A 57,671-nucleotide genomic window follows, 5' to 3' on the forward strand; every position below is an offset into this window, starting at 1 on the left:
AACCAACCAGCGCAGTACCGATGCCTATCCCCATTTCAGGGGTATAAAAAGGCCCCGGCAAAACGCCCCAATCAATGGGTTTGCTGTCATCAAAGCTGTTTTCACCCCCGAGGTTGTTTAACCAGCCATCAATTTGTTGGCGGTCGGGGAGAATATCTGCTTTAGCAGGAAAAAGAATAAAAAGGCTGACCAATGCCAGCCTTTGGATAATAGCCGAATACCACATTAAAAACGGAATTCTCCAGAGACAAAGAAAGTATTACGGTTATTAAAACCAAACTCAGTGAGTACATTAAAATTGCGAGTAAACTCGACGCGAGCACCGACAGTATTATTCCATTTATGGGCAAGGTGCTGTTTGACGTCGAATTTCATACCAGGTTCATCCATTGAGTTAATTATATCTTGGAATTTCCCAGGTAAATTGAGCTTATTGATATCACCTTTAAAACGTTGGGTAATATCTTGGTACATTGCACCAGTCCAAACTTGAACTTTGGTATTCCCTTGCCCATCAATCAATGGGTCAAAAGTAAATGTATAGCCAATTCGAGGTGAAATTATTAAAGCTTTAATATCACCATCAAGAATATCAAGGTCAGTTTTTGTATAATTTAAATCTAATGTTGTGAAAAAATCGTTATATCCCCCGGCTAAAGTAAACCCAGCACCATAGGTTTTACCTTTAAAATCTAAATCAAAAGGTTGGCCTTTCAATAAAGGATCTAGTGGTATAACGAATCCCGGAGCTAACTCGAAACTTCCACCTTTTAGTGTGGTATGGGACTTACCCTTAGTGTGACCATATAACCCATAAATATTTAAGAATGGAAATACCCATGAATCTAATTTAAGTGTATGGGTTTCACTTTTTTGCCGTGTATGTCCCGCTTCAATGTGTATCGCATTTGAAAACTCAGGGCTTTCAGGAGAAATAAACCCAATTCTGTCGACTACAATATCTTGGCGCATATTCATATAACCATAGCTTGCACCAAATGGCTCCGGCAAATCATAACCGCGGGCGCGTGCTTCATCACCCCAAATCGGCAGTACTCGTGACTCTGTAGCAGAAGAACGAGTAATACCGCCTTCGTTATTGTTTTGTGGCACCCCTGACTCACTAACTGATACTGAAAATAATGGACGGTCGCTATCGGCAAAGCTTACGGGAATACATAAAAAAGAAGAAAGGATTAGCACATGACTGAATTGGATGCGTTTCATAACATTGGCTCAATTTTAGGAAGTAAAGGGGGTGTAAAAGCAGATTATTATTCGTCTTACAGCGATAATCGGAATTTTATCATTAATCTTTTTTTTAGGGATAGCGCTTAATGCTTTTTTATTAACTCTTTGGGTAAAATGAGTGTAGGTTGATAGTTTGTTTAAGATTGTGCTTTCCAAAACCGAAAAATAGGTGCCGATAGACAAAAGGTTACCGGCACGAAGAGCGTAAAAGATTATTTTTTATTCTGTTGGTGAAACTTAACACGTTCATGAAAATAGGCTTTTAAGTGATCTTCCATTTGATGGATTTTTTGTTCTAAAGCATGTACGAATACTTCGTCGCTATTCATATTGTAAACACGCTGCATTGCGAGTTCGTCAATGTATTCTTTTTGTGCTTCTGTCAGGTCAATCATATTCTCACACCTATATAGATAGAAATTAGTTCTTTTGCCTCATCAATACGAAGCAAGTCAGAGAAAGGAGGTCATTGTGCCTCAGCCAATAGCGTATGAAAAGTAGAATAAATTATTATCGAATAATGATTATTGGTTTACTTAGTTACAATATAAAGGATCAAATCACAATCTGAATTTGTTAAGAATATTCACAATATTCTTAATGAATATAAGCTGATATCCTCGCTAAAGTCACTTATTAATAGGCCTTAAAATGAACAATAAACAATATTACCTTGATACTGCAGCAGGTGAAGGCGAAAAAGAAGCATCTATGATGGTCGCTATTCCAGGTTCTGAATTGACATCTTCGTTACTTGAGCAGCGTTTAGAAGAACAAACCTATTTTACGGATGGAGAAGTAGACTATATTCCAGATGAAGACGGTTTCTTTTTTAGCTGTAAAAAAGGTGAAGAGGAATTGCGTTTCTATATTTCATTGGTAGATAGCGACCCTGAATATACGATCAACCCATATTTTGCGACAGACCCTATTAGTCCAGAATTATACGCGGAGGCGAGTTCGGCTCCTCAAGCGGTGATTGTGGAATGTTTATTCAAAGAGCAGCCGTTAGTCAGTTACCTTCAACAACTGAAAATCATTCAAATCTTAGTGCCTGATTTACTCTTAGGGCTGGATATTTCGGCAGCAGGGAAAGTGTTTACTCGTGAGTGGCTTAATTTTCAATTAATAGATGATTTAATGCCAAGCATTGATTCTTTATATGTTGTGCACGCTATTTATGACCAAGAAGATAATGAAAATAAACCGGAAGAAGAGCGCGCACCAACCATGTATTGGTTCCATACCCATGGTTTAGCCCGTTGTGGGTTGTCTGAAGCTGAAATTATTATTCCACACCCAATCGCATCTTATTATGGTATCCCAGAATTATTCTGGAGCTTTGTGAACAACAGTATTACACACGGTAAAATCGTCTTTAACGAGCCAATTTTTATTGGGCAAACACAATCAGGTTACGAATACCTGGTGGCATTGCCATTTGAGGAAGGGTTGCTTCATGTCGGTAAATCAACGCCTATTGATAACTTAAAGCCATTAGAAGAAATGAATTTTGAGTTTGGTGATGCAACTTCTGAGCGTTTTATGGGGGATTGGCACGACAGGGATGAGTCTCATCAGCACCCGTCAGTCATGTTGTTCCGTGTTACACAAGAAAACCCAGTATTAGAGAGTTTCTTTGAAGGGTTTGAAGATCAAAATGCGATGATGTTTATGCGCACAGACGAAGAAACGGCGGATATGTCCCGTAAAGCGAAGCTGCGCTGGGAGTATTTCACCCACATGTTAGATAATTATGGTCCAAAACCTGTCACTCAAAAGAAAGGTTTTTTTGCGAAGTTTTTAGGCAAAAACGATGATGAAGCTGATACTGAATGGCGTTTCTTAGTGAAATGTGGCATTGGTTATCATGATGCGGAAGAGGATTATGATGGGCACGAACATATGTGGTTTGAGCCAATTTCTTGGAATGGTGACCAGTTTGAAGGCCGATTAATTAACCATCCTTTTTATGTGAAAGATATGCAAGAAGGGGAAACTTATCCATTAACCCGTGATGATATTACGGATTGGACAATTTATTTCCAAGATGGAAGTTACACGCCGGATACGATATACAAGCTACTGAGTGGCGCGCAAGTTCACTAATTCGTTAGACTGCAAGTCACATGGGCGAAGCTTGTTGCCTATATATGCCTTGGATTATTTAGAGTACAAAGGTTTGTGTTAGACTGGGCGCGTAAAGTGCCCAATTTAATGATGATAGTTTGACACTATGAATGAATCTGACCTGTACCAATATGCCCTGTTTATGCTTTCTCGCCGTGACTACGGTAAAGCTGAGTTATTTAGCCGTATGAAACGACGGATGTATGAGAAAAATGAAGGTATTATTGATGAATCGTTGATTGAAAAAGCCCTTGAACGACTCAGTGAGCAACACTTTCTTGATGATGATCGGGTGGTGGCACTATTAATGCAGGGCTATATTCGCAAAGGTTATGGTCCGTTGCGAATTAAGCAAGAAATGCGTCAAAAAGGCTTTTCTGAAGCTTTAGTTGAAAAACATTTTGCTGATGTTGATGTGGATTGGTTTGAGAAAGCGGCATTGGTACGCAGCAAAAAATTTGGTGATGACCTACCCCAAGATTTTAAAGAAAAGAGTAAACAGATCCGTTATTTACAATATCGAGGTTTTTTTGGCGATATGATTTACGAACTGTTTAGTTGATTGTTTCCTGATTTTAATATCAATGCAGGTTTTCTGTATTTGATTAGCTATCTTGATGACGAACCCATTGGTATCCGCATATACTTCAATTTCTTTTTTTTAACCTAATCTAGTCTGTTCTACCTATCTGAAGAGGGTAATTGGTAAAATCCGCTAGAAAATCTCTTCTATAAAAGATTTATTATTTCTTTATCTTGTGTTTTTATTCATATCTATATTAAAAAATATCGTCTGGCATGATCATTGTCAGTGAATTTTGCTTAACTATTAGGCAGAGTGATTTTTTATAATTACAAAATGAGACAGGCAGGAGAAACAAATGATTGAGCTCTTAATCGGCGTTATTGTCGCCATTGGAGTTGGGCGCTATATCATAAAAGGGTATTCGGCAACGGGCGTGCTAATGACAGGGGGGATTTTACTTCTGATCATTACCGCTATTATGGGAAAAAGTATTTTACCAAGTTCTGTTCCTACGACGGGGTGGCGTACAACAGACATTTTGGAATACATAAAATTCCTATTAATGAGCCGAGGTGGTGACCTTGGTATGATGATTATGGTGCTATGTGGGTTTGCATCTTACATGACCCATATTGGTGCCAATGATGTGGTTGTTAAAATTGCATCAAAACCGCTAAAAATGATCAACTCGCCATATTTATTAATGGTAGCGGCTTATATTGTTGCTTGCTTGATGTCGCTGGCGGTTTCCTCTGCGACTGGTCTTGGGGTGTTATTGATGGCAACCTTGTTCCCCGTGATGGTGAATGTCGGGATTAGCCGTGGTGCAGCGGCGGCAATTTGTGCTTCACCAGCGGCAATTATTCTGGCACCGACTTCAGGTGACGTTATTTTAGCGGCGCAAGCTGCTGAAATGCCATTAGTTGATTTTGCATTTAAAGTGACTTTGCCTATTTCTATTGCTGCAATTGTTGCTATGTCTATCGCACATTTCTTCTGGCAGCGTTATCTAGATAGAAAAGAAAACGTCAAAATGGAAATGCTTGACGTCAATGAAATCAAAACTCATGCGCCTTCTTTTTATGCCATTTTACCATTCACTCCGATTATTGGTGTATTAGTATTTGATGGTAAGTGGGCGCCTGAACTGCACATAGTTACAATCATTGTTGGTTGTATTATTTTAGCTGCTGTTATTGAATTCATTCGTAGTTTCAGTGCAAAACACGTCTATGGTGGCTTAGAGGTTTGTTATAAAGGGATGGCTGAAGCCTTTGCTACAGTGGTTATGTTATTAGTTGCGGCGGGTGTATTTGCACAAGGTTTAAGTACTATTGGTTTTATCAAAGGGCTTATTGACCTAGCACAATCATTTGGTTCGGGCGCGATTGTCATGATGATTGCATTGGTAATTATTACAATGCTAGCTGCAATGACGACAGGGTCTGGTAATGCACCGTTTTATGCCTTTGTCGAATTAATTCCACATCTAGCAAAACAGATGGGCGTCAACCCAGCTTATTTGGTGATCCCAATGTTACAAGCTTCTAACTTGGGGCGCACATTATCACCTGTTTCAGGTGTCGTCGTTGCGGTGTCTGGGATGGCTAAAATTTCACCGTTTGAAGTGGTAAAAAGAACGTCAATTCCAGTGCTAGTTGGCTTAATTGTTGTGGTCATTGCAACTGAAATTTTAGTTCCTGTCTATCTATAAACCCAACCTATTTTTTATGTAAATGGCTGAGCTAGTAGTTCAGCCATTTTTTTATCACATTTAAAATTAAATTCTTTAGATGCAAAATTTATTATTTTAATCACAAGCTAAAAAGGATTTTTACAGAGGAATTACATTGAGTTTTTTTATTTGACGTTATTAACGAGATCTACGCCAAAAAGTTGAACAAAATAGGTAAATTAAATTAGGCGGTCTTACTAACTTCATGCAAAATCGGCGCATCTGATTTTAATAACGTTAATGATGAAGAATACAAGATGAGCACAATAGAAAAAACAGTGGTTACAACGGATAAGCCAGTAAGTAAATGGACGTATAAGGATTTTACATGGGTACTTTCTTTATTTGGAACAGCCGTAGGGGCAGGGGTTTTATTCTTACCTATTAAAGCAGGTGCTGGGGGTTTTTGGCCATTAGTTGTGTTGGCATTAATTGCTACCCCAATGATTTGGCTAGCACATAAAGGGTTAGCGCGTTTTGTTTTGTCTGCAAAAAATCCGAATGCGGATATTACTGATACTGTAGAAGAGCACTTTGGTAAAGTTGGGGCAAATATCATTACCTTTGCTTATTTCTTTGCTATTTACCCAATTGTATTAATTTATGGCGTGGGTATCACCAATACCGTTGATTCTTTTATTGTCAATCAGCTTGGCATGGCGCAACCTCCGCGTTGGTTACTGTCAGGTGTGTTGATTTCGGCAATGACAGCAGGGGTGGTGTTTGGTCGTGACCTCATGTTAAAACTCACTTCTTTGATGGTTTACCCATTAGTTTTCATCTTATTAGCATTGTCTTTATATTTAATCCCTGAGTGGAATATGTCGATGCTAGAAGTGTCGCCTGATTGGAGTGCAATGCCAGTTATAGTTTGGATGGCTATCCCACTGATCGTATTTTCATTTAACCATAGCCCGATTATCAGCCAATTTACCAAAGACCAACGTCAACAATTTGGTGACAAGGCAATCGTCAAAACTGATATGATCACAGGTGGTGCAGCCTTAATGTTAACAGGCTTTGTGATGTTCTTTGTTTTTTCTGTGGTGTTATCTTTAAGCCCAGCAGAACTGGAAATTGCCAAGCAAGAGAACATTAGCGTGTTATCGCATATTGCTAATATCAATCCATCACCAATTTTGTCTTACTTAGGGCCGATTGTTGCTTTTGCGGCGATTGTTTCTAGCTATTTTGGTCACTTCTTAGGTGCCCACGAAGGTTTAGTTGGGTTAATTAAATCCCGCTCTTCTTTCTCAGTTAGGAAAATTGAGACAGCATCTATGTTATTTATTGTGATAACAACATGGATCGTCACTATTCGTAACCCAAGCATTTTAGGTATGATTGAAACGATGGGGGCGCCAATGATCGCGGCTATCCTGTTCATTCTACCGGTGGTATCGATGAATATTGTTCCTGCAATGAAAAAATTTAGTACGTCAAAGCCAGCACAAATATTCACTTTTGTCTGCGGATTAGCGTCCATTACTTCTGTTATTTATGGTGCATTTCAATAATCGCGGGTAATTCGATTCGTTTTAAAAAGCCACAATCTCAATGGGTTGTGGCTTTTTTTTATATGAATAAGAAATAGATTATAAGAATAATACCTTATGTGATTAATTATCGGCGTTGAGCGGTGCAAAGCGTTCTAAGGCATGGAGTGTAGACTAATCTATATGAAATAATTTCAAGTTCAAATAGTTGCCTAGTATATAGTCTTAGGTAATATCTATTGATATCACAGCATAGAACCCACTTATAATTATCTCTTCTGGCCGTGTTTTCCAGTGCGTCATAACAAGGATAACAAATGAAATTAGAAACATTATCGATTCACGCGGGCTACTCTCCAGACCCAACAACCAAGTCTGTTGCGGTTCCAATTTACCAAACTACATCGTATGCATTTGATGACACTCAGCACGGCGCTGACCTTTTCGACTTAAAAGTCGGGGGGAATATTTATACACGCATCATGAACCCAACAAATGATGTTTTAGAACAGCGTGTCGCAGCATTAGAAGGCGGTGTAGCTGGGCTGGCTGTTGCTTCCGGTATGGCAGCTATTACTTATGCCATCCAAACTATTGCGCAGGCAGGTGATAACATTGTTTCCGTCGCAAAATTGTACGGTGGCACATATAACTTATTGGCCCACGCGTTACCACGTTTAGGGATTGAAACTCGTTTTGCGGAGCATGATGATTTAGCCGCACTTGAAGCGCTGATTGATGATAAAACCCGCGCAGTTTTTTGTGAGTCAATTTCCAATCCGGCAGGGTTTATTGTTGATATCGCCGCATTAGCCGAAGTTGCTCACCGCCATGGTGTTCCACTGATTGTCGATAACACAGTGGCAACCCCATACTTATGCCGTCCCTTTGAACATGGTGCGGATATTGTGGTTCATTCATTGACTAAATATATTGGTGGTCATGGGACATCACTTGGCGGGATGGTTATCGATTCAGGGAAATTCCCTTGGGCAGAGCATCCAAATCGCTTTTCTTTATTGATAGAACCTGATGTGGCTTATCATGGTGTAAGCTATACAGAGCACTTTGGTGCTGCCGCCTTTATTGCTCGCTGCCGTGTTGCGCCTTTACGTGGAACTGGGGCGGCGTTGTCGCCATTTAATTCATTTTTAATCTTACAAGGTTTAGAAACACTAGCATTAAGAATGGATAGGCATACAGAAAATGCATTAAAAGTGGCTAATTTCCTTGAAAAGCACCCTCAAGTTGAATGGGTGAAATATGCAGGTTTACCAAGCAATCCAGAGCACGGTTTAGCGCAGAAATATATGAACGGAAAGCCGGCAAGTATAATGTCTTTCGGTATTAAAGGTGGTCAAGAAGCAGGAGCACGTTTTATTGATGCACTGCAACTGATTGTACGATTAGTGAACATTGGTGATGCTAAATCATTAGCTTGCCATCCGGCGTCCACAACGCATCGCCAATTAAATGATGCTGAACTCGCACAGGCAGGCGTATCGCGGGATATGATCCGTTTATCTATCGGTATAGAACATATTGATGATATTTTAGCTGACCTTGAACAGGCATTAGTTGCGGCAAGATAATTGGTGTAAAACTTGATAAAAACTGGTTATGGTAAAGTAAAATCATAACCAGTTTTTTCTTTTTTATTATCCAAAAAAGATGATACTCGTTTTGTTTGTTGTATTAGTTCTTATTTTTATATTAATAATTAGTTTTATATAGTATTTTGAAAAACTGAACGGCCCTGTAAGGTTTTAACCTTAATGTTCAATTCTTATCTATTTATTATTGATGAAATATAATTTCTATTTATGGATTGTTTACCAAGAATCAGCCTGATACAAATTAACTTTTGATTTGTTTAAACGGGGTTTAATTGCCATAACGATAATAACTAAATAGTCAGTAAAAAGTGTTTATTTAAAGCGAATAAGCTAAAAGATATTAAATATCAATAACAAGAATGGTTGAGAAAAAATGATTATGGCAAACAATAAAGTTGCCTACCTTAAGTGGTGCTTACTATTTGGGTTTATCTTAGCGACCTATTTTTTACCGTTAAACGGTAGGTTGCTATGGCAGCCTGACGAGTTACGTTATGCCGAAATTAGCCGGGAACTGATTATTAGCTATAACTGGAGTGTGCCTGAACTTCTTGATATTCGTTACTTCGAAAAACCGATTTTTGGCTATTGGGTTGGGGCACTGTTTCAAATGTTATTTGGTGAAAATAATGTGTCCGTGCGCCTTGGCGCTGTCTTTAGCACTTTGGTCAGTGGGTTATTTGTTTATCTCAGCGCTAAAATGTCATGGAAAAATGCACGTATCGCATTTAACGCTGCCTTTATTTACCTTTCGATGCTTATGGTGTTTACGATAGGCACCTACAATATTCTAGACCCAATAGTCACCGCTTTTATTACGATGGTGATTTTCTTTTTCCAATGGGGTCTAACCACACAACGTTTTTCTCATCGATTATGCGCTTTTATTATGATGGGGGTGGCTTGTGGACTAGGGGTTCTGACGAAAGGCTTTTTAGTGCTTGTATTACCTGTTTTAGTTTGTTCTCTTGCCGCGGTGTACTTTAAGCAATTCAAAGAAGTCTTTGTTTTTTCTTTTGTGTCAATCTTTACGGCATTTGTTATCTGTTTACCTTGGGCATTTGTGATTGCTAGCCGTGAGCCTGACTACTGGAATTACTTCTTCTGGGTTGAGCATATTCAACGCTTTATGGCGGACAACGCACAGAACAAATCACCATTTTGGTTTTATATTCCTATATTACTTGCTGCTGTTTTACCATGGTTGGGTTATCTTTTTGGGGCTATACATTATGCTTGGCGGCAAAAAGGGATTTACCTTTACTTTTTATTGTGGTTTATCGCCCCATTTGTATTTTTTAGCATCACAAAAGGCAAGCTACTAACCTATATTTTACCTTGTATTGCACCGGTTGCCATTTTAATGGCGGCTTACATTGAAAAAGTACGGGCTGAGAAAAAAACAACCGCTATCCGCTTAAATGCCGTTATTAACCTATTGGTCGGTGGGGCTGCCGCGGCATTAATTATTGCTTCTCCTTATATACCTAAAATTAACATTTATCAGGCAGATGAAAGTAACAAATTATGGTTGGCCGCCGCCGCTTTTATCTGCTGGTTATTAGTGGCATTGGTTTCTTTTAAACAACGGTTTTGGTACTTCGCTGCGGCTTGCACCGTGGCAATCAGTTTGAGTGTCGGCCATGTGATCCCTTATCGCGTTGAAAGTAATAACACGCCTCAAAATGTAATTGAAAAATACCATAAACAGTTAGAAAACAAATCGATATTACTGACAAATAATGTTGGGTTAGGGACAGCTTTAGCATGGGTACTAAAGCGTAGTGATATTACGATGCTTCACCAAACTGGTGAATTAAGCTATGGGTTAAAATACCCTGATGCTATTAATCGGTTTTATAGCTTAGGTCAGTTACCTGGTTTATTAAAAAATAATCACTATAAGAATGTCGCGGTAGTGGTAGATGGTTCACAAAAAGAGATCATTGATGCTCTTCCTGGTAACCCAATTATAATTCGTGAGGGGAACTTAGTTTTCGCTTTCTACGAGGGTTAATAGAAAAATGGTATTACATGGAATGTAATACCATTTATATTTAATCGCCTGATTAGCGAGTTGGCTTATTGCCGTGAGGGTTGTTGCCTGTCGGGTGGTTTTTCCCTATTACAGGGGGTAGCCCATGGTAAATTAATAACATTGTCATACTATTACTCATTGTATTTGCATCGACTTCCACTGTATCCGCAGTTCGACTATTTCTTTGGTAACGACCAGATAACGTATTGCTCATTGAGAAGCCTCCTCTGTTTCTTTTATCAGGCGGTTAGCTTCAGCAAGCTCATAACGCCTTGGTGTCAGTGCAGTCGCACTATGATTACGGGCAAGTAATGAATATATGGTGGGCAGAACAAATAAAGTAAATAACGTGCCAACTAGCATCCCTGTTACGATCACCAAACCTAATCCAAAGCGGCTATTGGCGCCTGCCCCTGTCGCGAATAACAAAGGTACTAAACCAATGACCATCGCTGCTGTTGTCATTAGGATTGGGCGTAAGCGAATTTGTGCTGCTTTGAGGATAGCATGGCGTTTGTCCAAACCTTCATTGGCCTGTAACTCATTCGCAAATTCCACCATTAATATGCCGTGTTTACTGATTAAACCGATTAATGTCACTAAGCCAATTTGGGTATAAATATTCAACGTTGCATAACCCAGCGCGAGTGGGATCAAGGCTCCACAAATAGATAAAGGAACAGTGATCAAAATAATCAGTGGGTCGACTAAACTTTCATATTGGGCAGCTAAAACTAAATAAATGATGATGAGCGCCGCCATAAAGGCAAAGGCGAGGGTGTTACCTTCTTGTTTATATTGGCGCGAATCGGATTGCCAGTCATGGCTGAAGCCGGCAGGTAGTTCACTTGCAATGCCATCTAAATAAGCAACTGCTTGGCCGAGTGTGACTCCCGGAGCCGGAATTGCTTGGAAAATAGCCGCATTTTGTTGATTAAATTGCGTGAGCTTATTGGGTTCAACTTGCGTATTGATATCTACGACAGTTGACAGTGGGATCATCGTTCCCGCTTCCGATTTTACATAGTGCCGTGACAGTGCGTCAGGGGTTAGTCGTTGGCTGCGAATACTCTGTGGGATCACATCATAGGAGCGCCCATCCATTCCAAAGCGGTTGATATAGTTTTCACCCACTAATAAAGTCAGGGATTCACCAATATCTTGCATCCTGATCCCCAAACTATTTGCTTTTGAACGATTAATGCGGACTTCAACCACTGGGTTGTTATAGTCAAGGTCGCTATCCACCACCATAAATAACCCACTTTCACGCGCTTGCTGTTTGATTTCTTCCATGGTTTTGTAAAGCACGGAATAATCTTGTGAGCTTCGTAGTACCATTTGCACCGGTAGTCCCCCTGTTGAGCCCGGCAATGCAGGTAACTGGAAGACAAAGATACTATTTCCTTCAACATCTCCAACACGTCCTTGTAAGTCAGCTTGGATAGCCGACGCAGGGCGCTCGCGTTGTTCCCATGAGGAGAGGTTTGTTCCCCCAAAACTAGCGGAAGGGCCATCAGTGCCGTTAATAATCCATGTGCTTTCTGTTTCCGGTAACTCCATGAAAACATCATGTAATTTACGTGAGAAACGTTCAACATACTCTAGGTTAGCGTGTTGTGGCGATTTAATAGCGGTTAATACGCTAGATTGGTCTTCAACAGGGGCTAATTCACGCGGGGCAGATTGGTAAAGTAGGGGCAAACTGATAAAGACCGCAACTGCAATAACACCTGTTAACCAACGGTTTTTCAAAGAAAAATTCAATACAATAGTATAGTAATGAGCTAACGTACTGAAGAACGTTTCAGCCATTCGCGCCATGCGCCCTTCGTTTTGTTTTGAATTGAGCATGAAAGAGCTCATCACAGGGGAAAGGGTTAACGCCACAATACCTGAGACAATCACTGCGCCTGCTAGCGTTAGAGCAAACTCTTTAAATAACGCGCCAGTTAAACCTGACATCAAGCCGATTGGGGCGTATACCGCGGCTAAGGTAATGGTCATCGCGATCACAGGGCCTGCAACTTCACGAGCCCCAATTAATGCAGCTAAAACAGGGGATTTCCCTTCCTCAATGTGGCGATGAACGTTTTCGACAACAACGATAGCGTCATCCACAACGAGCCCAATGGCGAGTACCATTGCTAGCAAGGTGAGCAAGTTAACACTAAAGCCGAAAGCCATCATCAGTGCGGCTGCGCCTAACATTGATAACGGAATGGCTAAGATTGGAATGATGACACTGCGAATTGAGCCTAAACACAGGTAAATAACCACAATGACAATGAGCAAGGCTTCAATTAAGGTGCTGATCACTTGGTCAATAGAGGCTTTAATAAAGCGTGAAGTTTCAAATGCCATTTCCACCTTAACACCCGGGGGTAAGGTTTTAGTGATATCAGGCATTAATTGATTCATGCCATCAACAATCACTAACGGGTTCCCCGTTGGTGTCGCAAACAAACCAAGGTAAATAGCCGGCTCCCCATTCATCAAACCACTTGTTTCAGTGGATGAAGCACCCAGTTCAATGGTTCCTACATCTTTCAGGCGGACTAATCCATTACCGTCATTTCGGATCACCAGATCACGGAATTCATCAACATTAGTGAGGTCGCTATTGACATAAACGTTAGAAATAACGAATTCACCTTTAATTTTTCCGGGAGCTGCTTGGTAGTTATTTTGGCGCACAGCTTGCGCAACGTCGGCGGCTGTTAGCCCTCGCCCTGCAAGCTTATCGGCATCAAGCCATAAACGCATAGCAAGTTGTTGCCCACCAAAAACTTGGACTTTGGCGACGCCGTCAATAGAGGAATACATCGGCTCAATAACGCGGGAGATATAATCCGTTAGCGCTGGTATCGATAAATTAGTACTGGAAAAGCCAATATAGGCAACTGCGGTGGATTCCCCAGAAGAAAGCTCAATAACAGGGTCATAAGCTTCTTTCGGTAACTTATAACGAACTTGGTTTACTTTAGCCATTACTTGAGCAAGAGCTTGGGTAGAGTCTCGATTAAGTTCCATTCGTACAGTGACAAGGCTGCTACCTTGTACTGAGGATGAGGATAGATAATCGACCCCCTCGACTGAGGAAACCGCTTGGGCAATAGGTTGCGTCACAAAACCTTGCATCAGCTTTGCTGATGCCCCGGGGTATTGTGTCGTAATGGTAATAGTTGCACTTTCAAGTTGTGGATATTGGCGAATAGGTAGCTTGCTTAGTGCAAATAAGCCAATTAACACGATAAGTGCGCTGACGACCAGAGCTAAGACAGGCCGGCGAACAAAAATATCAGTAAATTTCATTGCGCCTTCCTTAAGAACCTTGAACGGTCGGAGTCATTGGTTCAGACAAGGTGTCTTGTGCGACAGGTGTCACCGCAGAACCATCGTTTAAGCGCAATTGCCCTGAAGTCACGACTTTATCGTCGGCAGTTAACCCTTGCTCTATTTCTATTTTTCCATCCCAACGTTGCCCCGTTTTCACCGAAACGCGTTTAACTGTCATGGCGCTACCTTCGCCTTGCGTAATGAATACGGTATCGCCATAGGCAGTATAAGTAACCGCAGTTTCTGGGATGGTGAGGACTTGATTGCTGACTTGGCGCACCACATTGACATTGGCGTACATGCCAGCTTTCAGTGTCCCATCGCTATTGTCTAATGTTGCTTGTAAGGCAATAGTGCGAGATTTGCCGATTAATGGGTCAATGGCAGTGATCCGAGCTGGGAATGTTTTATTTGGGTAGGCATCGACAGTAATATCGACAATCTGCCCCAGATGGAGTTCGGGGGATGCCTGCTCATCTAATGAAAAATTGAGCTTTAATGTTTTCGTATTGACAAGGCTAGCGACAGTTTCTCCGGGGCTCAAATATTGCCCTTCGTGTACTTGGCGAATACCTATTGTGCCATCGAAAGGTGCGACGATGGTTTTTTGCGCAATCAGAGCTTGGGTTTGACGGATCAAACCTTGAGCGATATCGCGTTCCGCCCGTGTACTATCAACTTGAGCTTCTGCGACTAAATGCTGTGTTGCGAGGGAACGGGTTCTTTCGTATAAACGAGCAGCATTACGCAACTGTGCTTGATAACGCGATAAATCGGCTTGCTCAACCGCATCATTGAGTTGCACTAATAGCTGGCCTTTTTTGACTTGCTGACCAGATCCAAAAGCAATTTTAGTTATGCGGCCACTGGTTTCAGCTGCCACTAGCACTTGGCTTCCTGCTTCAAGTTCACCTACTCCGTAGAAAGTTCGTGGAGCCGTGTTTAAACTGACTGGGGCTAACGCGACTTTAACGGGAGGGTACTGGTAAGCAGCTTGTTTATTATCTTCATTTTGTGCATAGGTAGAATAGATAGCACTACCGCCCCCTGCAGCAATTAAAATTGAACACAGTATGATTATTGTTTTTTTATTCATTAGATTTTCCTTCTATTTCTGCGTTTTTAACGCGAAATAAAGACCTCGAAAATGCCCTGCAATAGCGACAGCGATTAAGCCACCGATGACTGAAATATGCTCAATCGCCCAAAACATAGCGATTTTGGCTTCTTCCCCTGTATAGCTCCAAAAGGTATGAACAATCACAATAGTGAGAAACAAAAATACGGCTAGAGCACCAGTTCCAAGCCATAAAAGGCGGTTGAAAAGCACCAGAACGGAAGCGGCTAACATGACAAAAGCAGATGCGATATTGAAAAACCAATCCGGGTGCAGACCGGCAGCACGCATTTCGGCAAGGCTATTCTCATAATCAAAAACTTTGGCTAAACCAGATGAAATAAATAAAACCAAGATCAGCAAACGAGCAATAATCCATAAGCTGTTGCTTTCTAACAATTTGGTGATCACCGATGGCATAAACCTATCCCCTTTAAAAAAATAATGTCAATTGACAAACTTGCAGGGTGGTACTATAAAACCTTAAGTTAAGTTGAGGTCAAGCTAAGGGACGCAAAAATGGCAGAGAAAGACACGAAAGCGATAAAACCACGCAAAGAAAGTGGAAAAAAAATAGATTTTACAAGGGCATTAACCGTTGGTGAGGTAGCTAAACGTGCTGGTGTGGCGGTGTCGACAGTTCATTTTTACGAGTCAAAAGGGTTGATCCAAAGTACACGCACGCAAGGAAATCAACGACGTTTTCACTCTGTGGTTCTGCGTTATATTGCCATCATTAAAGTTGCGCAAAGTACGGGGATACCACTACATGAAATTCAAGAAGCTTTGGGGCGTTTTCCTGCGAATAGTTCACTCACATCGGAACAATGGAAAGAAATGTCCACCCAGTGGCGCTCTTCTTTAGATAAGCGGATCAGGCAGTTAACTCGTTTGCGCAATGAATTAGATAATTGTATTGGCTGTGGTTGTTTATCACTGAGTGATTGCCCGCTTCGCAACCCTGATGTTGTATTGTGAAAAAGAGGCCCCGGCGCACGAATTTTGGAACGCCCATAAGTCATTTCCCCTTACTTGCATCCCATCACATTTCTCACCATTTGGATAGCCACTGCAAAAAGTGGCTATTTGTTTAGGTATATCAACACATTATTATTTAAATTGCCGCACTGAATGGATAATTTTTGCGTCCATCGGCTACAGCTTTTGGCTATTTTTGCGTAATTATTCGTCATGTTAATTTTTTGTGAAATCATTGTAATTAAATGAGAGTAAAAAAGAGGATGCCGAAGATGAGAGGTTTAAATAGTAAAATTGCCATCGTTACCGGAGGTGCGACCAAAATTGGTGCAACCGTGGCGAAAATATTGAGCGATTACGGCGTGACGGTCACTATTTTTGATATTGATGCAGTGAATGGTGAAAAAGTTGTTCAAAATGAGCCGAATATTGATTTTCTTCCAGTAGATATTACCGATGATCAGCAGCTTAAGCAGGGAATTGACCGTGTTGCGCAAAAATATGGTCAACTCGATTTTTTAGTTAATCTGGCCGCCACTTATCTTGATGAAGGCCAGTCATCCACAAGGCAAGATTGGCTAACTGCCTTAAATATTAATGTTGTCAGTGCCGTCATGGCGGCTCAGTTTGCCAAACCTCATTTAGTGAAGTCGGGTAAAGGGGCGATAGTTAATTTCACCAGTATCTCTTCTAGCGTTGCGCAAACTGGTCGTTGGTTATATCCCGCATCTAAAGCCACTATGTTAGAGGTCACTCGTAGCCAAGCGATGGATTATGCGCAGGACGGGGTCCGTGTGAACTCTGTGTCACCGGGTTGGACTTGGTCTCGTGTCATGGATGAAATAACGGGGGGCAACCGGCAAAAAACAGACCGCGTAGCTGCGGATTACCACTTATTAAAACGCGTTGGCGACCCTGAAGAAGTTGCTCAAGTTGTCGCGTTCCTTCTTTCTGACCTAGCGAGCTTTGTCACTGGCGCAGATTACGCCGTTGATGGCGGTTACTCGGCTATGGGACCCGAACAGGCTAAACCCGCAATTCCCCGTCTTGCTGAATAAGACACCATATTAAAGACTTTGCAGAGGAAAATACTATGCGTCGTATTGCTATCGTAGGTGGTGGTCAAGCGGGTATGCCATTAGCTTTAGGCTTGCTCGATAAAGGCTATGAAGTCACAGTTGCAACAAACCGTACTCCAGATGATGTGAAAAAAGGCCGTGTGATGTCGAGCCAGTGCATGTTCGATATTTCACTACAATTTGAGCGTGATTTAGGGCTAAATTTTTGGGAAGAAGATTGCCCACCCGTTGAAGGTATTGGTTTTACGGTTCCACATCCAGAAAAAGCGGGTGAAAAAGCCATCACATGGCGGTCTCGCTTAGATAACTATGCGCAAGCCGTTGATCAGCGTATCAAAATGCCATATTGGATGGAGCTATTTGCGGCTCGTGGCGGTAATTTACGTATTGAAGATGTGGGTATTGCAGAGCTCGAACGTCTAGCGGAAACCCATGATTTAGTAATATTAGCAGGGGGCAAAGGTGAAATAGTCAAGCTCCTTGAGCGTGATGAAACCCGTTCGCCGTATGATAAACCTCAGCGAGCTTTGGCATTGACCTATGTCCACGGTATGTTACCAACCCCTGAATATTCACAAGTTTCATTTAACTTGATCCCTGGAGTTGGTGAATATTTCGTATTCCCTTCTCTGACGAACAGCGGTGATTGCCACATTATGGTCTTTGAAGGGGTCCCCGGTGGGCCAATGGACCAATGGAACGAGGCGCGTACTCCCCAAGAACATTTGGCTTACAGTAAAAAGATCCTTAACACCTATTTACCATGGGAAGGGGAGCGCTGCCATAACATTGAGCTAACGGATGATAACGGTATTTTAGCGGGACGATTTGCGCCGACAGTGCGTAAGCCCGTGTTAACGCTGCCATCAGGTAAAATTGTGTTCGGCTTAGGTGATGCGCTAGTCACCAATGACCCGTTGACAGGGCAAGGTTCAAACAATGCGACGAAAGCCAGCAAAGTTTACTATGACGCTATCTTAGCGCATGGAGATAAACCTTATACCGCCCAGTGGATGAACGACACTTTCGAACAATTCTGGAAATATGGTCGCTATGTTGTTGAGTGGACAAACTCTTTATTGGCTCCTCCTGAACCGCATATTTTACATCTCTTGGATGCCGCTCAACAGTTGCCATCTCTCTCACATACTATCGCTAATGCATTCAACTACCCACCAGTCTTATTTCCTTGGTGGAAAGATGGGGCAGCTTGCGAGGCTTACATCCAATCACAAATGATGGAAGAAGCTCGAGCCTAAAAGGGGAGTCCAATATGTCTATGATTGCAGAGGATACATTCATGTGTGATAGGGAATGGGGCCATACCGAATTTGAACCTAAAGCCTTGCGCAATTTACTCGGTTGTTATCCAACAGGGGTCGCGGTTGTGATCACACGTGCAGAGGATGGCCGTGACGTTGGGTTAACAATTAACTCATTTGCATCGTTATCACTCGACCCACCATTGGTGTTATGGAGCCTAGTTAACCATTCACCAAATTTATCTGTGTTTCGTGATTGCCGTCATTTCACTATCAATATTTTAGGTAAAGAGCACCAAGAACTGGCCATGCGTTTTGCTAACCCACGCATCGAAAATAAATTTGCAGATGTGGCGACCCATGTAACGCCAGAAGGTGTCCCCGCGCTACATGGCGCGATAGCCACCTTAGTTTGCGAAAATCATAAACAAGACCATATCGGTGATCACCTATTAATGGTGGGACATGTTCGGCGGATTAGCAGTGAGACAGGTAAGCCGCTGGTTTTCCATGGTGGCACGTTTACCGCTTTACATGAAGCCCTTTAGGTGTAGGAGAGATTATGAACCAGCCAGCATTGATGACATTCGTAAAAGAATTGCAACAGGGCAATATTCGCGTTGTTGACTTGACGCAGACATTATCCCCATCGTTTCCTGCCTTGCAGTTACCCGAACAATTTGGGCAAGTATGGTCATTTAGTATGGAACAAATTTCCCGCTACGATGATAACGGCCCTGGGTGGTATTGGAATAATTTTAGTTGTGGGGAACATACAGGAACCCATTTTGATGCACCTATTCATTGGATAAGCGGCAAAGACCAAGCCAATAATACCGTAGATACGATCCCAGTCGAAAATTTTGTGGCACCAGCGGTTGTGGTCGATGCCAGCCAAGAAGTGGCTAACAATGCAGATTGGGTACTGACGGTAGAGTTTCTACAACAATGGGAACACAAACACGGCAAAATCCCAAAAGGGGCATGGGTATTATTTCGGACGGATTGGTCAAAAAAGGCCGATAACCCTGTGGAATATGTAAATATGCACGAAGATGGTGCACACACACCCGGACCATCGCAAGAAGCGGTTGAGTGGCTTATTCATGAGCGTGATGTGAAAGGGTTTGGTGTTGAGACTATTAATACTGATGCAGGGCAATCTTATCGCTGGCCAATTGCATATCCCTGTCACACATTGATGCATGGCAGCAATAAATATGGCCTGCAATGTTTAAAAAACCTCGATAAATTACCTGCAACTGGCGTCGTCATTGTTGCCGCTCCTTTAAAAATTGAAGGGGGCTCAGGTAGCCCATTACGTGTACTAGCGCTGGTGGGGTGATTTATGACAACACACTCTCACCCTCAAGTCATTGTTGTTGGCAGCGGGATGAACTCATTAATGTGTGCCGCCTTATTGGCGGTACGCGGTAAATCAGTACTGGTTCTAGAGCGTAATGACCGCTTAGGGGGCTGCATTCGTACTGAAAATTTATTTGAGGGATATACCCACGACTTACTGTCTTGCTGGTATTCGTTATTCGTAGGCAGTCCCGGTTATCAGGAACTCGAACCTTATTTAAAAAAATATGGTTTAGAGTTTTGCCAATGTGATTATTCGACAGGGTTAGTTCAGCCAGATGGTCAGTCTGTTGCATTAAAGCGCGATATTGCTGAAGCAGCAAAGCAACTTGATAGTTTAGCACCGGGAGACGGTACGGCATTTCGTAAAATGGCAGAGACGCTATTTAACCAAGACGCAGCACTGACATTTGGTTTATTAGGGCAAAACCCATACAGTGCGGGCATGTTGAAATTATTATTTTCGCAATGGCGCAAACGAGGTGTAGATGGGTTATTGGATTTTGCTAAGTCTGGAATAGAAAGCTTTCGCCGTTGGTCTGAGCGTGAGCTACAACATGATTTTAGCCGAGCTTTAATGGCGCCTTGGGTATTACATACAGGGTTCGGGCCTGATGAAGCGAGTTCTGCGCTAATTGGGAAACTCACATTTGCAGCGGTAGTTGCTGGTGGTATGCCTGTTGTAAAAGGTGGGAGCGAGCGCATTGTTGAGGCGTTTTCGAAGGTTATCGAAGCCCATGGTGGGCAGCTCAAAACAGGGATGCACGTTGAAAAAATTATTACTCAAGGCCTTGGGAAGAATAGCCGAGCAACAGGGGTTAGGGCTAATGGGCAGGACATTAGCGCTTCAGAGAGCGTGATATGCAACGTTACCCCGACTCAGTTATATGGCGTATTGCTTGATAATGTTTCCCCACAAATAAAGCAAAGGTCAAACGGTTATCGTTATGGGCGTGCGGGGATGCAAATCCATTTTGCACTGAGTGCTCCTCCTCCTTGGTGTAACCCTGAGCTTCTTCATGTTCCTTTGGTTCATTTTACGGAAAGTATGGAACAGGTTTGTTTGTCTGTGGCCCAAGCGAATAACGGTTACTTACCTGATAAACCGACGTTTGGTATTGGTCAGCCGACAGCGCTTGACCCAAGCAGGGCCCCCGATGGAGGGTGGATTTTATGGGTTCAAATGCAGGAGCTTCCTCGCACCTTAAAAGGTGATAGTGCTGGTGAAATTTCAATTCCAGAAGATGGAAAGTGGAATGAGCAAGTGCGTGAAGCAGTAGCTGATCGGATACAGCAGCGTTTAGAACAAGTTATGCCGGGGTTCTCTTCACTGATTGTCGGCCGTAAAGCGATTTCTCCAGCTGATCTTGAACGCTATAACTGCAATCTCGTCGGCGGTGATCCTTACTCAGGGACTTGCTCACCAGACCAATTCTTTTGGTTACGCCCTTTTGCGGCGACGGGGCAAACAAAAGCACATCAAACAGCAGTAAAAAATCTCTTTCATATTGGCGCATCAACACATCCCGGCCCCGGGCTTGGTGGTGGCTCTGGTTACCTTGTTGCACAAAAATTGGCAGTCAAACGTAGGACATAAATAAATCAGCAATGGATTTGTACTATCGCAGGCAAAGCACACACAGTAAGACAACCCACTATGGCAGGAAATATGATGAAAACAAAAATAATCAGTAGGCTTGTTGCAGGTTCGTGTCTCAGTATTCTTTCATTTGGTGCGGTCGCTACCGAAGGTGGTGGATTAGGTGTTTATCCCGATGGTCTCGAAAACTTTATGTCAGGGGCGCTACCACCACAAGGTGTCCATGTACTGATATATGGTGGAAATGCGCATTATGACAGTATTCGCGATAACAAAGGGGATAAAATCCCTGTGCCGGGTTTTAGTGTAAATGTGAATGTATTAGCGCCAAGGCTGATTTGGGTGACAGACCAAAAAGTGTTTGGTGGTGACTTAGCTTTCCATACGATTGTGCCATTATTGGATGTTACCGCAAAGGCAGCAGGTCAGAAAGACAACAGCCGTGGCCTTGGCGATGTGACATTTGGACCAGCCTTAGGTTTTCATCCATCGGCAGATTTACACTATGTGGTGGGGTTAGATGCCTACGCCCCAACAGGGAAATACAGTAAAACTGACCCATCAAGTCTGGGGAAAAATTACTGGGCATTACAGCCTGTCTGGGCAATAAGTTATATTCCCCCAGTTGGTGTGAATGCCGATTTAAAAATGATGTATGATTTTAACTTCCGTAATAACGATACAAAAACACGTTCAGGCCAAGCATTTCATGCTGATTATGGCTTAGGCTGGGGCTTTGGAAATGGTTGGGTTGCAGGGATTGGCGGGTATGCTTTTATGCAAACAACAAATGATAGTGGGCCAAATTCAGCACAAGGAAAAGCCCGAGCCTATTCGATAGGGCCATCCATTCGTTATGCCAACCCTCAAGGCTGGTTATTTACGGCTAAATGGGAAAAAGATTTTGAAGTGAGAAACCGCCCAGAAGGATCGCAAATTTATTTAAAAGCGGCCATTCCATTCTAACGAGTATAATAAATTAAAGCCCTACACCGTGTTAAAATAGCGATGTAGGGCTTTGTGTAAGACATCATTTAGGCTTTTTTCAGACTTTGGCTCGGCGTTTCACCATATCGTTGTTTATATTCCGCACTAAAACGTCCCATATGAGCAAATCCCCAACGTAATGCGACTCCCGTGACACTGGTCGCTTCCCCAGAAAGCAGTTCGGCTCTTACCCGTTCCATTCGTAAATCGCGTAGATATTGCATTGGGCTAATATCTAAAAACTCTTTAAAGCCAGCATATAAGCTACGTAAACTGACTCCCGCAATGTGGGCTAGTTGCTCAACTGTAATAGGTTCATGGGCATGAGCTTCTAAGTATTCCTGCACACGCCTGACATGGCGAGGACGGATTGTGGCTCTGCGCATTCCAGAATCTTCAGTATAGTTATGGCCTTGGGTGGAGAGAAGAGTGACAGAAACCAATTGCTCAACTTGTGTGGTGATCAACTTATGTTGTAGTAGATCCGGTGTACGTGTAGCACATTCAATTAAGTAATTCATTAAGGTGCGCCATGCAATACAGGATTGCCATGCAAAACCCAACTGAAAAACTAATGGTTTATCTAAAGTGTGTCCTAGCTGGCCAACTAAAGACCGTTCTAGTAAGGAGCGAGAAATACGCAACATAAACTGATCGTTATCGCTATTCCAACGCATGGTTGTTGATTCTTCTGGGCTAAGTAACGATGCCATTTGTGGTGTGGACTCTATACATTTTCCGCCACTTTCAATGGTCGCACTGCCAGACAACGGCATTTGTACTAGGAAAAAGTCCTGCAGTTGCCCTGGAGCAATAGTAACATCAGCGCCATATCGTAGACGGCTCAGCGAAATATCCCCCATGGGAATATAATGCATACGGGCATCAAGGCGTTGATGTGGGTTGAGTAAATGAAACTGATGGGGCTTCATCACCCGACCAACCATGGACTTGATCTCTTCGGGATCTGCGGATGTAAACAATAAGCGCTCGGAAGAACAGAGCTGATTTTCAATCTGAGGTGCAGGTGAATGGGGCCACGAGTTGCTCAACATCGGAGGTACCTCCAAAATTATTTTTCAGCTTTATTTCATATTTGGTCAATCTTTAGCTGCATTGTTATCATTTTTTATATTTTTTATAAATTAATTCAAATGGTTATTGTATACGATTAATGATGTGACACTTCTTTTTAAGAGAAGAGTGATCCACTATTCAGGGTAAAAGCAGTTAGATTCCGTTTTTAATTAACATCTCATTAATTATTTTTTAACCAAATGTGAATTGAACATAGCATAAACAGTTTTCCTTACCTAGCTAAAAACGTGCAGAAACTATCCAAAAAATGCAAAAAAATAGAAACTATGTGGTTATTGTGATGGTGCTAACAATATAAAATATAACGTTATTTTAATAATTTAATTAGCTAATTATTCATGATTTATCATATTGTTGTTTCTATTTATCTATCGGTTAGTGAATTTATCAAATTAATTATCTATTTAGTTTTGTTATGTTGAATTAAATAGCTAATACCTTTATTTTTATAGGGGTTATTTACTGCAATTATATTATTTTTTGCATCATCAATTTATTTTTTGAGGTTAATTCTTTTCAGTTATTTTGCTGAAAAAGAGTATTTTCTAGTTGTTTTCATTGGCGATTTGTCCCCTATCTGCAAGCCTTATCCACTCTCTGCATAAATCTAATATCCATGATTAATCATGGATTGACCTTTCATTAACAAAAAGGATACAAGAAAGAAACACAAAAAAGATAAAAACGTTCTGACGTTTACGGGTGAGGTAAAAATGGCTGAGCGATCGTTTATACAAGAAGTTGAAAAATTACGACAAGGGCAAGGGGAAACGTTTAGTGGTGAAGGCATTCTTGCTGTCACAAAAGCACTATTGGAATCAGGTGTTTCTTATGTTGCTGGCTACCAAGGTGCGCCTATTTCACACTTAATGGATGTACTTGCTGACGCACAAGATATTTTATCTGAGTATGGAATACGTTTTGAAAACAGTGCCAGTGAAGCAACGGCGGCCGCAACCCTAGCGGCTTCCGTGAACTATCCTCTTCGCGGAGCAGTGACTTTTAAAGCAACTGTGGGTACTAACGTCGCTTCTGATGCTCTAGCAAACCTAGCCTCTGGCGGGGTACTGGGTGGGGCACTGATCATTGTTGGGGAAGATTACGGCGAAGGTTCGTCTATTATGCAAGAGCGTAGCCATGCTTTCGCGATGAAGTCTCAAATGTGGCTACTTGACCCTCGTCCTAATTTGCCATCTATTGTTCAAGCGGTAAAAGATGGGTTTGATCTTTCTGAAGCGAGTAATACGCCTGTCATGTTACAGATGCGTATTCGCTCTTGCCATGTTCATGGGCAATTCATTTGCTCTGATAATCAACACCCTAAATTTACCGTAAAAGATGCCCTCGAAAACCCGACAAGAGACGTTAGCCGTATTGTTTTGCCGCCAGCAAGTTTCTTGCACGAAAAAGAAAAAATTGAAGCACGTTGGCCTGCTGCAATTAAATTTATCCAACAGCGTGAGCTGAATGAATTTTTTGCTGAAGACGCAGAAGATGTGGGCATTGCATTACAAGGGGGGTGCTATAACACGTTGATCCGCGCTTTAAACCAAATTGGATTAGCGGATGTTTTTGGTAACAGCCAAATACCGTTATACGTGATGAATGTGGCCTATCCTCTAATTGATGATGAATTTGAGCGTTTTTGCCGCAATAAAAAGGCCATTCTTATTCTAGAGGAAGGGCAACCGAACTTTGTAGAGCAAAACGTAGCAAATATCCTACGCCAACGAAATATTGATATTGAATTACATGGCAAGGATATGTTGCCGATGGCAGGTGAATACAATACAGCGACTGTGCTTGCTGGCTTGCGTTCTTTCCTTGAACATTACGGAAAAATTGAGCCTCAAGTTAAAGCCGCTGCAAAGCAAATCCGTATTCCAACCATTAACATTGCCACTCAACAGCTTGATGACCCTCTACCTGAATATGTGAATGCAGCAGAGCCAACATTAGATAGCTCGGTACATGCACGCCCACCCGGTTTTTGTACTGGCTGCCCAGAAAGGCCTATTTTTACTGCGATGAAACTGGTTGAACGTGAATTGGGTGAACACCATGTCAGTGCAGATATTGGTTGCCATTTATTTTCCATACTGCCTCCTTTTAATTTAGGTAATACCACCATGGGATATGGGCTGGGAGGTGCGGGTGCTGCGGCCTTGAATGCAAAAGCAGGGAAGCGCGCTATTTCAGTTATGGGTGATGGCGGCTTTTGGCATAACGGCTTAACCAGTGGTATTGCGAATAGCGTGTTTAATCGTAGTGATAATTTAACCATTGTTGTTGATAACAGCTATACATCAGCAACGGGTGGACAAGATATTCTTTCATCAACCGCTTTAAACCCAACGCGTAGCACGGGCCATGAAATCGAAAAGGCCGTGAAAGGGGTCGGTGTGAATTGGGTTAAAACCATTAAACACACTTATGACCTGAAAACCATGACTAACACATTACGTGAAGCTTTAACTACTGATGAGAAAGGGCCAAAAGTTCTCATTGCACAAAGCGAATGTATGTTGAATAAACAGCGACGTGAAAAGAAAAAGGTTCGTACTGATGTTGCTGCGGGTAAACGAGTCGTGCGTGAACGTTTCGGTATCGACCCTGATACATGTACGGGAGATCACTCCTGTATTCGTTTATCAGGGTGCCCATCTTTATCCATCAAGCCCAACCAAGACCCATTGAGAACTGACCCAGTTGCAACAGTAATGGATAGCTGTGTGGGCTGCGGCTTATGCGGTGAGGTTTCTCATGCCGCTGTTTTATGCCCTTCATTTTTTAAAGCCCAGATTATCACTAATCCAACTGGCTGGGACAAGCTATGCCACCGTATTCGTGGTTGGTTTATTGGTTATTTACAACGTCGTGATTCGCGTCGTCGTGAACAATTCAGTTTTTAAGGGGGAATAAATGCTTTCATCCTCAATAGCATTGCAGCCCATCAAAATAGCGATTTTAGCGATGGGTGGTGAAGGTGGCGGAGTTCTTGCGGATTGGATAGTCAATCTAGGCGAAGAAAATGGTTATTTTGCGCAAACAACTTCAGTACCTGGTGTTGCCCAGCGTACGGGAGCGACGATTTATTATGTCGAGTTATTTCCTGGCGCAGATAACTTACAAACGCCACGCCCAGTTTTAGCCCTGATGCCTATGCCGGGTGATGTTGATGTAGTACTGGCTTCTGAGTTAATGGAAGCGGGCAGAGCAGTTCAACGGGGTTTTGTTACACCAGAACGGACGACCTTAATCAGCTCGACACACCGTGTTTACTCAATTGCTGAAAAGTCAGCGATGGGAGATGGGCGCGTTGATAGCCAAGCACTTATTCGTCACGCAAGTTCATCTGCCCGCCAGTTTATTCATTTTGATATGTCACAAGCGGCACAGGATACAGGCAGTGTCATCAGCGCGGTTCTATTTGGTGCGTTGTTTGGTTCAGGGGTCTTACCCTTTAGCCGCACGCAATTTGAGGAAACGATTGTTCGTGGTGGCGTCGGTGTAAAACCAAGCTTGCGTGCTTTCGCATTAGGTGCTGAAAAGTCAGTACACCCGGAAGAGCCTTACCAAGCGCCATCAGCACAAAACGTGATACATACACCTAAAAACAAGCAAGTTTCAGCGTTACTAGCGCGTGTCGAAAATGAATTTTCTCCTCATGTGCATTATCTGGTCACCGAAGGCATCCGTCGGCTTATTGATTACCAAGACCCTGCTTATGCCACGTTGTACTTGAATCGCCTTAATAACCTGTTTACGCAAAATGGTGGCCAAGATGAGCGGTTACAGCGGGCACTTGCACGCCATTTGGCCCTTTGGATGTCTTATGAGGACACCATCCGTGTGGCTGACCTGAAAATCCGTGATAGCCGATTTGCGCGAGTACGCGATGAAGTACAGGCAAAAGATAACCAATTATTGAATATCAATGAATTTATGCATCCACGCATTGAAGAAATCTGCGAAACGCTTCCCAAAAATTTAGGTCGCTGGTTAATGCGTCCACATTGGTTACACAAAGCGCTTCGCAAAGTGACAGAAAAAGGGCGCACCATCACTACCAGTTCTTTCTTTGGCTTTTTACAGTTGTATCTATTAGCTGCTTGGCGAAAAGGACGGCGTTCGACGTTACGTTATCAACTTGAAACACAACGGATTGAAAAGTGGCTAGAGCTAGTGGCTCAGGCTGCACAAACCAACCCTGCACTAGCTGCAGAAATTACGCAGTGCCAGCGTGTGGTTAAGGGGTATAGCGATACACATGCTCGAGGGTTGCGTAATTTCCAAATATTAATGGATATCGTTGCCCAGCAGGGTAGCAAGTTAGCGCCAATTAATTTGCGGGAACTGCGTGAAGCTGCATTGGCTGATGAACATGGAAAAGAATTAGAAAAATGTCGCCAACGGCTGGCTATAAATTAAGGGTAAATCATGAGCTTACTGAAATTTTCTAGACCACATAAAATTCATTTTTCGCAGTGTGACCCTGCTGGGATCGTTTTTTATCCCCAGTATTTTGTGATGTTTAACAACCTACTTGAACACTGGTTTGATGAACTCATTCCTCAAGGGTTTGCCGGTTATATCCTTGAACAACGGTTTGGGTTGCCGACCGTGCACTTAGACGCTGAGTTTACCGCGATTAGCCGTATGGGGGATGAAGTGATGCTAGAGCTTCATGTCGAACGTATTGGTAGCAAATCTTTGACCTTACGTCAGCGCTGCATAGGGCGAGAGGGGGAATTACGCATGCAAGTGACACAAACTTATGTCACCACCTCGCTAGTGACACATCAAGCTATTCCTATACCCGACATTCTGTATCAGGCGTTAACTGCTCAACAACCCGTAAGCGCAAAAGGGGAAATATGATGAATATTGTATGTATTGGTGGTGGGCCTGCAGGCTTGTACTTTGGGTTACTGATGAAACGGCAAAATCCTCAAAATCGGGTTGTGGTAGTGGAACGCAATCGGCCATATGACACTTTTGGGTGGGGGGTCGTATTTTCAGATGCAACACTGCATAACTTACGCCGTGCAGACCCTGAGTCGGCAGAGACCATTGCTGCGGAATTCAGTCACTGGGATGACATTGATGTGCATTTCAAAGGGACTTGCCACCGCAGTGGGGGGCATGGCTTTATTGGTATAGGGCGTAAAAAATTACTCAATATCTTGCAAGACCGCTGCCTTGAACTAGGTGTCGAGCTAGTATTCGAAACTCAAGTCACGGACGATCAAGACATCGCCCGTCAGTACCAAGCCGATTTAGTCATTGCATCCGATGGTATTAACAGCGCGGTACGTACGCGTTATGAAGAGGTATTTAAACCAGATATTGACCCGCGTCGTTGCCGTTTTGTTTGGTTAGGTACTAAAAAGATTTTCGATGCATTTACCTTCCTATTCGCCGAAAATGAACACGGTTGGTTCCAAGTTCATGCCTATCAATTTCAAGAAGGGTTATCAACCTTTATCGTTGAAACGACAGAAGAAACTTGGCTAAAAGCAGGTATTGACCAGATGTCGCAAGAAGATGGGATTACCTACTGTGAAAACTTGTTTGCTCCATGGCTTGAAGGGGAAAAATTGATGGCTAATGCTGCGCATTTACGTGGCGCAGCAATTTGGATCCGTTTCCCGCGGGTCATTTGTGATAACTGGGTACACTGGACTCAACCAACATCAGGGAAAGATGTACCTATCGTGTTAATGGGGGATGCGGCTCACACTGCGCACTTTTCTATCGGTTCAGGCACCAAATTAGCCTTAGAAGATGCGATTGAGCTGTGTGAAAGCCTGAAAACTGCAAAAGGTGATTTACGCAATGGGCTAGCACATTATCAGCAAGTACGTAGCGTGGAAGTCCTGAAAATTCAGAATGCGGCGCGTAATTCCACCGAGTGGTTCGAAAATGTTAGCCGCTATGAAAACCTTGCTCCCGAGCAGTTTGCTTATTCTTTGTTAACGCGCTCTCAACGTATTTCCCATGAAAATTTGCGTGTTCGTGATACTCCTTGGCTGGAAAAATACGAACAGTGGTTCGCTGCGCAAGCGGGTGTCACACCGCCAGTCAATATACCGCCAATGCTGACACCTTATCAGTTACGTGGGGTTACCTTGAGTAACCGTGTGGTGGCTTCACCGACCTTATTATACAGCGCCAATCAAGGCGTGGTTGAAGACTTCCATTTGGTACACCTAGGGAGCCGTGCGTTAGGAGGAATAGGGTTAGTCATGGCAGAAATGACGGCTATCGCCCCAGATGCACGTGTCACTGAGGGGTGTGCTGGGTTATGGAATGACGAGCAAGTCTCGGCTTGGCAGCGCATAACGACTTTTATACATCAAAATACCAGTGCCAAAATTGGTATTCAATTGGGTCATGCAGGGCGTCGAGGGTCAACTCAGCGTGGTTGGGAAAATGAAAATCACCCTCTGAAAGAAGGGAACTGGCCACTAGTTTCTGCTTCTGCTCTACCGTATTTACCCAATATTTCACAAACACCGGCAGAACTTACTGAAGCACAAATGGCAATAATAACTAACCAATTTGTCGCTGCTGCCAAGCGTGCTGAGGCAGCAGGGTTTGATTGGCTTGAATTACAAGCTGGTCATGGTTATTTACTGTCGAGCTTTATTTCTCCATTAACCAACCAACGTACCGATGTGTATGGCGGGGTGTTAGAAAATCGCCTGCGTTTTCCATTGGCAGTGATCAGCGCAGTACGCCAAGTGTGGTCAAAACCATTGTCAGTACGTCTTTCCAGTACCGACTGGGTAGACGGGGGGACCACTGTAGATGATGCGGTGCAAATTGCTCGTGCGATGAAACAAGTGGGAGTCGACATGGTGGATTGTTCTTCAGGGGAGGTTTCGCCGCAACAGCAGCCGGTGTATGGCCGGATGTACCAGACACCAATGGCTGACCGCATTCGTAACGAAGCCGGGGTCCCGGTGATCGCCGTTGGGGCGATCACCGACGCTGACCAAGTTAACAGCATTATCGCAGCAGGGCGGGCAGATTTATGTGCATTGTCGCGTCCATTGTTATCTGACCCAGCATGGTTATTACATGAATGTGCTCGCTATGGCTGGGAAACACAGTGGCCAGCAGCGTATGAATACGGGCGCCAACAGCTTACCCAATCGTTGAGGTCACGCTAAGAGCGTTGGCAAATGAAGAGGAAAATAGCATGAGAACACAGTCCCATGACCAATATCGTGAAAATGTGGCGGGTCGAGCTGATGTAGCTGACACCCCTGAACTTGTCGCGTATTACCAACAACTGGATGCACTAAAAACTGGCGCTTTATGGACAGTCGCAAACAAAATAGAGCCGTGGCAACCTCAGTCTAGTTCTGTGCCAGTTTTGTGGCGTTACCGTGACCTACGTGAGCATGTGTTGCGTTCGGTGGAATTAGTGACCCCAGAAAAAGCAGGGCGTCGTGTGATTTACCTGAATAACCCCGGTCGTCAAGATGTGGCGGCCGCCGTGGGGTGGTTGTATTCCGGTCTGCAAGTCATGCATCCCGGAGAAGCCGCTTCTGCTCATGCTCATTCCTCTTCGGCGTTGCGTTTTATTATGGAAGGTCGTGGTGCTTATACCATCGTAGAAGGGCAGAAAATGATGCTAGAAGCTAACGACTTTGTACTCACACCTAACGGCACATGGCATGAGCATGGGGTAGCGGAAGATGGTTTACCGTGCATTTGGCAAGATGGCCTTGATATTCCATTAGTTAATGCCATGGAAGCCGGTTTCTATAAAGTTCACCCTGATTTACACCAAGTACAGACACGCCCACTTGATTACCCTGTTGGCATGTGGGGCGGCACTGCGTTAAGGCCACATGATATCGGCTGGGATAAACCGTATTCCCCATTATTTAAATACCAATGGGGGCCAACTTACGATGCATTACGTCGTGCGGCAAAAGTCGCGGATGGCTCGGTATTTGATGACATTTTGATGCACTACACCAACCCATTAACGGGAGGGGCAGTGATGCCGACAATTGGGGCTAGTATGCAATTGCTACGACCGGGGTTTGTGGGCAAAGCCCATCGCCATACGGGGAGCTTTATTTATCAAGTTGCGAAAGGCCAAGGTTATTCAGTGATTAATGGCCAGCGCTTTGATTGGCAAGAGCGTGACATTTTCTGCGTACCGTCGTGGATGTTCCATGAACACGTCAATATTTCACAAACGGATGACGCATGTCTGTTTTGTTTTAATGATTTACCCGTGATGCAGTCTTTAGGCCTGTATTACGAAGAAGCCTTAGTAGATAACGATGGGCACCAAAAGGTGGCCTCTTAACAGGCTGAGTTATTGATAACAATTTTGTCTGGTTTTAATTAACTAATTTTACGTGAAACTGAGTGCAATTCTAAGTGGCACTCAAGGAGAAATCATATGCGCTTAATAACTTACCGTTCTGATGTAACTGCCGCTGCTCGTTTAGGGGCTATTGTTGACCAGCAAGTCGTGGATTTAGCTCGTCTAGCTGAAGAACAGGGGCAATATCTACCAGATAATATGTTGGATTTTATTGATTTAGGCCCTCAAGGCGTACGCGTGGGTACTGAGTTGCTTAATATCTACCAAGGGTTATTTCCTGCGGGTACGGCATGGCCAATGCAAAATGTGAAAATTTTAGCGCCTATTCCTCGTCCGCGTAAAAATATTTTTGGCATAGGTTTAAATTATGTAGAGCATGTTGCTGAATCCAGTCGTACTTTAGATACTTCGAAAGAATTGCCTAAACAACCGGTTATTTTTTCTAAACCGCCAACGACCGTAATTGGCCCTGGAGATGCTATCGAACATAACGGGCAGATCACCCAACAATTAGATTGGGAGGTCGAACTTGCTGTGGTCATTGGGACTCGTGCGAAAAGGGTTGCAGCTAAAGATGCCCTCAATTATGTATTTGGTTATAGCTTGATGATAGATATGAGTGCGCGTGATTGCCGCCGTGCTGGGCAATGGATTTACTCTAAAGGGCAAGACACTTATGCACCGTTTGGCCCATGTATTGTAACTGCTGATGAAATCCCTGATCCCCATAATTTAAACCTGAACTTAAAAGTGAATGGTGTGACCAAACAGGATTCAAACACCCGTCATATGTTATTCAATGTGAATACATTGATTGAAGATATCAGCCAAGGTATTACGTTAGAGCCAGGGGATATTATTGCTACTGGGACGCCTGAGGGGGTTGGTGCGGGGCGTTCTCCTCAAGAGTGGGTTTGGCCGGGGGATGTGATAGAGGCCTATGTTGAACACATTGGTGAATTGCGTCATCCGGTTGTGTCAGTGTAAGGGGGAAGCATGTTAGAACTTCAATGTTTTAAAGCAGCAGCAGTACAGGCGGCTCCTGTCTTTTTAGACACTGACGCAACTGTGGATAAAGTGTGTCGGTTAATTGAGGAAGCCGCAGATAACGGTGCAAAATTAGTGGCTTTTCCAGAGGTTTTTATTGCAGGCTATCCGTATTGGAGTTGGGTAATGAACCCAATTGACGGCAGTCCGTGGTTTGAAAAACTGTGTAAATCGGCAATCGAAGTTCCGGGGCCGGAAATTCAAAAAGTCGCGCAAGCTGCGGCACGCCATCACATTAACGTTGTTATTGGGGTCAATGAGCGCAGCCCTACAGGCATCGCGACTTTGTACAATACATTAGTCACCATTTCGGATGAGGGGCAAATTTTAGGCCGTCATCGCAAACTGGTACCGACATGGGCGGAAAAACTGACGTGGGCCAATGGGGATGCCTCTTCATTAAAAGTGCACCAAACGAGTATTGGGCCATTGGGGGCCCTAGCGTGTGGGGAAAATACCAATACCTTAGCGAGGTTTGCTTTATTAGCCCAAGGGGAATTAGTGCATATCGCCAGCTATATTGCTTTACCCGTTGCGCCAAAAGATTACGATATGGCGGATGCTATTCGTCTGCGCGCTTCTGCACACTGTTTTGAAGGCAAAGTATTCACCATTATTGCTTGCTCAACAGTATCAGAGGAAATTATTGAGGCGATGTCTGCCTCTCATCCAGAAGCCCGTGACTTACTGGCGCGGCCTAATAGTGCTTTTTCTGGCATTATCGGCCCTGATGGGCGGGTGATTGGTGAACCATTGGTTGACAAAGAAGGCATTGTGTATGGTGAGATTGATTTGAATCGTTGTATTCAGCCACGGCAAATGCATGATATTACTGGGCACTATAATCGGTTTGATATTTTTGATTTACAGGTAAATCGTCGCCCGCTGACTGCTGCACGCTTTAATCACCAAGGGCAAGATATCGATGAATTAAATGTTTTTCCCAGCTCAGAAGAACCGTTTGGGGGGGTAGGGCAATGAATTTAGTGCGAACATATCGGATCGGGCAAATTGTACCTTCATCCAACACCACGATGGAAACGGAGATCCCGGCTATATTACGGGCTAGGGAAGCTCTATTTGCTGAGCGTTTTACTTTCCACTCAAGCCGTATGAGGATGCAAAAAGTCACCAAAGACGAATTGGCAAAAATGGATTCAGATAGCGACCGCTGCGCACTTGAATTGTCAGATGCTGCTGTAGATGTGCTGGGATATGCTTGCCTAGTGGCGATCATGAGCATGGGGAACGGTTACCATCGGGTCTCTGAAAAACGCTTATTTCAACGTACCATGGATAATGGCCATCCAGCTCCAGTTGTAACTAGTGCAGGGGCATTAGTGGAAGGGTTACAAGCTATTGGGGCAAAAAAAGTGTCTATCTTAACGCCCTATATGAAACCTCTCACACAGTTAGTGATTGATTACATAGAAAATGAAGGCATTGAAGTGGTGGATAGCATTTCACTAGAAATCCCTGATAACTTGGATGTGGGGCGGCAAAACCCGCTAGCTCCCGTTGAAATCACCAAAAAATTGAATACGCAAGTGGATGCTATTGTGGCTTCCGCTTGTGTACAGATGCCTTCGTTACCGTCAATACAGCTTATTGAAGACCGCGTAGGGCTACCCGTATTATCGTCTTCGGTGGCTACCACGTATATGATGTTGAAAAAGTTGGGTTTAGAGACTGGTATTAGTGGGTTTGGTTCATTGCTAAATGGTAAGTTTTAGCTGAATTATTGCTCTTTTCTGTTACTCTTTGAGGGGCGGTGATTTAATGCATAGTGCTTATCAAGGGGAGCAAATGCCAGATTCAAAAATTTTTGTTGATCATTATTTGCCTGCCCTGCTTGGGCAGGCTTGGATGCTGGTCTCTTCAGAGTTTCACGCGACCGTGGAAACCAAAGGGCTTTCTGTATTGGAATGGCGGGTGTTATCCACATTAGCAGGTAATGGGTCTATGGGGATCACTGAGCTTTCGCAAAAAACAGTGAGTAAGCAGCCAACAATTACACGTGTGCTACAACGACTTGAACAGCAAGGGCATGTGATCCGCCATAATAACCATAATGGTAGTGATAAACGAATAACATTAGTTAGCGTGACATCGAGCGGGATGTCATTAGTTGATGATCTCCTTATCGCAGCACAGCAGCATGAAGAAGCTGTTTTAGCACCGCTAGGTGTTCGTAAAAGTAAAATGCTTAAGCAAATATTGCGGGAGCTGATTGAGCGCCATAGTTTTGAGGGGAACAATATAGATAAACGTCATACAGATAAAACTAGTGAATAAACAAAGTATCTTTAAAAGAACAGTCAATAGTCTAATAATGATGGTTTAGGTATATTTTCTATATTAATACTTAACTTATTATGGTGTGCATTTTTTATTTTTATCTATCAAATAGATAATTAGCGATATTAAGAGGTGGGATAAAAAATAATAAAATTGTAACGTAATGATTGTTAGGCGATTTCCCAATTTTATTTTTTTTGTATCTGATAATTAATAGTTACTTTACATTGATTCAATTTATCTATTTACTGCATTACTGATAATTAATGATTAGCTAAACATGGAGCAATCAATGTCAGTAGTGACACTTGTACTCGTTTTTTTATTAGCCGTTGTTGTGAGCGTTTTTGTTTCACGACTGCTCAAAGATATTATTCCATTACCCCTGATCCAGATAGCACTAGGGGCTGGCTTGTCTTTATACGGTTTTACCGTTGAATTTGAACCTCATCTATTTCTATTTTTATTTATTCCTCCTTTATTATTCCTTGATGGATGGCGTATCCCTAAAGAAGCCTTATTTCAAGAAATTAAACCGATAATGTCGCTAGCCATAGGTTTAGTTGTTGTCACCGTTATTGGTATGGGCTTTTTTATTCATTGGTTAATCCCTGCCATTTCATTAGCCGTCGCATTCGCGTTAGCTGCTATTTTGTCCCCTACGGACCCAGTTTCAGTGTCAGCAATGACAGTGAACTCCCCATTGCCTTCACGTATGGCGCATATCCTTGAGGGGGAATCATTACTGAATGATGCTACTGGATTAGTCTGTTTTAGCTTTGCGGTTGTAGCGGCGTTAACTGGGACATTCTCACTAGCTTCTGCGGCTGGGCAGTTTGTACTTGTGGCATTTGGTGGGATTTTAATAGGCCTGCTAGTTGCGTGGGCGATTGGTTGGCTAAATCAATTCTTAGTTAAACGCACAGGGGAAGAGCCGGCAATTCAGATAATGATTAGCTTGCTAATGCCATTTACTGCTTACTTACTGGCAGAGCATCTGCATGTTTCCGGTATTTTAGCTGCGGTTGTTGCCGGTATTGCGATGCACTATGAGAAAATAGCAGGCCGAATGCAAGCAGCGACTCGTATGCAAAGTAAAGCGGTTTGGGATACCGTTCAAACTGCATTAAACGGGATGATTTTCATTTTACTTGGCGAACAGTTGCCTGGTATGTGGACCAATATGCCTGAAGTTGCAGAAGCCGCAGGTGCTAGCCACCCTTGGATGTTGTTTGTGTATGTTGCTGTGATCACAATTGCATTGGCGATTCTGCGTTTTACTTGGGTGTGGATCTCGATGACTTTAACAGTCTTCCATAAACGCCGTCGCGGTAAAGAAGCAGATGTTATGCATATTCGTATGATGGCAGTAATGGCGACAGCGGGTGTGCGTGGAGCGATTACGTTAGCCGGTATTTTAACGTTACCTTTATTGATGCCAGATGGTTCCTTATTTCCAAATCGTGATGTGGCTATTTTCTTAGCAATGGGGGTGATTTTATGTTCACTATTAATTGCCAGCATTGCCTTGCCAATTTTGACCAAAGGCTTAGTACAGGATTTACCGTACGATAACGACGAAATTCGTGCTCGTTTAGCATTAAACGAAGCTGCAATGGCACATTTACGTGACCTAATGAACCACCCTTCAGAAGATGTGGATGAAATCGCGATGCGAACTGAAGTTGGTGCTCAACTACTCGAAATCTACGGTAGGCGACTTGATAATTCAGATGAAAGTGAATCGGATGTTTATGATTTACATAGAATGATTGAAATGGAGCGCGATATGTCTAAATCGGCGCTCAAAGCCAAACGTGAAGCGCTTTACCTAATGCGCAAAAATAAAAATATCAATGAACGTGTTTACCATCGTTTACGTGATGAACTTGATTTAAAAGAAGAAACTCTTAATCATCATAAAAAAGGAAAGCATTAATTTAAATGGCCCAAGTAAAAACTTGGGCCATTTTTAGCTCAAAAGGAATAGCGTGATAAAAAAATATCAACTGACGGAAAGAGAACTGAACTTACTATGGGATGAAGCTATTTTTATTTCCCATGTGAATGACAATAAGGGCTTTCGCCAAGATGAGCATGGTCAATGGATTCGTCGTAGTGAATTTGGTAACCCTAATAGTGAACCCCAGTTGCATTTTCTTTGTGGGAAAATCGCATCAGGCAAATCCACCTTAGCGAAAACACTATCGCAACAACCTCGTACTATTTTATTGTGCGAAGACGAATGGCTTTCTGCACTATATCCTAATGAAATTAAAGAACTATCTGATTATATTGAAAAAAGTGCTTTAGTGAAAAAAGTGCTAGAAAAGCATATTCAGCACCTTGTTGCTGCGGGTAATACCGTCGTGATGGATTTCCCTGCAAACACGCCTACCCAGCGCCAATGGTTGAAATCTTTAGCGCAATCATCTGGTGCATCTTATGTTTTTCATGTATTAAACGTTGATAATCAAAAGTGTAAAGCAAGGTTAGCAGCGCGTAATTTAACAGGGGAAAACCCATTTCAAACCTCTGAAGCACAGTTTGACTTAATTACGGCGCACTTTTCCTATCCAGATAGCAGTGAGCAACTAGTGTGTAAGTTCTACTGATAAAGGGAAGGGACTAACGTGGTTAATAGCCAGACAATATTGACCACTCTAATTTTAAGTTATTTAGGGCGATACATTTTTAGGTTCTGCTGTTGTTCTATCCAATAATAATCTGCTGGGCCACCTGCTCGTAGCAGAGGTTTTTGCCCTGCACAGTCATATAGTCCATCTTGTAGGGCTGATTCATCAATATGCACCATCACGACCTCCCCCATTACCATCCAAGTATCTAACAGTTGGCCATCAGCCCGTTTAAGTTGTTGATATTGAGTGACAATGCATTCCATTGATACGGGTGTTTGTGCAATACGTGGAGGAGAAACTAATGTGGATGGTAATGTTGATAGTTGGGTTAAGGCAAATTCGCTTTCACCACGTGCCAGAGTCGCGCTACTCATATTCACTTGTTCACCAAGCGCCAGTGTTGCGAGGTTATAAACAAATTCTCCCGTTTCAATCGCATTGGTGACGGAATCTTTTTTACCAACACTTGAAAATGCCAATATTGGAGGGGAGTAGTTGAAAATATTGAAAAAACTGTAAGGTGCGAGGTTTGTTCTTCCTTGGCTATCACAAGTTGAAATCCAACCAATTGGTCGGGGGCCAATGAGCGATGGGATAGGGTCATGAGGAAGCCCGTGGCCTTTTGTGGGTTGATAACTATAAAACTGAGTGGTCATTGCACGCTCCTTTTTTGTTTTATCCTAACGGATAATATTAGGAGGCGTAAGAGTAAAAAATGAAAAAGGCAATCAATGTATAAAGTTAGCAGTCAGTGGATAGTGCTCAGGATTGAGCACTATCTGAGGCAAGCTTACCCAGAAATTCGTTGAATAAAACTTGATGGGCTTTGCCCTAACCACCTTTTAAACATGGTTGAAAATGACCCCACATTGCTATAGCCCAAATCAAATGCCACTTCAGTAATCGACTTCCCAGCAGAAATATGGGTGATTGCACTTAACAAACAAGCTTGTTGCCGCCAATCAGAGAAAGACAACCCTGTTTGAGTTCCAAAAAAACGACTAAACGAGCGCTCACTCTTATGGAGTTTTGCTGCCCATTCTTGGGGAAGAGAGGTAATTTGTGGTGATTTCAAAAACTCACGACACAGTGTTGCTAAATGCTCATCTCGGGGGATGGGGGCATAGAAAGGAAGCGGCTCCGCTTGTGCTATTTCATGTAAAATAAGTTGGAACATTGCGCCATCACGACCATTTAAGTCATATTCGAGCGGGGTATCAACGGCTTCAAGCAATAGCTGACGAAGTAATGGAGATACCCGTAATACCTCACATCGATTCCCCCTACGCGGCGCTGCTTTTGGCTCGATATATAAACTACGAGTGCTGACATTCAGCATACGTGTTTCATGGGGAGTATTACAGGGGATCCAAACTCCGCTATCTGGTGGGATCACCCATTCGCCATCTGCGGTGCTGACTTCAATTAGCCCGGTAGCACCATAGAGAAACTGAGCTCGACGGTGAACATGAGAGCTCAAGAGTACATTCGGTAAGTAATCGGTTCCAATGGCGAGAACATCACGAGGCGTCGCATCAATTGTTTTCAGTGGAATATTTCGCATAGGCAATTTTGTTGGCTGAGATTCAAATATTGTTGTTAGTTTTATGAATATAGGCAATTTTTATTGATATAACCACATGTTTTATATGGTTGGCTGAAATTCCGATGTGTTTGGCGATTTTTCGAAAGTTGGCTAAGAGGGAAATGTTTACTCTATCGCGGCAACCTAATGTACGCCAGAGGTAGAGTTACTATGAAAAATTACCCAGATCGGAATGATAGCCAAACACATCTGATCGAACCACTAACCCGCCGTCGGTTTATTCAAGGCAGCTCTGCACTCATGGCTGTCCCCTTTATTGCTGCTAAAACCATTGCCTCAACACCAGAAGACCCAGAGATCATCCCTACTAAGCTTATTCAAAACTCAGCGGAACGCATCGTATCAACCTGTAGTAGTTTTGACTGTGGTGGAAAATGTGATATTCGAGCACATGTCAAAGAGGGGGTCGTTACACGCATAAGTACACGCCCTGATGCCGACCTTGATGAAGAGATGCCGATCATGCGTGCATGTGTACGTGGTCGTAGCTATCGAAAATTTGTTTATCATCCAAATCGCTTGAAATACCCAATGAAAAGGGTTGGTAAACGTGGCGAAGGGCGTTTTGAACGTATTAGCTGGGAAGAAGCGACGACGTTAATTGCAGATAATATGCAGCGTATTAATACGCAATATGGCCCAGCATCGCGTTTTGTCAGTTTGAGTACGGGGGTAACAGGCGGTATTTTTTCTGGTGCCAACATGCTACGCCGTTTATTTAACTTAACGGGGGGCTTTCTGGAAAATTACCATTCAGTGAGTAATGGCAATACCATGGCAGTCACGCCATATACTTATGGCACCTCAGCGAGTGGTAGCACCTTAGATACCTTAGAAGATACGCCTTTAGTGATCTTATGGGGGCACAACCCTAACGAAACGATTTTTGGTCATTCAAATCATTATTTCCAAAAGATGAAAAAGAATGGCACTAAATTTATCGTTGTCGACCCGCGTTACTCGGATACCGCATCATCCTTAGCTGATCAATGGGTTCCTATCTTACCCACCACAGACAACGCGATGATGGATGCGATGATGTATGTGATCATCAGCGAAGGCCTGCATGATCAAGCCTTTATTGATAAATACACCATCGGGTTTGATGAACATCAGATGCCTGAAGGTGTCCCCGAGAACGAGTCATTAATAGCTTATTTAATGGGGAAAAAAGATGGAATTGTGAAAACCCCTGAATGGGCAGAGCCGATTACAAAGGTCCCTGCACAGACTATTCGCCAACTCGCTCGTGAATATGCTAATACCAAACCTGCCGCCTTAATGCAGGGCTGGGGGCCTCAACGTCATATTTGTGGTGAGCGCTCAGCGAGAGGGGCGACTTTGTTGGCGACTATTACCGGTAATGTGGGGCGTAAAGGCGGTTGGGCTGCTGGCTACGGTATGGCAGTCACTCCTGATTTACGTAAAACCTTAGCGGGCCCAAGTTTATTTGAGAACCCAGTGAAAGCAAAAATCAATATCACTAATTGGGTTCAAGCCTGTGAAAATAAAGATTTAGTGACCCCTGATAACGGTTTGAAAAATGCAGAAAAACTCGATACCGAAATCAAAATGATTTTTTCATTAGCGGGTAATTATATGACTAATCAGAATCCGGATATTTTGCATGCCGCTAAAGTGCTGGAAGATGAAAGCAAAGTCGAATTTATCGTTTACAGCGATTTATATATGACACCGAGTGCTAAATATGCCGATATTTTGCTTCCTGAAACCAGTTTCTTAGAACGCTGGAACGTCGGGGGCACATGGGGGACGGGTAATTACATCATTTTATCTGAAAAAGTCATCGAGCCTGAATTTGAACGCCGTAGTGACTATGAATGGTTATGTGAAGTCGCAGAAAAGTTAGGAGTAGGTGACGTATTCAGTGAAGGTAGAACAGAAAAGCAATGGATAGAACATCTGGTGAATGATGCGCACAAAAAACGCCCAGAAGATAATATTCCTAGCTTTGATGAACTCTTGGTAAAACGCCGTCATCTATTAAAGCATCAGCCGCATGTGGGGCATGTTGCTTTTGAGAAAAATATCCAAGATATACAAAACCACCCGTTTGAAACGCCATCAGGGAAAATCGAAATTTTCTCTAAACGCCTTTATGAGCGTCAGGATGCGGATATTCCAGCACTATCACATTACGTGCCTGCCATTGAAGGGCCTGAAGATACCCTCACGACTCGTTATCCATTGCAACTAATTACATGGAAAGGCCGTAATCGTGCCAATTCAACGCAATTTGCTAACCCGTGGTTACAAGAAGTACAGCGACAAGAACTGTGGATCAACCCGATTGATGCTAAACGACGAAACATTACAGATGGAGAACGCGTCAAGGTGAATAACGACCGTGGTGTCACCATGGTGCCTGCCAAAATAACTCAGCGCATTATGCCGGGTGTTGTTGCCTTGCAGGCCGGAGCATGGTGGCAGCCTGATGAGAACGGAGTTGACCAAGGTGGTTGTGCTAACGTTTTAACCTCGGCACGTAGTACAGCAATGGCACATGGTAATGCCCATCAAACTTTATTGGTGGAGGTAACTAAAGCATGAGTAAATTCCACGTTTATCCCGCTGTCAGTAACAAACAGTTAGGGTTCTATATTGATTCGGCGCGCTGTTCAGGCTGTAAAGCGTGTCAGGTGGCCTGTAAAGATAAAAATAACCTTGATGTGGGGCGTAAGTATCGCCGTGTTTACGAAGTAACGGGGGGAGAATTTATTGAAAACGGCACGGGAGGGCTGGTGAATAATGTGTTTGCTTATACGTTATCCATTTCATGTAACCATTGTGCTGACCCGATGTGTGTAAAGAATTGCCCAACGACGGCTATGCATAAACGTGAAGGGGACGGCATCGTCATGGTTAACACTGACAAATGCGTTGGTTGTGGAACCTGCGCTTGGTCTTGCCCCTATGGTGCTCCTCAAATGAACCCTGAAACTAAGCAAATGTCGAAATGTGATTTTTGTATCGACTTGCAATTAAAAGGGGAGCAACCCGTCTGCGTCGCGACTTGCCCGTTAGGGGCTATTCAGTTTGGCCCCATTGATGAACTGAGAAAACAGTATGGGGACCAAGCGGATGTCCGTGGGTTACCAGATTCCTCAATTACCCATCCCAATTTAGTGATCCACCCACATCAAGGGGCGGGTCGTACTCAAGACTTACAAGGAGATGCCAAATGAATGAATGGCCATTATTGTTATTCACATTTTTAATGCAAACATCCATTGGGCTGAGTGTGATGTTGGGGGTCTTTGCGAAAAAATTATCCACGGCGTTAGCGGGGAAAATTAACTCACAGTTTTTCTTATGGTATTTATTAGTTGCTTGTGTGCTTGCTGGTGTTGGATTGTTATCTTCGATTACGCACCTAGGCGTGCCACTTAATGCCCCTAATTCACTGTTAAATATTTTCTCGTCTTGGTTAAGTCGTGAAGTGGTACTCACTGCAAGCTACTTTGCTTTTCTTGGGCTGACTTTTTTATGGTTATGGTTCAAAAAGGAATTGTCATATCTGTTGTTAGGGTTAGCCATTATTGCTGGGCTCTGTGATGTGTATGCTATGGCGTCAATTTATCGGTATACATCAATGTTAACTTGGATGAATGATAACACCTATTTGATGTTTTACGGCACGATGCTTACCGCGGGAGCAGCGGGGTATTATTTACTCATCAATATGTTATTGCGTTTTAATGTTGGTTCACTTGATGTGCAAATTCCAGTCCGAGGGTTGTGGATATTATGGGCAGTTATTGCTCTTAGCTTATTAGCGCGTTTAGTTTATCAGCCTGCATACGAAAGCTATTTATTACACACTGGCTATCATAATGAATCTATTACCTTTCCTATTGATTCTATCCGTGCTTATCAAGGAATTTGGTCATTACGCATAGGGAGTTGGTTAATTGGCATATTGGCTATCGTGGTTTTAGGGTATGGGGTTTATCGCCAAGTTCGGCAAACAACGCTGGGTATTCATGCATCAGCGAGTCAGGTTTATTTTGCTGTAGGCTGTGTTGCCGCTATTGTTGCTGAATTTCTGTTACGTTACTGTTTTTATACTATTCATCTTTAAATGAATAACCGCTATTACCTAGGAAATAACCCGTTGTATGATCCATTTTTCACACTATGCAGCAGCATTTAATATATTGGGTACTTGTTATTTATTTTCACCAGAGGACGACGCAGCTGATTATGCTATTCATTTTTTCAAGCTCGATGATTTTGCCTCTCAGTGGCCCTGTAAAATAAGTTCTCAACTTAGCCGCCGTATTACGGAGTCACTTAAAATAGATATCGCGACGTTAAATACTCAGTGGACAGCGCTATTTATTAGGCCAAATGCATTACCAGCCCCACCATGGGGCTCGGTATATTTAGACCCTGAAGGGGTATTGCAAGGCTCATCAACAGCGGCGTTAAGTGATTTTTTAAAACGTGAGCGTTTGACGGTACAAACACCTTATCCAGAACCGTCAGACCATGTTGGTTTAATGTTATTTCAAGCGGCGGTTTTAGCTTCACAAGTGAGAGAAGAGGCATTAAAAGAATTATTGCATGAACATTTAGAAAGTTGGTTACCACAGTTTTCTGAGCAATTAAATCGAACAAACCAGAGCCTTTTTTATAATGCGTTGACTGAGCTTGCTCTGGTCACGGTAAAAAATTGTTCATAAAGTTTTTAATGTTAGGTTTAATTGATCAGTATTTTTGATGTTTAAATCGTTAATTAAACGTAATATTTGAAAGAGTTAAAGGTTAATAAATTATAATTAAATGAAAATTGATTTAGTTATAAGAAATGCAAATTAAAATGATTCTTACTTTATATTTCTAAGCCATAATACGTTTTTAAGTCATACTACTTAATGATGTGCTTAAATATTCTAAGGGGGTATAAAGTGGTCAATCTATGTAATCGTTTATTGTCTCATGAAGATTTAGGAAGGTTGCTATTACGCCTTTCGGTTGGTGGGCTAATGCTGTTCCATGGTATGAGTAAATTATTAACAGGGGCTAGTGGTATTAAGGCATTGCTGGCTTCTTACGGTTTACCTGAATTTATTGCCTATGGGACTATTTTAGGTGAAGTGGTTGCCCCAATTTTTATTATTTTAGGTTTTTTAACGCGTCCATCAGCTTTATTAGTGGCGTTTACCATGGTTGTTGCATGGCTAATGATTGGTTTGGATAAAACTTTTTTACTCGATAAAACCGGCGCTTGGGCTATCGAAAGTATTGTTTATTTCTTCTTAAGCTCGATTGCATTGGCATTTATGGGCGCAGGGAAATTCTCAATTATGAAGAACCCATGCTGGCGGTAATATTATTTTTCTTAAGTGTTTGACATTGCCTTTAAAGAAAGACCATCAAAAATATTCTGATGGTCTATTTTTTTGAATAACCAATAGCTAGTTATTTTCTAATACAACTGTACGGAAAAAACTATCTAGTAAACGGCTATCACGGCAAGCGGGTTCAGGGAATTGCATTCGCTCTGCATTAGTCATAGTCTCTGATACGAGTTGGTCTATAGCTGGCCGTCTCGCACCATAATGACTTTCGTCAGATTGGCTTTTTATCGCCAACAACTCATTAATTTCTAATCGTACTGATTTATCTGAGACTGTTGCAGTCACCAATTCTGAAAATGCCATTGGAGGCATGTTTTTACTTTTTTCTATCCAGTGTAATGCTAATACAGCACGCAATAGGTAAAAGTATTTTTTCAGTTTAACTTGTTTGCCTTTAAAATCAGTATGTAAATTGCGCTTACTTATTGATAAATAATGATAACGTGATTTTAGTGGCGAATAAAATTGTGCAGCCAGTTGCTCCAGTTGAGTAAAAAATGCCTCATCCTTAAAATACACAATGGGTGAGTGTAGCCACTCGATTAATGCGGGGTTTGAGTTTCGCATTAATTTCAATGCTTTAGAAAGCTCCCAACCCGACACATCTAACTCATCATCAATTGGTTTCTCTATCACATCGCGTTTTTTATCCAATGTTAGGTACCAATCAAGTTTGTGAACATAGATAAACCGGACGTCATAGTCGCTATCGCGGGAGGCAAAGCCCCAACCGCGACTACCCGACTCACACGCAAAGAGTATTTTAACGTGGTGAGTTTCTTCTATTTCTTTAAGTGTTTTACCTATCCGTTCTTTCATCAGCACGGATATACTTTCATGGCTAGTTTCCATGCTTTCTCCTTTTATCCCTTTACACATACTACTTGGCGTAGGGTATGAACAATTTCTACCAGTGAGGACTGCGCAGCCATCACCGCATCAATGTCTTTATAAGCCATCGGTATTTCATCAATCACATCACTGTCTTTTCGGCACTCAACATGGGCCGTCGCTATTTTTTGGTCACTTACAGAGAAACGTTTTTTAGCCTCTGTCCGGCTCATGACCCGCCCTGCACCATGGCTGCATGAACAAAAACTTTCTTCGTCACCTAAACCGCGCACAATAAAACTTTTCGCCCCCATTGACCCTGGAATGATCCCCATTTGGCCTTTTCGTGCAGATACCGCGCCTTTTCGGGTTACCAGTACTTCTTCACCAAAGTGCTGTTCTTTTTGCACATAGTTATGATGGCAATTTACGGCTTCTTGTTCTGTGATAAACGGCTTTGGAATTTCACGTGATAGTGCTTCCAATACGCGGTGCATCATTACTTCACGGTTATGGCGAGCAAAGTCTTGCGCCCAACCCACTGCTTCCATATAGTCATTAAAGTGCACACTACCTTCTTCAAAGTAAGCAAGGTCTCTATCCGGCAAATTGGCGATATGCTGTTGCATATCTTTTTGTGCCAGCGTGATAAACAAGTTACCTATCGCATTTCCCACCCCGCGTGACCCGCTATGTAGCATTACCCATACACGGTCTTGTTCATCTAAACACAGTTCAATAAAGTGGTTCCCCGTTCCTAATGTCCCTAAATGTTTGTAATGATTAGTGTTACGTAGTTTTGGGTATTTATCACAGATACGTTTAAACTCTTCATCCAAGTGCGCCCAGTGGGTATCGACAATATCCGGTGTACGATACCAAGCCCCTTTATCACGTCCATGGCGGTGGGTTGTTCGACCATGTGGTACCGCCGCTTCGATAGCGAAACGAATATTTTGCAGGCTATCTGGTAAATCAGCCGCTGTTAATGATGTACGCACGGCAATCATCCCACAGCCAATATCCACGCCAACTGCCGCAGGGATAATCGCCCCTTTGGTTGGTATAACACTTCCTATCGTCGAACCTTTTCCAACGTGTACATCAGGCATTACCGCAAGGTGCTTAAAAATAAACGGCATTTTAGCGGTGTTTTGTAGTTGTGTTACCGCTTTCGGGTCTACAGGCACGCCGTTGGTCCACATTTTTACAGGCACGCCATTTTCTTGAATTAATTGATTAAAGTTATTGTTATTCATTGTTATTCCTTAATTTTTACCAATCCGTTTAATACTTGATCTAACCCACCATAAACGGAAATTTGGTCGATTCGATGTGCGATACTTTCTAAGGTTTCAAGTTCTTTTAAACGCAGCGCAACTGGGTTGTTTTCCATCACTTTTGCGGTATTTAACAGTGAACGAGTCGCGGCGGTTTCTTCACGGCGGCGGATCACGTTAGCTTGTGCCGATTTTTCGGCTTCAACGACTTGAGATAAAATAGTGCGCATATCCCCCGGCAAAATGATGTCTTTTACACCGATACTATCGATTTCTAAGCCAAACTCAACGACGCACTGCGCGACTTGAATCAACATCAACTCATCAATTAACTGCTTGTTTTCTAAAAGTTCATCTAAGGTTCGGGTACCCACGATTTCTCGTATTGAAAACTGCAATTCACGATATAAATGCTCTACAGGCTGGCTCAGTTTTGAGAATGCCAGCAAAACATCGTGATAGCGCCAGTTGGCACACAGGTTGATGCGTAATGTGACTTTGTCTTTGGTTAAAATCTCTTGTCCGCTAACTTCTAATGATTGTAAGCGAGTGTCTATTATCTCAACTTCCGGTTTGTGGTTGATTTTCCAATAACCGTAAGTTCCCGGTTGTAATAAATCTTGTATCTCACCATCAATTTTTAGCATACCGACATGCCATGCAGGTACCTGGCTAATTAAGGCCAACTCATTGCCTTTAATGCGTTTTTTACCCATCAGACGTGCAACGAATACAGAGTCAATAACGCTATTTTCTAGCGACTGCGGCTCCACTTTTAAATTATTGCTATTTTTCCAATACAACCGACGGCTCGCTGGTGGCAGTATTTCTGTCAAACTATTGTGCAAGTATATAAAACCAATCTCGTCATCAGTCAAAGCGATGTCAATACAGTGATCATCAACCCAATCAGGGTGAAATTGGCGTAAGTGGTCTGCCAGTTTTTCATCAATAGGTTCGTTATCAAGTGTGAACAATGACACCGTCAATTGATTAAACCAATCGTTTAAACGGTGCTCACCCGCAGTCAGTAATTGTTTAAAATCCCCATTTTTAGCGGTCAATGCGATTTGTCCTTGAGCGATATTTATTTTTTTCATTATTTTTCCTTTTTCAATATTTATCCGGCACTGAAGAAAAAAGCGAAGTGGTGAGGGGAAAAGTAGAGTGCCAAAATTGGCTGTCTAAATTTCTGCTCATCACTCGGCAAAGCTCTCGAGTGGCGGTTTCAAGCTTAACTTCTGCTTAGTTTTATACAGTTGGATTTGTATTTTTTTCAGGAGTCGAACCTGATAGCTAGGCTATTACCAAGGTATCTTACTGACGGCGGCATACAGACCATGTAGTGACTGAGTCACCATGTCTGCACCGGTTGAACTCGAAGTTCAGACAATTTCCGGCAGTGGATGAAGATATAATTGCCAGAAGCGTGCCAACTTTTATTAAAGTAAGTTAAAAAATTTTATATTATTGAAAAATAACAAATAAATATATCTGGTTAAATTTTACTAACATTACCAAGAGAAATGAATTAGGCTATTTATTATCTTTTTATATCGCACTTTATAAATTTATATAAACTCATCATGAATAAGAAACGCAAAGTGGTCATTGGTGTATTGGGCACAGTACTCGATAGAAGAGGCAAAAAAGCCAATCGCTGGACAAAATGGCGGCCAACGGTTGGCCTTTGCCAACAGCCTAATTTGGATATTGGTCGTTTTGAATTACTGCATCAGGTGAATGACTATGGCATGGCGCACCGGGTGAAAGAGGACATTGAACAAGCTTCTCCCAATACGGAAGTGGTACTGCATGAGGTGGATATTGCTGACCCGTGGGATTTTGAAGAGGTTTATACCTCATTACTGGATTTTTCTTCGCATTATCAATTTGATACTGATAATGAAGAGTATCTGGTACATATCACTACGGGTACCCATGTGGTGCAAATTTGCTGGTTCTTATTAACCGAGGCTCATTACCTGCCTGCGAAGTTAATTCAAACCTCCCCAAGCCAAAAGGGGCGGGAGAAAGACCCTGCCGGTATTCATGCGGTGATAGACCTTGATCTTAGCCGTTACGCCCACATCACCAGCCGTTTCCAAACAGAGCAGCAACAGCAGGTTTCGTTTTTAAAATCGGGTATTGCCACCCGCAACGCGGCATTTAATACCATGATTGAGCAAATCGAACGCGTCGCACTACGCTCTAAAGCCCCGATTTTACTCAATGGGCCAACGGGGGCGGGGAAGTCTTTCTTAGCTCGGCGAATTTATCAACTGCGTGAAAGCCGCCATCAAGTTAAAGGGCGATTTGTGGAAGTAAACTGTGCAACGCTTCGTGGTGATAACGCTATGTCGACGCTGTTTGGTCATGTAAAAGGGGCGTTCACAGGGGCAATTAACCCAAGGCGTGGGTTACTGAAAGAAGCGGATGGCGGTATTTTATTTCTCGATGAAATTGCGGAACTTGGGCTAGATGAACAAGCAATGCTATTGAAAGCCATTGAGGAGAAAAGCTTTTTTCCTTATGGTTCAGATGAAGAAATTCACAGTGACTTTCAATTAATTGCAGGGACTCACCGTAATTTGGCGCAGCAAGTGGAAGAGGGCAAATTTCGTGAAGACTTATTTGCCCGTATCAATATGTGGACATTTGCCTTACCGGGCTTACGTGACCGCCGTGAAGACATCGAACCGAATATTGATTATGAATTAGCCAAATTTTGCCAAGACCAACAAAGCCAAATTCGTTTTGATAGCGAAGCTCGAAACGTTTATGTGAAGTTTGCCTGTTCCCCTCAAGCCCATTGGCGTGGAAATTTCCGTGAGTTGGGTGCCTCCATTAACCGAATGGCAACGTTTGCTGAACGCGGGCGTATTACCAAAGCGGTAGCCGAAGAGGAAATTGGCCGTTTGCAAGCTCAATGGCAGTCAAAATCAACCAATGCATTACCAAAGCAAATTGGTGAAATTGATTTATTCGACCAGCAACAGTTAGCAACCGTGCTGGAAGTTTGCCGGCGTTCATCTTCTTTGTCAGAAGCGGGGCGTGAGCTGTTTGCCATTTCACGGCAACATAAAAAACAGCCAAATGATGCAGATAGGCTGCGAAAATATTTGGCAAAGTTTGGGGTAGATTGGGATGGGGTGAGAAAGGGATAAAAAGAAAAACCCCCGCCGAGGCGGGGGGAGGGTGAGTTAAGGTTTAAAGGCGCAGACAGCGGTATTGTCCCAAAATCTTACACCGGAGTTGCTGTCAAAAGGTAGTAGGCCACCCTCTACAATAGATAGCAAAGTACGATCATGGGTAGAACTTTGGTCATGCTTAACTACGATATACGGAATTGCGAAGATGCTGGATTGATATCTTTGTAGGTTCCCCCATTCAGGGATGATTGAACCTGTTTGTCTTGCGAAGTTTGAAGCAAAATCAGTAACAGTGGAAAGAGTTCCTCCGTTGATTTTACAGTGCTCTTCAGGCGTACTCTCTTTAGATGAGCGGAGATCCAACCAAATGTGGGGGGTAATACTATATTTGACAACCCCATCATGGCCAACACCTGATTTTGCACGAGCTGTGATTTCTGCCGTCCAAGAAGAACTTGGTTTTTTGTTGAAAGTGACTACGCCATTGTTATTGACTGTGAGCCAATTTTTAGATACCTGCCAGTTATAATCCGATGGCCTTCCAACAGGTACCTTAATGGTAAAGGTTGCATCTTTGAATCCGAATTTAGGGAAACCACTGTTGAATTCAAAAGTATGTGGGTTAATATGAGTCTCCAGCTGTACTTTTCCATAAGCGGTAAAGGTGAATGTCGGTGGTCTGTTTGTTGCACCGATGGAGTCTTTATCTATTTCAACAATCGCTGTGCCTTGTTTGTCACTGGATATATCAATGATATAAGTCCCTTTGGAATTAGAGAGTTCCTTCATGTTATCATTATACAAAGCCGCACCTTTTACCTTAATTGTAGGGAATTGGTCGGTAATCAGGCTACCAGCAGCATCTTTTAGCACTAATTGGATAGTGGCTATAGAGTGACCACGTTTATCAATATCGCGGTTAACAACGGAGAACTCACTGCGACCAGTTCTAAATACCGGGACACCAACGGCTACCTCTACATCTTGGGTGTGTGAGAGTGAATTGACACTGACTTTAATTTTCTTTGTCACTAGGGTATTAAATACAATGTTTGCTGTGTAGCTACCATCCTTATTATCTGTCCAAGATGAAGGGGAGGTATTATTTTGCGTATCTGAAATAGTGACATCGGCCATTTGGACGCCAATAACGCCATTCCCATACATATCAGCTAAGGTTACTGTTATTGATGTATTTTCACCCATTTTAACCTTCTTGGGTACAGTTGACTTGACTGTTTTGACATGGCTAGGGCCACTTAATGGCTTAACTGCTACTGTATGGCTAGATGGTACATTATTAACTTCTGCTATTAACGAGTGGTTTCCTAGCTTATTTAATTGGACATCAGTCGTATAAACGCCATCTTGCGAGCTACTCCACGTTACGCTTGCTGTAGGCAAGGTCGCGAACGCATCAGTTAAGGAAATATCCTTTGTGTCGACCTTGGTGACCGGGTTGTCATATTTATCTTTTAGGATTAAGGATAGTGCTACATTAGTACCCGGCATGATTGATTTTGCTGATGTTGAAAGTGTCGCAGATTTCACATTCGCAGCACCTGTTAGGGAGTTCACCGTAATTTCGTTGGTTGGAGCGGATACCGTATTCACGGTGGCGGTTAACGTATGCTTACCGACTAATGTCAGTGGAACCTTGGCTTTATAAACGCCATCTGATGCCATGCCCCATGCAATACGGCTACTATCAATTTTTTGTTTATGGCTATCTATTAAAGCAATATCCGAGCCATTGACGCCAATCACAAAGTTATCGTGCTTATCTTTTAACACTAAGGTTAATTCAACGTCTTGCCCAGCCTTGAGTGACGTTGTTTTTACCGTTAAGTTAGCTTTTGCTACTTTATCTTGGCCACTTGGATGAGCGACTGTCAGGGTTTGAGCAAGGCTATAGTATTTATTCACCCTTGCCTGCAATGACCCAGTGCCGACGTTGTTAAATGGCAGCGATGCAGTATAGGTTCCATTCGTAGAAGATGACCAGTTTGGACTGAGTGTCGTATTACCATAAGTTATGGTGATGTCACCGTCCGGCACCTGACTAACGTTGTTACCATACATATCGATAAGTGATAGGGTTAATGTGACTGAATTGCCAACGGTTATTGTTGAATTGTCCAGAGCCAATGTTGCATTATTCACATGGCGAGTGCCACTGAATGATTCAACTTTCACGGTATCATTAGACAGCACATTCTTAACTGAGGTCGTTAATGTGTGGCTTCCTACCTTATTTAACTGGACGTTAGTCGTATAAACGCCATCTTGCGAGCTACTCCACGTTACGCTTGCTGTAGGCAAGGTCGCGAACGCATCAGTTAAGGAAATATCCTTTGTGTCGACCTTGGTGACCGGGTTGTCATATTTATCTTTTAGGGTTAAGGATAGTGCTACATTAGTACCCGGCATGATTGATTTTGCTGATGTTGAAAGTGTTGCAGATTTCACATTCGCAGCACCTGTTAGGGAGTTCACCGTAATTTCGTTGGTTGGAGCGGATACCGTATTCACGGTGGCTGTTAACGTATGCTTACCGACTAATGTCAGTGGAACTTTGGCTTTATAAACCCCCGCTGATTCCATGTTCCAAGCAATGCTACTGCTATCAATTTTTTGTTTGCTATGGTTATCGACTAAAGTAATATCCAAGCCATTGACGCCAGTCACCAAGTTTTGGTATTGGTCTTTCAGTGTTAAGGTTAACTCAACATTTTCACCTGCACTAACCATGCTGGTATTTGCTGATATGTCCGCTGTTTTTACCACATCCTTTCCGCTTGGATAGGTGGCTTCCACGGTCTGTATACGACTTGGTTGGTTGTTTACAACCGCTTTGAACTGGTAATTACCCATGGTTTCTAACCGTTGTTTGGTGGTATACACGCCATCTTGTATGTTAGCCCATGTCGTCTTGACGGCTTTTTGGTTGTTGGTGAATTGAATATCGTTAGTATCGACCTTGATAACCCCATTATCAACGCTATCGGTTAGGGTTAATGTTAAGGTGACTTCTTTACCTGCTTCAATGGTGCCTTCTTTGGTTTCAAGTCGGGTTTTATGGACATGACTTACCCCTTCGGCAGGTGAAATGGTTAGCTCAAGCTTATCGCTGAGCATTTTATTTGCCACCACTTGAATTGATTGCTTGTGTAGCTTGTTCATAATGACTTCTTGAGTATATAGCCCATCGCTGACTTCTATCCATGCGGTAGTTGGTTGTAGATTAGTCAGTAAATTCAATGCGTTTTTTGCACCAGTGAGTTTGTTATCGAACTTATCTCTTAGCGCAACAGTTAGAGTGACTTTATCACCTGAATTTATTGTGGTGCTTTGAGCGTTGTGAGTAATAAAAATCGTCTCTAATGAGCGCCTTAACCCATCTTTATCATAAGAAGTGATTGGGACCGCTATAGGGGGATTAACGACCCATTCGGCAGTTTTTGATAGCCCGTTAACTTCCACCATTATCTGATAACTGTTAGCTTTAGCGGCAGGAAGGTGAGCTGTATACCCGTTCAATATATTTTTTTCCGTAAATATAATGTTCTGTTTTTGCCCATTAATTTTCACGGTGATATCACTACTCAGGACATTGTTAACAGGGTTTCGATATTGGTCAGTTAAGTGAATTAAGAACGATGATGCTTCCCCTGCTTCACTTCTGGCTATCGGTGAAATGGCGATTGCCGTCACCGCATCTTTACCCGATGGTGAATTGACCATGACATTTGTTATATCTGTAAACTGGCCAATTTCAGCCTTTAGCTTATGTGTTTTAACCTTAGTGAGCTTGATGCTGGTGGAGTAGATACCTAAGCCATGGAGATCTTCATCCCAGACAGTGGGTATGGTGTTGTTACTTTCAGTCAGCGTGATCTTATGATTATCGAGTTTAATAACTGGATTGTCATTTATATCAGTTATTTTTAGCGATAACGTGACTTTACTGCCTGCGGTAATGGTGCTTAAGTTTGTTGTTAGTTTAACTTTATTTATATGACTTTGGTTGGTTGACGGCTGCGCATCAACCAATACATTATGACTTTCTATTAGATTAACGGTTGCTTTCAGCGAGTGGACCCCTACGGTAGAAACCGTTGTTGGTGCAGTATAGATACCATTTCCTTGTGGCGTCCAGATTAAACCCGTTAGGTTTTTCTTAATATGCGTATCATTAATGGTGATATCTTTAGCGGTGATCCCGCCAACACCATTATTCCATTGGTCTAATAATGTCAGAGTCAGTTCTGTTTTACTTCCCACTGTCAGTTGGTTAGTGCTGGCGTTAAGCTGAACGGTTTTTACCTGTGTTGGGCCGGTTAGTGCGTTGACGCTAACGGCAAGTGGTGTGCTTGCTTGGTTGTTAACTCGACTTACAAAAGTGTTTCTCCCTTGTTTATGTAACGGGAGTGTGGTGGTGTAAACCCCTGTGCCTAGTTCTTGCCAAGAGAGTGCAGAGATAAGCGTATTATTATGCTCTAATCGAATATCGCTAGCCTGTACCTTTTCAACACCGTTACCATGGCTATCTGTCAATGTTAATTGTAATTCGACGGAATCGCCGACCATAAACGTCTTGCCAGTCTCCTTTAACTCCACACTGTGAACGGCAGATTTACCTTCTGGGGCATTAACTTGAATGGTTTGTGATTGGGAAATGTTATTGACGGTTACTTGTAACGTATCTGTCCCTACTTTACTCAACAACAACTCCGTGGAATAGCTGCCATCTGCGTTATCCTGCCATTTTACAGAGCTGGCTTGTTTTGTCTTGGTCATAATGCCGCGACTAACACCGATTAGCTTATGATCAAAATGGTCAGTTAAGGTGACTGTGAGTTTTAGTTTATTACCGGCTTGCTGATGAGTTATCTGTATAGGGTCAAATTGTACGTTCTTCACCACGCCGCGTGAGTCTGTCGCCCCCGAGCCATCAGGTTTATCTGCGAGAATAACTTTTGGTTTTTCCACTGTGAGGCTTATAGTGTCGGATACTTTGTAAATGCTAATCCTAAAGGTGTATCCCCCTGCCTGTAGGGTTGGTAATGTAAAAATATAGTTACCATTAGCCAATTGAGAGACGTTGTGCGCATATGAGGAACCATTTATGATGCCAAATGACACTTGATTAATATTGGCGACTGGGTGACCGTTTTTGTCTGTTATGGAAAGCGCCAGTGTACCGCCTACGCCCGCTAACATAGGTACAGGCATGGACGACAGAATTTTAATCTGGGAAACCTTGCTATCCCCTTCAGCATGCCCGACAGCAATCTTAACCGGATCACTTTGCGAACTGTTAACCTTAGCGACTAAGTGGTCTTCACCCAATGCCGTTAACATTAAGTCCGCAGTGTAGGTCCCATCTTTGTTATCAACCCAAAGCACATTACTAGTTTGGTTGTGGGTTAATTCAATATTTTTAACGTCAATACCACTTAGAGGGTTATCAAACGCATCTTTCAAGGTCAGCGTTAGTTTTATCGTATCCATTGATTTGAGGTTGGCAGCGGTTTTTATGGCCAGTTCAGCGGTATTAACCACACCTATCTGACCCTGAACCCCAGAGCCATCGTGATGGGTTGCTTTGGTGACCGTTGCAGCGTTTACCACCCAGGTTTGTGTTGCTGTGTGTGTATTCGCACGAACTTCAACTGTATAGCTACCGGCTTTTTTAGGCGGTAAGGTGGCGGTGTAAGCCCCTTTTGAAGTTAAGGATTCAGTGAAAATGGCGTCTATCAGTGCACCATTGAGCGTGACCTTAAAGTCATCAGCAATTTGCGTGACACCATGTTGATTGATATCAAGGGCTTTCACCATTAGGGTTGGCGAGTGACCTGCTGCTGTTGGGGCAATAGGGCTAAGCTCCAGTGTGCTAATTTGCGCCACTTGGTTGGCATTTTGTACGTCAACAGTGACAGCTTGGCTTGCTATTGAGTTTACCGTGGCTTTCAGTGTATCAGCCCCCAGTTTATTTAACGGCAATGTTGCTGTGTAGTTGCCGTTATTGTGATCTACCCATGCCACACTGCCCGTTTGGTTATGTTGTAGCGCAATATGTTTACTGCTAACTCCTTTGAGTGGGTTGTGGAAGGTATCTTTTAAGCTGACGGTCAGTTGCACATTCGCGCCAGATGTTAACATTGTTTTTGGTGCACTTAGTACCACGCTGCTAACAACACCTTGCTTGTCTTTTATGCCACTGCCATCTGCCATTGCGGTAACGGTATCGGCTTGCGCTACGTTTAGCGTTTTTTGGTTGGATTTTAGCCCATTGGCAGAAATAACCACCTCATGAGCACCACTGAGTTGCCCCGCTAATGTTCCTGTGTAGCTGCCATCCGCTTGTTGATTGACGTTAATTTTTTTCGGTTTAAGCTGATCGATTGCGACCTCAACCTGTTGGATGCCGTCAACCGGGTTCCCTTGAACATCGGCTAAGGTAAACGTTAAGGTACTTTCTGCCCCTGCGCCTACAGAAGGGGTTATATGGGTGATAACAACCTTGTTGATGTGTTTATCTCCTTGTGTTTTTTTCACGTCAATCTTAACCGGATCACTTTGCGAACTGTTAACCTTAGCGACTAAGAGGTCTTCACCCAATGCCGTTAACATTAAGTCCGCAATGTAGGTCCCATCTTTGTTATCAACCCAAAGCCCATTACCGGTTTGGTTGTGGGTTAATTTGATGTTTTTAACATCAATACCACTTAGAGGGTTATCAAACGCATCTTTTAAGGTCAGCGTCAGTCTTACACTATCCCCTGATTTCAGGTTTTGAGTTGATACCGCTGTGAGCTCGGCGGTTTTGACCACGCCGCGTGCACCCTGCGTACCCGTTCCCGAGGTGTTGGTTGCCGTGATGACAGAAGCCACATTAACTTCCCACGTTTGCTGTGCGGTTTGTTTATAGGCAGTCACTTTAACCGTATATTTACCGACTTTTTGCGGTGGCAAGGTCACGGTGTAAGCCCCTTTTGAAGTTAAGGATTCAGTGAAAATGGCGTCTATCAGTGCACCATTGAGCGTGACCTTAAAGTCATCAGCAATTTGCGTGACACCATGTTGATTGATATCAAGGGCTTTCACCGTCAGTGTTGGCGAGTTACCTGCTGCTGTTGGGGCAATAGGGCTAAGCTCCAGTGTGCTAATTTGCGTCACTTGGTTGGTATTTTGTACGTCAACAGTGATAGCTTGGCTTGCTATTGAGTTTACTGTGGCTTTCAGTGTATCAGGCCCCAGTTTATTTAACGGCAATGTTGCTGTGTAGTTGCCGTTATTGTGATCTACCCATGCCACACTGCCCATTTGGCTATGTTGTAGCGCAATATGTTTACTGCTAACTCCTTTGAGTGGGTTGTGGAAGGTATCTTTTAAGCTGACGGTCAGTTGCACATTCGCGCCAGATGTTAACGTTGTGTTTGGTGCACTTAGTACCAC

At 42.9% G+C, this 57,671-nt stretch carries 44 protein-coding genes (2 of these 44 cut by a window edge); 30 read left to right on the forward strand and 14 right to left on the reverse strand.

From position 1 onward, the window contains the following. From ACPEH5_RS15720 to ACPEH5_RS15730, 3 genes are all read right to left on the reverse strand, one after another. Positions 1-226: the 5' portion of a BamA/TamA family outer membrane protein gene (locus ACPEH5_RS15720; RefSeq protein ID WP_240133493.1), read on the reverse strand. 920 nt of this gene lie to the left of the window's left edge; 226 of the gene's 1,146 nt are visible here — the first part of the coding sequence; the start codon lies at positions 224-226; its stop codon lies off the left edge, out of view. Next, complete coding sequence (locus ACPEH5_RS15725; RefSeq protein ID WP_129466990.1) at positions 226-1,227, reverse strand: hypothetical protein; 1,002 nt, start codon at positions 1,225-1,227, stop codon at positions 226-228. Before ACPEH5_RS15725 ends, ACPEH5_RS15720 begins: the two co-directional genes overlap by 1 nt. A 236-nt stretch (positions 1,228-1,463) precedes the next feature. Then, positions 1,464-1,646 carry a hypothetical protein gene (locus ACPEH5_RS15730; RefSeq protein ID WP_042848482.1) on the reverse strand — a complete coding sequence of 61 codons (183 nt, stop codon included), beginning with the start codon at positions 1,644-1,646 and terminating at the stop codon, positions 1,464-1,466. 256 nt (positions 1,647-1,902) lie between these two features. Here ACPEH5_RS15730 and ACPEH5_RS15735 point away from each other — a divergent pair, with 256 nt between their 5' ends. The 6 genes from ACPEH5_RS15735 to arnT all read left to right on the forward strand — a co-directional run bounded on the left by ACPEH5_RS15735 (position 1,903) and on the right by arnT (position 10,771). Then, on the forward strand, positions 1,903-3,360 hold the full coding sequence (locus ACPEH5_RS15735; RefSeq protein ID WP_042848481.1) for a DUF4026 domain-containing protein: 1,458 nt from the start codon (positions 1,903-1,905) through the stop codon (positions 3,358-3,360). A 127-nt stretch (positions 3,361-3,487) separates the two neighbouring features. After that, on the forward strand, positions 3,488-3,943 hold the full coding sequence (locus tag ACPEH5_RS15740) for a regulatory protein RecX (protein WP_042848480.1): 456 nt from the start codon (positions 3,488-3,490) through the stop codon (positions 3,941-3,943). Positions 3,944-4,262: 319 nt separating this feature from the next. Then, the gene (dcuC, locus tag ACPEH5_RS15745) at positions 4,263-5,621 is read left to right on the forward strand and encodes an anaerobic C4-dicarboxylate transporter DcuC (RefSeq protein WP_042848478.1); all 1,359 of its coding nucleotides are present in this window, start codon (positions 4,263-4,265) and stop codon (positions 5,619-5,621) included. Positions 5,622-5,899: 278 nt separating this feature from the next. Next, positions 5,900-7,159 (forward strand): aromatic amino acid transport family protein, encoded by a 1,260-nt coding sequence (locus ACPEH5_RS15750; RefSeq protein WP_042848477.1) that lies wholly within the window; start codon positions 5,900-5,902, stop codon positions 7,157-7,159. A gap of 296 nt (positions 7,160-7,455) precedes the next feature. Beyond that, entirely contained in the window at positions 7,456-8,730 is a 1,275-nt protein-coding gene (locus tag ACPEH5_RS15755; RefSeq protein ID WP_042848476.1) for a bifunctional O-acetylhomoserine aminocarboxypropyltransferase/cysteine synthase, read from the forward strand. Between the two features lie 397 nt (positions 8,731-9,127). Further along, complete coding sequence (gene arnT / locus ACPEH5_RS15760) at positions 9,128-10,771, forward strand: lipid IV(A) 4-amino-4-deoxy-L-arabinosyltransferase (RefSeq protein ID WP_129466992.1); 1,644 nt, start codon at positions 9,128-9,130, stop codon at positions 10,769-10,771. 52 nt (positions 10,772-10,823) lie between these two features. Here arnT and ACPEH5_RS15765 read toward each other — a convergent pair whose 3' ends face one another. The 4 genes from ACPEH5_RS15765 to ACPEH5_RS15780 are packed head-to-tail and all read right to left on the reverse strand — an operon-like array spanning position 10,824 to position 15,668. Continuing rightward, a complete protein-coding gene (locus tag ACPEH5_RS15765) occupies positions 10,824-11,006 on the reverse strand; it encodes a hypothetical protein (protein WP_042848473.1) in 183 nt (60 codons plus the stop codon). After that, on the reverse strand, positions 11,003-14,107 hold the full coding sequence (locus tag ACPEH5_RS15770) for a MexW/MexI family multidrug efflux RND transporter permease subunit (RefSeq protein WP_042848472.1): 3,105 nt from the start codon (positions 14,105-14,107) through the stop codon (positions 11,003-11,005). The genes ACPEH5_RS15765 and ACPEH5_RS15770 overlap by 4 nt, the downstream gene beginning before the upstream one ends. Before the next feature lie 10 nt (positions 14,108-14,117). Continuing rightward, complete coding sequence (locus ACPEH5_RS15775; RefSeq protein ID WP_042848470.1) at positions 14,118-15,227, reverse strand: efflux RND transporter periplasmic adaptor subunit; 1,110 nt, start codon at positions 15,225-15,227, stop codon at positions 14,118-14,120. Positions 15,228-15,239: 12 nt separating this feature from the next. Continuing rightward, the gene (locus tag ACPEH5_RS15780) at positions 15,240-15,668 is read right to left on the reverse strand and encodes a DoxX family protein (protein ID WP_042848469.1); all 429 of its coding nucleotides are present in this window, start codon (positions 15,666-15,668) and stop codon (positions 15,240-15,242) included. A gap of 99 nt (positions 15,669-15,767) precedes the next feature. Here ACPEH5_RS15780 and soxR point away from each other — a divergent pair, with 99 nt between their 5' ends. The 7 genes from soxR to ACPEH5_RS15815 all read left to right on the forward strand — a co-directional run bounded on the left by soxR (position 15,768) and on the right by ACPEH5_RS15815 (position 22,498). Continuing rightward, positions 15,768-16,226, forward strand: coding sequence for a redox-sensitive transcriptional activator SoxR (gene soxR, locus ACPEH5_RS15785; protein ID WP_423727058.1), 459 nt, complete (start codon positions 15,768-15,770; stop codon positions 16,224-16,226). A 272-nt stretch (positions 16,227-16,498) separates the two neighbouring features. Further along, positions 16,499-17,284 carry an SDR family oxidoreductase gene (locus ACPEH5_RS15790; protein ID WP_166687125.1) on the forward strand — a complete coding sequence of 262 codons (786 nt, stop codon included), beginning with the start codon at positions 16,499-16,501 and terminating at the stop codon, positions 17,282-17,284. A gap of 35 nt (positions 17,285-17,319) precedes the next feature. Continuing rightward, positions 17,320-18,564, forward strand: a complete 1,245-nt coding sequence (locus tag ACPEH5_RS15795) for a styrene monooxygenase/indole monooxygenase family protein (protein WP_048608776.1) — start codon at positions 17,320-17,322, stop codon at positions 18,562-18,564. A 14-nt stretch (positions 18,565-18,578) separates the two neighbouring features. After that, positions 18,579-19,115 (forward strand): flavin reductase family protein, encoded by a 537-nt coding sequence (locus tag ACPEH5_RS15800; protein WP_226619007.1) that lies wholly within the window; start codon positions 18,579-18,581, stop codon positions 19,113-19,115. A gap of 14 nt (positions 19,116-19,129) precedes the next feature. Continuing rightward, positions 19,130-19,912: a cyclase family protein gene (locus ACPEH5_RS15805; RefSeq protein ID WP_042848463.1), complete on the forward strand. Its 783-nt coding sequence runs from the start codon at positions 19,130-19,132 to the stop codon at positions 19,910-19,912. A 3-nt stretch (positions 19,913-19,915) separates the two neighbouring features. Continuing rightward, the gene (locus ACPEH5_RS15810; protein WP_281110901.1) at positions 19,916-21,529 is read left to right on the forward strand and encodes a phytoene desaturase family protein; all 1,614 of its coding nucleotides are present in this window, start codon (positions 19,916-19,918) and stop codon (positions 21,527-21,529) included. A 75-nt stretch (positions 21,530-21,604) separates the two neighbouring features. Next, entirely contained in the window at positions 21,605-22,498 is an 894-nt protein-coding gene (locus ACPEH5_RS15815; RefSeq protein WP_226619005.1) for a SphA family protein, read from the forward strand. A 68-nt stretch (positions 22,499-22,566) separates the two neighbouring features. Here ACPEH5_RS15815 and ACPEH5_RS15820 read toward each other — a convergent pair whose 3' ends face one another. After that, the gene (locus ACPEH5_RS15820; protein ID WP_042848460.1) at positions 22,567-23,574 is read right to left on the reverse strand and encodes an AraC family transcriptional regulator; all 1,008 of its coding nucleotides are present in this window, start codon (positions 23,572-23,574) and stop codon (positions 22,567-22,569) included. A gap of 756 nt (positions 23,575-24,330) precedes the next feature. On the opposite strand from ACPEH5_RS15820, the gene ACPEH5_RS15825 reads away from it, so the two are divergent. The 11 genes from ACPEH5_RS15825 to ACPEH5_RS15875 all read left to right on the forward strand — a co-directional run bounded on the left by ACPEH5_RS15825 (position 24,331) and on the right by ACPEH5_RS15875 (position 37,933). Further along, positions 24,331-26,529 carry an indolepyruvate ferredoxin oxidoreductase subunit alpha gene (locus ACPEH5_RS15825; RefSeq protein ID WP_042848459.1) on the forward strand — a complete coding sequence of 733 codons (2,199 nt, stop codon included), beginning with the start codon at positions 24,331-24,333 and terminating at the stop codon, positions 26,527-26,529. A gap of 10 nt (positions 26,530-26,539) precedes the next feature. Beyond that, on the forward strand, positions 26,540-28,048 hold the full coding sequence (locus ACPEH5_RS15830; protein WP_281110900.1) for an indolepyruvate oxidoreductase subunit beta family protein: 1,509 nt from the start codon (positions 26,540-26,542) through the stop codon (positions 28,046-28,048). A 9-nt stretch (positions 28,049-28,057) separates the two neighbouring features. Next, positions 28,058-28,498, forward strand: coding sequence for an acyl-CoA thioesterase (locus tag ACPEH5_RS15835; RefSeq protein ID WP_042848455.1), 441 nt, complete (start codon positions 28,058-28,060; stop codon positions 28,496-28,498). Continuing rightward, complete coding sequence (locus tag ACPEH5_RS15840; RefSeq protein ID WP_225833170.1) at positions 28,495-30,795, forward strand: bifunctional salicylyl-CoA 5-hydroxylase/oxidoreductase; 2,301 nt, start codon at positions 28,495-28,497, stop codon at positions 30,793-30,795. The genes ACPEH5_RS15835 and ACPEH5_RS15840 overlap by 4 nt, the downstream gene beginning before the upstream one ends. A gap of 29 nt (positions 30,796-30,824) precedes the next feature. Next, entirely contained in the window at positions 30,825-31,952 is a 1,128-nt protein-coding gene (locus ACPEH5_RS15845) for a cupin domain-containing protein (protein ID WP_042848452.1), read from the forward strand. Positions 31,953-32,048: 96 nt separating this feature from the next. Further along, positions 32,049-32,960: a fumarylacetoacetate hydrolase family protein gene (locus tag ACPEH5_RS15850; protein ID WP_166687122.1), complete on the forward strand. Its 912-nt coding sequence runs from the start codon at positions 32,049-32,051 to the stop codon at positions 32,958-32,960. A 9-nt stretch (positions 32,961-32,969) separates the two neighbouring features. Beyond that, on the forward strand, positions 32,970-34,001 hold the full coding sequence (locus ACPEH5_RS15855) for a carbon-nitrogen hydrolase family protein (RefSeq protein ID WP_048608766.1): 1,032 nt from the start codon (positions 32,970-32,972) through the stop codon (positions 33,999-34,001). After that, on the forward strand, positions 33,998-34,753 hold the full coding sequence (locus tag ACPEH5_RS15860) for a maleate cis-trans isomerase family protein (RefSeq protein ID WP_166687121.1): 756 nt from the start codon (positions 33,998-34,000) through the stop codon (positions 34,751-34,753). The genes ACPEH5_RS15855 and ACPEH5_RS15860 overlap by 4 nt, the downstream gene beginning before the upstream one ends. Before the next feature lie 73 nt (positions 34,754-34,826). Further along, a complete protein-coding gene (locus ACPEH5_RS15865) occupies positions 34,827-35,315 on the forward strand; it encodes a MarR family winged helix-turn-helix transcriptional regulator (protein WP_048608822.1) in 489 nt (162 codons plus the stop codon). Between the two features lie 295 nt (positions 35,316-35,610). Then, positions 35,611-37,257, forward strand: coding sequence for a Na+/H+ antiporter (locus tag ACPEH5_RS15870; protein WP_131680239.1), 1,647 nt, complete (start codon positions 35,611-35,613; stop codon positions 37,255-37,257). Positions 37,258-37,309: 52 nt separating this feature from the next. Then, positions 37,310-37,933 carry an AAA family ATPase gene (locus ACPEH5_RS15875; RefSeq protein ID WP_254178395.1) on the forward strand — a complete coding sequence of 208 codons (624 nt, stop codon included), beginning with the start codon at positions 37,310-37,312 and terminating at the stop codon, positions 37,931-37,933. A gap of 59 nt (positions 37,934-37,992) precedes the next feature. Here ACPEH5_RS15875 and ACPEH5_RS15880 read toward each other — a convergent pair whose 3' ends face one another. Both ACPEH5_RS15880 and ACPEH5_RS15885 read right to left on the reverse strand, forming a co-directional pair. Next, positions 37,993-38,613, reverse strand: coding sequence for a flavin reductase family protein (locus tag ACPEH5_RS15880; protein ID WP_129466998.1), 621 nt, complete (start codon positions 38,611-38,613; stop codon positions 37,993-37,995). A gap of 134 nt (positions 38,614-38,747) precedes the next feature. Beyond that, positions 38,748-39,521, reverse strand: coding sequence for an AraC family transcriptional regulator (locus ACPEH5_RS15885; protein ID WP_042848444.1), 774 nt, complete (start codon positions 39,519-39,521; stop codon positions 38,748-38,750). 192 nt (positions 39,522-39,713) lie between these two features. Between ACPEH5_RS15885 and ACPEH5_RS15890 the strand changes: the two genes are divergently transcribed. The 5 genes from ACPEH5_RS15890 to ACPEH5_RS15910 all read left to right on the forward strand — a co-directional run bounded on the left by ACPEH5_RS15890 (position 39,714) and on the right by ACPEH5_RS15910 (position 44,917). Then, positions 39,714-42,134 (forward strand): DMSO/selenate family reductase complex A subunit, encoded by a 2,421-nt coding sequence (locus tag ACPEH5_RS15890; RefSeq protein ID WP_042848443.1) that lies wholly within the window; start codon positions 39,714-39,716, stop codon positions 42,132-42,134. After that, a complete protein-coding gene (locus tag ACPEH5_RS15895) occupies positions 42,131-42,769 on the forward strand; it encodes a DMSO/selenate family reductase complex B subunit (RefSeq protein ID WP_042848441.1) in 639 nt (212 codons plus the stop codon). Before ACPEH5_RS15890 ends, ACPEH5_RS15895 begins: the two co-directional genes overlap by 4 nt. Then, positions 42,766-43,665: a dimethyl sulfoxide reductase anchor subunit family protein gene (locus ACPEH5_RS15900; protein ID WP_042848439.1), complete on the forward strand. Its 900-nt coding sequence runs from the start codon at positions 42,766-42,768 to the stop codon at positions 43,663-43,665. The genes ACPEH5_RS15895 and ACPEH5_RS15900 overlap by 4 nt, the downstream gene beginning before the upstream one ends. A gap of 37 nt (positions 43,666-43,702) precedes the next feature. After that, positions 43,703-44,269 (forward strand): molecular chaperone TorD family protein, encoded by a 567-nt coding sequence (locus tag ACPEH5_RS15905; protein ID WP_281110898.1) that lies wholly within the window; start codon positions 43,703-43,705, stop codon positions 44,267-44,269. A gap of 192 nt (positions 44,270-44,461) precedes the next feature. Continuing rightward, on the forward strand, positions 44,462-44,917 hold the full coding sequence (locus ACPEH5_RS15910) for a DoxX family protein (RefSeq protein ID WP_071547663.1): 456 nt from the start codon (positions 44,462-44,464) through the stop codon (positions 44,915-44,917). An 87-nt stretch (positions 44,918-45,004) separates the two neighbouring features. On the opposite strand, the gene ACPEH5_RS15915 is transcribed toward ACPEH5_RS15910, so the two are convergent. From ACPEH5_RS15915 to ACPEH5_RS15925, 3 genes are read right to left on the reverse strand one after another with little or no spacing between them, the layout of a single operon-like run. After that, positions 45,005-45,799, reverse strand: a complete 795-nt coding sequence (locus ACPEH5_RS15915; protein WP_042848434.1) for a nucleotidyltransferase domain-containing protein — start codon at positions 45,797-45,799, stop codon at positions 45,005-45,007. 11 nt (positions 45,800-45,810) lie between these two features. Next, positions 45,811-47,037 carry an RtcB family protein gene (locus tag ACPEH5_RS15920; protein WP_042848433.1) on the reverse strand — a complete coding sequence of 409 codons (1,227 nt, stop codon included), beginning with the start codon at positions 47,035-47,037 and terminating at the stop codon, positions 45,811-45,813. 2 nt (positions 47,038-47,039) lie between these two features. Then, a complete protein-coding gene (locus ACPEH5_RS15925; protein WP_166685580.1) occupies positions 47,040-48,158 on the reverse strand; it encodes a slipin family protein in 1,119 nt (372 codons plus the stop codon). A 486-nt stretch (positions 48,159-48,644) separates the two neighbouring features. Between ACPEH5_RS15925 and rtcR the strand changes: the two genes are divergently transcribed. Further along, positions 48,645-50,225 carry an RNA repair transcriptional activator RtcR gene (gene rtcR / locus ACPEH5_RS15930; RefSeq protein WP_281110897.1) on the forward strand — a complete coding sequence of 527 codons (1,581 nt, stop codon included), beginning with the start codon at positions 48,645-48,647 and terminating at the stop codon, positions 50,223-50,225. 36 nt (positions 50,226-50,261) lie between these two features. Here the strand turns inward: rtcR and ACPEH5_RS15935 are convergent, their stop codons facing one another. Continuing rightward, positions 50,262-57,671, reverse strand: the 3' end of a protein-coding gene (locus tag ACPEH5_RS15935) for an Ig-like domain-containing protein (RefSeq protein ID WP_423727059.1). It continues 9,351 nt past the right edge of the window; only the last 7,410 of its 16,761 coding nucleotides appear in the window; the start codon falls outside the window, past its right edge; it ends in the stop codon at positions 50,262-50,264.

The sequence above is a fragment of the Providencia sp. NPDC089933 genome (assembly GCF_049545585.1).
Taxonomy (GTDB): domain Bacteria; phylum Pseudomonadota; class Gammaproteobacteria; order Enterobacterales; family Enterobacteriaceae; genus Providencia; species Providencia huashanensis.

What these genes read in the sequence shown, in the direction of transcription:
- ACPEH5_RS15830 (WP_281110900.1), top strand. Translation starts at nt 26,540, where the DNA reads ATGCTTTCATCCTCAATAGCATTGCAGCCCATCAAAATAGCGATTTTA.
- ACPEH5_RS15725 (WP_129466990.1), bottom strand. Translation starts at nt 1,227, where the DNA reads ATGAAACGCATCCAATTCAGTCATGTGCTAATCCTTTCTTCTTTTTTA.
- ACPEH5_RS15890 (WP_042848443.1), top strand. Translation starts at nt 39,714, where the DNA reads ATGAAAAATTACCCAGATCGGAATGATAGCCAAACACATCTGATCGAA.
- ACPEH5_RS15855 (WP_048608766.1), top strand. Translation starts at nt 32,970, where the DNA reads ATGTTAGAACTTCAATGTTTTAAAGCAGCAGCAGTACAGGCGGCTCCT.
- ACPEH5_RS15835 (WP_042848455.1), top strand. Translation starts at nt 28,058, where the DNA reads ATGAGCTTACTGAAATTTTCTAGACCACATAAAATTCATTTTTCGCAG.
- ACPEH5_RS15860 (WP_166687121.1), top strand. Translation starts at nt 33,998, where the DNA reads ATGAATTTAGTGCGAACATATCGGATCGGGCAAATTGTACCTTCATCC.
- ACPEH5_RS15870 (WP_131680239.1), top strand. Translation starts at nt 35,611, where the DNA reads ATGTCAGTAGTGACACTTGTACTCGTTTTTTTATTAGCCGTTGTTGTG.
- ACPEH5_RS15850 (WP_166687122.1), top strand. Translation starts at nt 32,049, where the DNA reads ATGCGCTTAATAACTTACCGTTCTGATGTAACTGCCGCTGCTCGTTTA.
- ACPEH5_RS15840 (WP_225833170.1), top strand. Translation starts at nt 28,495, where the DNA reads ATGATGAATATTGTATGTATTGGTGGTGGGCCTGCAGGCTTGTACTTT.
- ACPEH5_RS15885 (WP_042848444.1), bottom strand. Translation starts at nt 39,521, where the DNA reads ATGCGAAATATTCCACTGAAAACAATTGATGCGACGCCTCGTGATGTT.
- ACPEH5_RS15820 (WP_042848460.1), bottom strand. Translation starts at nt 23,574, where the DNA reads ATGTTGAGCAACTCGTGGCCCCATTCACCTGCACCTCAGATTGAAAAT.
- ACPEH5_RS15920 (WP_042848433.1), bottom strand. Translation starts at nt 47,037, where the DNA reads ATGAATAACAATAACTTTAATCAATTAATTCAAGAAAATGGCGTGCCT.
- ACPEH5_RS15915 (WP_042848434.1), bottom strand. Translation starts at nt 45,799, where the DNA reads ATGGAAACTAGCCATGAAAGTATATCCGTGCTGATGAAAGAACGGATA.
- ACPEH5_RS15790 (WP_166687125.1), top strand. Translation starts at nt 16,499, where the DNA reads ATGAGAGGTTTAAATAGTAAAATTGCCATCGTTACCGGAGGTGCGACC.
- soxR (WP_423727058.1), top strand. Translation starts at nt 15,768, where the DNA reads ATGGCAGAGAAAGACACGAAAGCGATAAAACCACGCAAAGAAAGTGGA.
- ACPEH5_RS15780 (WP_042848469.1), bottom strand. Translation starts at nt 15,668, where the DNA reads ATGCCATCGGTGATCACCAAATTGTTAGAAAGCAACAGCTTATGGATT.
- ACPEH5_RS15770 (WP_042848472.1), bottom strand. Translation starts at nt 14,107, where the DNA reads ATGAAATTTACTGATATTTTTGTTCGCCGGCCTGTCTTAGCTCTGGTC.
- ACPEH5_RS15905 (WP_281110898.1), top strand. Translation starts at nt 43,703, where the DNA reads ATGATCCATTTTTCACACTATGCAGCAGCATTTAATATATTGGGTACT.
- ACPEH5_RS15750 (WP_042848477.1), top strand. Translation starts at nt 5,900, where the DNA reads ATGAGCACAATAGAAAAAACAGTGGTTACAACGGATAAGCCAGTAAGT.
- ACPEH5_RS15735 (WP_042848481.1), top strand. Translation starts at nt 1,903, where the DNA reads ATGAACAATAAACAATATTACCTTGATACTGCAGCAGGTGAAGGCGAA.
- arnT (WP_129466992.1), top strand. Translation starts at nt 9,128, where the DNA reads ATGATTATGGCAAACAATAAAGTTGCCTACCTTAAGTGGTGCTTACTA.
- ACPEH5_RS15800 (WP_226619007.1), top strand. Translation starts at nt 18,579, where the DNA reads ATGTCTATGATTGCAGAGGATACATTCATGTGTGATAGGGAATGGGGC.
- ACPEH5_RS15865 (WP_048608822.1), top strand. Translation starts at nt 34,827, where the DNA reads ATGCCAGATTCAAAAATTTTTGTTGATCATTATTTGCCTGCCCTGCTT.
- ACPEH5_RS15730 (WP_042848482.1), bottom strand. Translation starts at nt 1,646, where the DNA reads ATGATTGACCTGACAGAAGCACAAAAAGAATACATTGACGAACTCGCA.
- ACPEH5_RS15810 (WP_281110901.1), top strand. Translation starts at nt 19,916, where the DNA reads ATGACAACACACTCTCACCCTCAAGTCATTGTTGTTGGCAGCGGGATG.
- dcuC (WP_042848478.1), top strand. Translation starts at nt 4,263, where the DNA reads ATGATTGAGCTCTTAATCGGCGTTATTGTCGCCATTGGAGTTGGGCGC.
- ACPEH5_RS15740 (WP_042848480.1), top strand. Translation starts at nt 3,488, where the DNA reads ATGAATGAATCTGACCTGTACCAATATGCCCTGTTTATGCTTTCTCGC.
- ACPEH5_RS15880 (WP_129466998.1), bottom strand. Translation starts at nt 38,613, where the DNA reads ATGACCACTCAGTTTTATAGTTATCAACCCACAAAAGGCCACGGGCTT.
- ACPEH5_RS15805 (WP_042848463.1), top strand. Translation starts at nt 19,130, where the DNA reads ATGAACCAGCCAGCATTGATGACATTCGTAAAAGAATTGCAACAGGGC.
- rtcR (WP_281110897.1), top strand. Translation starts at nt 48,645, where the DNA reads ATGAATAAGAAACGCAAAGTGGTCATTGGTGTATTGGGCACAGTACTC.
- ACPEH5_RS15765 (WP_042848473.1), bottom strand. Translation starts at nt 11,006, where the DNA reads ATGAGCAATACGTTATCTGGTCGTTACCAAAGAAATAGTCGAACTGCG.
- ACPEH5_RS15910 (WP_071547663.1), top strand. Translation starts at nt 44,462, where the DNA reads ATGATGTGCTTAAATATTCTAAGGGGGTATAAAGTGGTCAATCTATGT.
- ACPEH5_RS15755 (WP_042848476.1), top strand. Translation starts at nt 7,456, where the DNA reads ATGAAATTAGAAACATTATCGATTCACGCGGGCTACTCTCCAGACCCA.
- ACPEH5_RS15795 (WP_048608776.1), top strand. Translation starts at nt 17,320, where the DNA reads ATGCGTCGTATTGCTATCGTAGGTGGTGGTCAAGCGGGTATGCCATTA.
- ACPEH5_RS15815 (WP_226619005.1), top strand. Translation starts at nt 21,605, where the DNA reads ATGAAAACAAAAATAATCAGTAGGCTTGTTGCAGGTTCGTGTCTCAGT.
- ACPEH5_RS15895 (WP_042848441.1), top strand. Translation starts at nt 42,131, where the DNA reads ATGAGTAAATTCCACGTTTATCCCGCTGTCAGTAACAAACAGTTAGGG.
- ACPEH5_RS15925 (WP_166685580.1), bottom strand. Translation starts at nt 48,158, where the DNA reads ATGAAAAAAATAAATATCGCTCAAGGACAAATCGCATTGACCGCTAAA.
- ACPEH5_RS15900 (WP_042848439.1), top strand. Translation starts at nt 42,766, where the DNA reads ATGAATGAATGGCCATTATTGTTATTCACATTTTTAATGCAAACATCC.
- ACPEH5_RS15775 (WP_042848470.1), bottom strand. Translation starts at nt 15,227, where the DNA reads ATGAATAAAAAAACAATAATCATACTGTGTTCAATTTTAATTGCTGCA.
- ACPEH5_RS15845 (WP_042848452.1), top strand. Translation starts at nt 30,825, where the DNA reads ATGAGAACACAGTCCCATGACCAATATCGTGAAAATGTGGCGGGTCGA.
- ACPEH5_RS15825 (WP_042848459.1), top strand. Translation starts at nt 24,331, where the DNA reads ATGGCTGAGCGATCGTTTATACAAGAAGTTGAAAAATTACGACAAGGG.